At 58.1% G+C, this 54800-nt stretch carries 64 protein-coding genes and 1 tRNA gene (1 of these 65 running past the window's edge); 34 read left to right on the forward strand and 31 right to left on the reverse strand.

Going from position 1 to position 54800, the window contains the following annotated elements:
* The first annotated feature begins 342 nt into the window (after positions 1-342).
* The 8 genes from CJU81_RS21360 to CJU81_RS21395 all read left to right on the forward strand — a co-directional run bounded on the left by CJU81_RS21360 (position 343) and on the right by CJU81_RS21395 (position 3656).
* Positions 343-522, forward strand: a complete 180-nt coding sequence (locus tag CJU81_RS21360) for a hypothetical protein (protein ID WP_095025797.1) — start codon at positions 343-345, stop codon at positions 520-522.
* Positions 519-1112 (forward strand): hypothetical protein, encoded by a 594-nt coding sequence (locus tag CJU81_RS21365; protein WP_095038150.1) that lies wholly within the window; start codon positions 519-521, stop codon positions 1110-1112. Before CJU81_RS21360 ends, CJU81_RS21365 begins: the two co-directional genes overlap by 4 nt.
* An 8-nt stretch (positions 1113-1120) precedes the next feature.
* Positions 1121-1405 (forward strand): phage antirepressor KilAC domain-containing protein, encoded by a 285-nt coding sequence (locus CJU81_RS21370; RefSeq protein WP_095038151.1) that lies wholly within the window; start codon positions 1121-1123, stop codon positions 1403-1405.
* A 25-nt stretch (positions 1406-1430) separates the two neighbouring features.
* Positions 1431-1571, forward strand: coding sequence for a hypothetical protein (locus CJU81_RS24115; protein ID WP_176464892.1), 141 nt, complete (start codon positions 1431-1433; stop codon positions 1569-1571).
* Entirely contained in the window at positions 1564-1890 is a 327-nt protein-coding gene (locus CJU81_RS21375) for a pyocin activator PrtN family protein (protein WP_095038152.1), read from the forward strand. The genes CJU81_RS24115 and CJU81_RS21375 overlap by 8 nt, the downstream gene beginning before the upstream one ends.
* Before the next feature lie 42 nt (positions 1891-1932).
* Positions 1933-2070 (forward strand): hypothetical protein, encoded by a 138-nt coding sequence (locus CJU81_RS24120; protein ID WP_176464893.1) that lies wholly within the window; start codon positions 1933-1935, stop codon positions 2068-2070.
* Positions 2071-2331: 261 nt separating this feature from the next.
* Positions 2332-2544 carry a hypothetical protein gene (locus CJU81_RS21390; RefSeq protein ID WP_095038154.1) on the forward strand — a complete coding sequence of 71 codons (213 nt, stop codon included), beginning with the start codon at positions 2332-2334 and terminating at the stop codon, positions 2542-2544.
* Positions 2544-3656, forward strand: a complete 1113-nt coding sequence (locus CJU81_RS21395; protein WP_095038155.1) for a phage integrase Arm DNA-binding domain-containing protein — start codon at positions 2544-2546, stop codon at positions 3654-3656. The genes CJU81_RS21390 and CJU81_RS21395 overlap by 1 nt, the downstream gene beginning before the upstream one ends.
* Positions 3657-3743: 87 nt before the next feature.
* Here the strand turns inward: CJU81_RS21395 and CJU81_RS21400 are convergent.
* From CJU81_RS21400 to thrS, 9 genes are all read right to left on the reverse strand, one after another.
* A tRNA-Pro gene (locus CJU81_RS21400) sits at positions 3744-3820 on the reverse strand.
* 79 nt (positions 3821-3899) lie between these two features.
* Positions 3900-4256, reverse strand: a complete 357-nt coding sequence (locus tag CJU81_RS21405) for a MerR family transcriptional regulator (RefSeq protein WP_016781403.1) — start codon at positions 4254-4256, stop codon at positions 3900-3902.
* The gene (gene ihfA, locus CJU81_RS21410; protein WP_002553164.1) at positions 4237-4539 is read right to left on the reverse strand and encodes an integration host factor subunit alpha; all 303 of its coding nucleotides are present in this window, start codon (positions 4537-4539) and stop codon (positions 4237-4239) included. Before ihfA ends, CJU81_RS21405 begins: the two co-directional genes overlap by 20 nt.
* A gap of 3 nt (positions 4540-4542) precedes the next feature.
* Positions 4543-6921, reverse strand: coding sequence for a phenylalanine--tRNA ligase subunit beta (gene pheT, locus CJU81_RS21415; protein ID WP_095038156.1), 2379 nt, complete (start codon positions 6919-6921; stop codon positions 4543-4545).
* A 26-nt stretch (positions 6922-6947) separates the two neighbouring features.
* Entirely contained in the window at positions 6948-7964 is a 1017-nt protein-coding gene (gene pheS / locus CJU81_RS21420) for a phenylalanine--tRNA ligase subunit alpha (RefSeq protein WP_048383162.1), read from the reverse strand.
* Positions 7965-8073: 109 nt separating this feature from the next.
* Positions 8074-8430, reverse strand: a complete 357-nt coding sequence (gene rplT, locus CJU81_RS21425) for a 50S ribosomal protein L20 (RefSeq protein ID WP_003442184.1) — start codon at positions 8428-8430, stop codon at positions 8074-8076.
* Between the two features lie 28 nt (positions 8431-8458).
* Positions 8459-8653 (reverse strand): 50S ribosomal protein L35, encoded by a 195-nt coding sequence (gene rpmI, locus CJU81_RS21430; protein WP_003442181.1) that lies wholly within the window; start codon positions 8651-8653, stop codon positions 8459-8461.
* Between the two features lie 59 nt (positions 8654-8712).
* A complete protein-coding gene (gene infC / locus CJU81_RS21435; RefSeq protein WP_169916631.1) occupies positions 8713-9264 on the reverse strand; it encodes a translation initiation factor IF-3 in 552 nt (183 codons plus the stop codon).
* Complete coding sequence (thrS, locus tag CJU81_RS21440) at positions 9264-11186, reverse strand: threonine--tRNA ligase (protein ID WP_095038157.1); 1923 nt, start codon at positions 11184-11186, stop codon at positions 9264-9266. The genes infC and thrS overlap by 1 nt, the downstream gene beginning before the upstream one ends.
* Positions 11187-11550: 364 nt before the next feature.
* On the opposite strand from thrS, the gene CJU81_RS21445 reads away from it, so the two are divergent.
* Both CJU81_RS21445 and CJU81_RS21450 read left to right on the forward strand, forming a co-directional pair.
* Positions 11551-11853, forward strand: a complete 303-nt coding sequence (locus CJU81_RS21445) for a hypothetical protein (RefSeq protein WP_095028610.1) — start codon at positions 11551-11553, stop codon at positions 11851-11853.
* A 293-nt stretch (positions 11854-12146) separates the two neighbouring features.
* Positions 12147-12359 (forward strand): cold-shock protein, encoded by a 213-nt coding sequence (locus tag CJU81_RS21450; protein ID WP_003179963.1) that lies wholly within the window; start codon positions 12147-12149, stop codon positions 12357-12359.
* Between the two features lie 70 nt (positions 12360-12429).
* Here the strand turns inward: CJU81_RS21450 and CJU81_RS21455 are convergent, their stop codons facing one another.
* The gene (locus CJU81_RS21455) at positions 12430-12738 is read right to left on the reverse strand and encodes an I78 family peptidase inhibitor (protein WP_095028611.1); all 309 of its coding nucleotides are present in this window, start codon (positions 12736-12738) and stop codon (positions 12430-12432) included.
* Positions 12739-12898: 160 nt separating this feature from the next.
* On the reverse strand, positions 12899-13204 hold the full coding sequence (locus CJU81_RS21460; protein WP_095038158.1) for a hypothetical protein: 306 nt from the start codon (positions 13202-13204) through the stop codon (positions 12899-12901).
* Positions 13205-13364: 160 nt separating this feature from the next.
* On the opposite strand from CJU81_RS21460, the gene CJU81_RS21465 reads away from it, so the two are divergent.
* The gene (locus CJU81_RS21465) at positions 13365-13565 is read left to right on the forward strand and encodes a hypothetical protein (protein ID WP_095028613.1); all 201 of its coding nucleotides are present in this window, start codon (positions 13365-13367) and stop codon (positions 13563-13565) included.
* A 17-nt stretch (positions 13566-13582) separates the two neighbouring features.
* Here CJU81_RS21465 and CJU81_RS21470 read toward each other — a convergent pair whose 3' ends face one another.
* Genes CJU81_RS21470 through CJU81_RS21500 form a run of 7 tightly spaced genes read right to left on the reverse strand, consistent with a single transcriptional unit; the run spans position 13583 to position 20542 of the window.
* On the reverse strand, positions 13583-14611 hold the full coding sequence (locus tag CJU81_RS21470; RefSeq protein ID WP_095038159.1) for a nucleoside hydrolase: 1029 nt from the start codon (positions 14609-14611) through the stop codon (positions 13583-13585).
* A 21-nt stretch (positions 14612-14632) separates the two neighbouring features.
* Positions 14633-15037 (reverse strand): D-ribose pyranase, encoded by a 405-nt coding sequence (gene rbsD, locus CJU81_RS21475; protein WP_095038160.1) that lies wholly within the window; start codon positions 15035-15037, stop codon positions 14633-14635.
* The gene (gene rbsK / locus CJU81_RS21480; RefSeq protein ID WP_095038161.1) at positions 15034-15954 is read right to left on the reverse strand and encodes a ribokinase; all 921 of its coding nucleotides are present in this window, start codon (positions 15952-15954) and stop codon (positions 15034-15036) included. The genes rbsD and rbsK overlap by 4 nt, the downstream gene beginning before the upstream one ends.
* A 10-nt stretch (positions 15955-15964) precedes the next feature.
* Positions 15965-16999 carry a LacI family DNA-binding transcriptional regulator gene (locus CJU81_RS21485; RefSeq protein WP_095038162.1) on the reverse strand — a complete coding sequence of 345 codons (1035 nt, stop codon included), beginning with the start codon at positions 16997-16999 and terminating at the stop codon, positions 15965-15967.
* A 3-nt stretch (positions 17000-17002) separates the two neighbouring features.
* Positions 17003-17980: an ABC transporter permease gene (locus CJU81_RS21490; RefSeq protein ID WP_095038163.1), complete on the reverse strand. Its 978-nt coding sequence runs from the start codon at positions 17978-17980 to the stop codon at positions 17003-17005.
* The gene (locus tag CJU81_RS21495; protein ID WP_095038164.1) at positions 17977-19533 is read right to left on the reverse strand and encodes a sugar ABC transporter ATP-binding protein; all 1557 of its coding nucleotides are present in this window, start codon (positions 19531-19533) and stop codon (positions 17977-17979) included. Before CJU81_RS21495 ends, CJU81_RS21490 begins: the two co-directional genes overlap by 4 nt.
* Positions 19534-19588: 55 nt before the next feature.
* The gene (locus CJU81_RS21500) at positions 19589-20542 is read right to left on the reverse strand and encodes a sugar ABC transporter substrate-binding protein (protein WP_095038165.1); all 954 of its coding nucleotides are present in this window, start codon (positions 20540-20542) and stop codon (positions 19589-19591) included.
* 441 nt (positions 20543-20983) lie between these two features.
* Between CJU81_RS21500 and CJU81_RS21505 the strand changes: the two genes are divergently transcribed.
* The 8 genes from CJU81_RS21505 to lpxO all read left to right on the forward strand — a co-directional run bounded on the left by CJU81_RS21505 (position 20984) and on the right by lpxO (position 28669).
* Positions 20984-22063, forward strand: coding sequence for an asparaginase (locus tag CJU81_RS21505; protein WP_095038166.1), 1080 nt, complete (start codon positions 20984-20986; stop codon positions 22061-22063).
* Positions 22064-22235: 172 nt separating this feature from the next.
* A complete protein-coding gene (locus tag CJU81_RS21510) occupies positions 22236-22487 on the forward strand; it encodes a DUF1654 domain-containing protein (protein WP_095001985.1) in 252 nt (83 codons plus the stop codon).
* Between the two features lie 4 nt (positions 22488-22491).
* On the forward strand, positions 22492-23181 hold the full coding sequence (locus tag CJU81_RS21515; RefSeq protein WP_095038167.1) for an endonuclease: 690 nt from the start codon (positions 22492-22494) through the stop codon (positions 23179-23181).
* Positions 23182-23336: 155 nt separating this feature from the next.
* Positions 23337-24050, forward strand: a complete 714-nt coding sequence (locus tag CJU81_RS21520) for a GntR family transcriptional regulator (protein WP_095038168.1) — start codon at positions 23337-23339, stop codon at positions 24048-24050.
* Entirely contained in the window at positions 24047-25051 is a 1005-nt protein-coding gene (locus CJU81_RS21525) for an ADP-ribosylglycohydrolase family protein (protein WP_095038169.1), read from the forward strand. The genes CJU81_RS21520 and CJU81_RS21525 overlap by 4 nt, the downstream gene beginning before the upstream one ends.
* Positions 25052-25149: 98 nt before the next feature.
* Positions 25150-26613 (forward strand): purine-cytosine permease family protein, encoded by a 1464-nt coding sequence (locus CJU81_RS21530; RefSeq protein WP_095038170.1) that lies wholly within the window; start codon positions 25150-25152, stop codon positions 26611-26613.
* Positions 26606-27541: a PfkB family carbohydrate kinase gene (locus CJU81_RS21535; RefSeq protein ID WP_095038171.1), complete on the forward strand. Its 936-nt coding sequence runs from the start codon at positions 26606-26608 to the stop codon at positions 27539-27541. Before CJU81_RS21530 ends, CJU81_RS21535 begins: the two co-directional genes overlap by 8 nt.
* 228 nt (positions 27542-27769) lie before the next feature.
* Positions 27770-28669, forward strand: a complete 900-nt coding sequence (gene lpxO, locus CJU81_RS21540; RefSeq protein ID WP_095038172.1) for a lipid A hydroxylase LpxO — start codon at positions 27770-27772, stop codon at positions 28667-28669.
* A gap of 90 nt (positions 28670-28759) precedes the next feature.
* Here the strand turns inward: lpxO and copD are convergent, their stop codons facing one another.
* Positions 28760-29608, reverse strand: a complete 849-nt coding sequence (gene copD / locus CJU81_RS21545; protein WP_095038195.1) for a copper homeostasis membrane protein CopD — start codon at positions 29606-29608, stop codon at positions 28760-28762.
* Between the two features lie 4 nt (positions 29609-29612).
* Positions 29613-29987: a copper homeostasis periplasmic binding protein CopC gene (copC, locus tag CJU81_RS21550; protein WP_095038173.1), complete on the reverse strand. Its 375-nt coding sequence runs from the start codon at positions 29985-29987 to the stop codon at positions 29613-29615.
* Between the two features lie 109 nt (positions 29988-30096).
* Here copC and CJU81_RS21555 point away from each other — a divergent pair, with 109 nt between their 5' ends.
* Positions 30097-30642 carry a histidine phosphatase family protein gene (locus CJU81_RS21555; RefSeq protein ID WP_095038174.1) on the forward strand — a complete coding sequence of 182 codons (546 nt, stop codon included), beginning with the start codon at positions 30097-30099 and terminating at the stop codon, positions 30640-30642.
* Position 30643: 1 nt separating this feature from the next.
* On the opposite strand, the gene bkdR is transcribed toward CJU81_RS21555, so the two are convergent.
* Complete coding sequence (gene bkdR, locus CJU81_RS21560; RefSeq protein WP_016781430.1) at positions 30644-31132, reverse strand: Bkd operon transcriptional regulator BkdR; 489 nt, start codon at positions 31130-31132, stop codon at positions 30644-30646.
* A gap of 205 nt (positions 31133-31337) precedes the next feature.
* Here bkdR and CJU81_RS21565 point away from each other — a divergent pair, with 205 nt between their 5' ends.
* From CJU81_RS21565 to CJU81_RS21595, 7 genes are all read left to right on the forward strand, one after another.
* A complete protein-coding gene (locus tag CJU81_RS21565; RefSeq protein ID WP_095038175.1) occupies positions 31338-32570 on the forward strand; it encodes a 3-methyl-2-oxobutanoate dehydrogenase (2-methylpropanoyl-transferring) subunit alpha in 1233 nt (410 codons plus the stop codon).
* Between the two features lie 4 nt (positions 32571-32574).
* Positions 32575-33630 (forward strand): alpha-ketoacid dehydrogenase subunit beta, encoded by a 1056-nt coding sequence (locus CJU81_RS21570; protein WP_095038176.1) that lies wholly within the window; start codon positions 32575-32577, stop codon positions 33628-33630.
* Positions 33631-34926, forward strand: coding sequence for a dihydrolipoamide acetyltransferase family protein (locus tag CJU81_RS21575; RefSeq protein ID WP_095038177.1), 1296 nt, complete (start codon positions 33631-33633; stop codon positions 34924-34926).
* A gap of 2 nt (positions 34927-34928) precedes the next feature.
* Positions 34929-36317, forward strand: a complete 1389-nt coding sequence (gene lpdA / locus CJU81_RS21580; RefSeq protein ID WP_095038178.1) for a dihydrolipoyl dehydrogenase — start codon at positions 34929-34931, stop codon at positions 36315-36317.
* A gap of 160 nt (positions 36318-36477) precedes the next feature.
* The gene (locus CJU81_RS21585) at positions 36478-37863 is read left to right on the forward strand and encodes a nucleobase:cation symporter-2 family protein (protein WP_095038179.1); all 1386 of its coding nucleotides are present in this window, start codon (positions 36478-36480) and stop codon (positions 37861-37863) included.
* A 142-nt stretch (positions 37864-38005) separates the two neighbouring features.
* On the forward strand, positions 38006-38254 hold the full coding sequence (locus tag CJU81_RS21590; protein ID WP_095038180.1) for a helix-turn-helix domain-containing protein: 249 nt from the start codon (positions 38006-38008) through the stop codon (positions 38252-38254).
* The gene (locus CJU81_RS21595; protein WP_095038181.1) at positions 38247-38570 is read left to right on the forward strand and encodes a DUF6388 family protein; all 324 of its coding nucleotides are present in this window, start codon (positions 38247-38249) and stop codon (positions 38568-38570) included. Before CJU81_RS21590 ends, CJU81_RS21595 begins: the two co-directional genes overlap by 8 nt.
* 156 nt (positions 38571-38726) lie before the next feature.
* Here CJU81_RS21595 and CJU81_RS21600 read toward each other — a convergent pair whose 3' ends face one another.
* The 5 genes from CJU81_RS21600 to CJU81_RS21620 are packed head-to-tail and all read right to left on the reverse strand — an operon-like array spanning position 38727 to position 43461.
* Complete coding sequence (locus tag CJU81_RS21600) at positions 38727-39326, reverse strand: ATP-binding cassette domain-containing protein (protein WP_095038182.1); 600 nt, start codon at positions 39324-39326, stop codon at positions 38727-38729.
* The gene (locus CJU81_RS21605; RefSeq protein ID WP_095038183.1) at positions 39319-40110 is read right to left on the reverse strand and encodes an ATP-binding cassette domain-containing protein; all 792 of its coding nucleotides are present in this window, start codon (positions 40108-40110) and stop codon (positions 39319-39321) included. Before CJU81_RS21605 ends, CJU81_RS21600 begins: the two co-directional genes overlap by 8 nt.
* Positions 40110-40916 (reverse strand): ABC transporter permease, encoded by an 807-nt coding sequence (locus CJU81_RS21610; protein ID WP_095038184.1) that lies wholly within the window; start codon positions 40914-40916, stop codon positions 40110-40112. The genes CJU81_RS21605 and CJU81_RS21610 overlap by 1 nt, the downstream gene beginning before the upstream one ends.
* A complete protein-coding gene (locus CJU81_RS21615; RefSeq protein WP_217902768.1) occupies positions 40913-41896 on the reverse strand; it encodes an ABC transporter permease in 984 nt (327 codons plus the stop codon). The genes CJU81_RS21610 and CJU81_RS21615 overlap by 4 nt, the downstream gene beginning before the upstream one ends.
* Complete coding sequence (locus CJU81_RS21620) at positions 41881-43461, reverse strand: ABC transporter substrate-binding protein (protein ID WP_095038185.1); 1581 nt, start codon at positions 43459-43461, stop codon at positions 41881-41883. Before CJU81_RS21620 ends, CJU81_RS21615 begins: the two co-directional genes overlap by 16 nt.
* 241 nt (positions 43462-43702) lie before the next feature.
* On the opposite strand from CJU81_RS21620, the gene CJU81_RS21625 reads away from it, so the two are divergent.
* A complete protein-coding gene (locus tag CJU81_RS21625; protein ID WP_086797777.1) occupies positions 43703-44194 on the forward strand; it encodes a hypothetical protein in 492 nt (163 codons plus the stop codon).
* 63 nt (positions 44195-44257) lie between these two features.
* Here CJU81_RS21625 and CJU81_RS21630 read toward each other — a convergent pair whose 3' ends face one another.
* Complete coding sequence (locus CJU81_RS21630; protein ID WP_095038186.1) at positions 44258-45151, reverse strand: DMT family transporter; 894 nt, start codon at positions 45149-45151, stop codon at positions 44258-44260.
* Between the two features lie 130 nt (positions 45152-45281).
* On the opposite strand from CJU81_RS21630, the gene CJU81_RS21635 reads away from it, so the two are divergent.
* Positions 45282-45719, forward strand: a complete 438-nt coding sequence (locus CJU81_RS21635) for an Lrp/AsnC family transcriptional regulator (protein WP_095028643.1) — start codon at positions 45282-45284, stop codon at positions 45717-45719.
* A gap of 11 nt (positions 45720-45730) precedes the next feature.
* Here CJU81_RS21635 and CJU81_RS21640 read toward each other — a convergent pair whose 3' ends face one another.
* Positions 45731-47062: an aminotransferase-like domain-containing protein gene (locus tag CJU81_RS21640; RefSeq protein WP_095038197.1), complete on the reverse strand. Its 1332-nt coding sequence runs from the start codon at positions 47060-47062 to the stop codon at positions 45731-45733.
* Between the two features lie 98 nt (positions 47063-47160).
* Here CJU81_RS21640 and CJU81_RS21645 point away from each other — a divergent pair, with 98 nt between their 5' ends.
* Positions 47161-48057, forward strand: a complete 897-nt coding sequence (locus CJU81_RS21645; protein ID WP_095038187.1) for a DMT family transporter — start codon at positions 47161-47163, stop codon at positions 48055-48057.
* Between the two features lie 124 nt (positions 48058-48181).
* Positions 48182-49519: an MFS transporter gene (locus CJU81_RS21650; protein WP_095038188.1), complete on the forward strand. Its 1338-nt coding sequence runs from the start codon at positions 48182-48184 to the stop codon at positions 49517-49519.
* A gap of 33 nt (positions 49520-49552) precedes the next feature.
* Here CJU81_RS21650 and CJU81_RS21655 read toward each other — a convergent pair whose 3' ends face one another.
* Both CJU81_RS21655 and CJU81_RS21660 read right to left on the reverse strand, forming a co-directional pair.
* Complete coding sequence (locus tag CJU81_RS21655; RefSeq protein ID WP_254924906.1) at positions 49553-50923, reverse strand: sensor histidine kinase; 1371 nt, start codon at positions 50921-50923, stop codon at positions 49553-49555.
* Entirely contained in the window at positions 50920-51630 is a 711-nt protein-coding gene (locus tag CJU81_RS21660; RefSeq protein ID WP_095038199.1) for a response regulator, read from the reverse strand. Before CJU81_RS21660 ends, CJU81_RS21655 begins: the two co-directional genes overlap by 4 nt.
* Positions 51631-51823: 193 nt before the next feature.
* On the opposite strand from CJU81_RS21660, the gene CJU81_RS21665 reads away from it, so the two are divergent.
* Both CJU81_RS21665 and CJU81_RS21670 read left to right on the forward strand, forming a co-directional pair.
* On the forward strand, positions 51824-52060 hold the full coding sequence (locus CJU81_RS21665; protein ID WP_254924907.1) for a hypothetical protein: 237 nt from the start codon (positions 51824-51826) through the stop codon (positions 52058-52060).
* 66 nt (positions 52061-52126) lie between these two features.
* A complete protein-coding gene (locus tag CJU81_RS21670; RefSeq protein ID WP_095038190.1) occupies positions 52127-52690 on the forward strand; it encodes a cysteine hydrolase family protein in 564 nt (187 codons plus the stop codon).
* Positions 52691-52730: 40 nt separating this feature from the next.
* Here the strand turns inward: CJU81_RS21670 and CJU81_RS21675 are convergent, their stop codons facing one another.
* Entirely contained in the window at positions 52731-53819 is a 1089-nt protein-coding gene (locus CJU81_RS21675) for a YkvI family membrane protein (protein WP_095038191.1), read from the reverse strand.
* Positions 53820-54489: 670 nt separating this feature from the next.
* Between CJU81_RS21675 and CJU81_RS21680 the strand changes: the two genes are divergently transcribed.
* Positions 54490-54800 carry the 5' portion of a cupin domain-containing protein gene (locus CJU81_RS21680; protein WP_095038192.1) on the forward strand. Its footprint extends 91 nt past the window's final position, so the window shows 311 of its 402 coding nt (coding positions 1-311); its start codon is at positions 54490-54492; its stop codon lies beyond the right edge, outside the window.

The raw sequence follows: 54800 nt of genomic DNA on the forward strand, positions 1-54800 counted from the left end.
TCGCTGGTTGCTCATGGCACCTCCTAATGGGCCTCATTTTAAGGCTTGGAGGTGTCTACGAAACTAGGGGCGATTCATCCTTCTCCTTTCTCGTAATGAGTAACTTACTCGTTTGCATTGGAAACAATCCAGAAACGAAGTCTTTCTCATAAAATTCTAAAGTCTTAGACACTTTCAATCTCTCTTTAATATATTCAAAGCGCTTAATAGCATAATTCGCAACACATAGGTATCAATAAGCCATCACCCAGCCCTCTTAATCGAAAAATGATCGCCTATTGACTAATAGCAACCACTGGTTGATATTTGTCTCACTCTCCCACCACAGAGCGAGGCAACACCATGCACACCACAGCAACCCTGCACGTCCACCCAGCGTGCGCCAGTAACCGTCGACTGATCGAGCAGCTGCAAGCCACCACCGGCTGTCTGGTCATCCTCCACAACCGCAAGCCCCGGCTGGTCCCGCACAGCAAGCACCCTGCCCCATTCGATCCGAACAACGGGGGGCATGCAGCATGAACCGGTTTGCTTTGGCTGATAAAACCCTTCGCCTGCTGGCTGCGCAGGTCAATTTGAACGGCACGTTTAACCACTCGTGCATTTTCAAAAATACCAACCTTCCGTTGATATTCGTGCTGCAGGTTGAGCGTAGCTCCACCAACACGCTTTTCACCATTGTTACCGGCGACGAGAAGCACAGCCTGACGGTGAACGACGCCGACAAAGACAAGCACCTGGTGCTCGCTGACTTTATTGAGTCCATCGCCACTGGCCGCATGGACACTGCCGAGCCGGCAACACCGCGCGTGCATGCTGAATCTGTCGACCGCGGCCAGCTACTGGATACCCATCAACAAGAACAGTTGCACCAGCTGGTACGCCAAGGCGGCTCGCTGAAGCTCGATATCGGTCTGGATGAGGCTGTCAGCCTGGCAGTGCATCGCACGCAGAGCCGCAAAGGCATCACGGCGATTCTCGTCGCCGGCGACAGTTGCCCGCGCACTCAGTGCTTTACAGCCTATGGCAACGATCAGCACAGCTTTAACCGGCTGCTGCAGTCGCTCGATCACTTGGTTGCGTCGGCCGCTCCTGCCGCGCTCGCAGCTTAGGGGGTGTTATGGAACGTACCCTCGCCAAAGCCGCCACCTGTCTGGGCACTACCCGGCCAAAGCTGATCAAGTTGATGCGTGAAAAAGGTCTGCTCAACGAGCGCAACTTGCCGGCCTTCCCCGTTCGGGACCGCGAGTATTTGCGGATAAAGGACAGCAACTGGTTCCACGCTGAACTCGGTATGCAATACAGCCAATCAACCCGGGTACGTCAGCCCGGCATCGCTTGGCTGGCCGAGCAGTTGGGCCTGGCCCTTCCAGCAATTCCGGCTGATCACCGTGACGTGGCCTAGGGAATACGCTCGGCAGATCGTGGCCATGCCGACACGCGAGGAGCGCAACGCTGCGCTCCTTGAAGTGCCGGAACATTTGCGCGAGCTGACCAAGCGCCACTGCCTGAATGCCTGGAACCACCCGGCACGTCACCCACCGAAAGCGAGTACGCCAGCCCATGAGTAATGCCAACCAAAGCCCGCTGCGGCTATTGCCTGCACCAGATGCGGCCACCGTAGAGCTGCTGTATCGCAACTTCGGTGATGTGCTGATCCCCCTCGACAAGCTGCGCGTGCAGTACTTCCGCCATCTCAACGAGCAGTCGTTTGCAGCAGAGATCATCAGCGGCCGGATTCAATTGCCCGTGACCACCCTCGACAGCAGCCGCAAGGCCCCCAAGTTCGCTCATATCCGGCACGTTGCCGCGCTGATCGATATCCGCGCGTACAAGGCTGACGAAGAGCTGGCCAGGTCACAAACCGATACCCCGAACCAAGACGATTAGCCAGGCGCTGCCACCACCAGCGCTGTACCAGGAGCACACCACATGACCCCTACCCAGATCTGTGCGCTGATCTTTTTGATATTGAACGTGGCCTTGCTGTATTGGCTCGGCTACCGCAACGGCCTGGCCGATGGCCGCAAGCATCAACCCGAACCCCGCACCCGGAGAAAAGCGGCATGACGCACTTACTGACCAACCGCTTGCCCCTGCCCGCTTTGCTCCGCAACGCCAACGGGATCGACACGCCTGTAAAAAACAGTCTCTGCTGCGCAGCAGCAGGCATTACTAAAGCTTTTTGCGCCACTGCGTGGGTGCTTATACCCCACATAAAGCTGCGCAAGGCAGCCCACCTTAGTGCCCCGCTGAACGCTAGCACTCGCCCGTCCGCGCAGCCTGTGATGGGGTATACGCACCCAGGCACCGCTATTGAAGGGGATGACCATGCGTAAAGAGCTGATCAAGATTAGCGAATACCAACGCCGCCGCTGGGGCGAAAACGGGACACCGCTCTGCTCACAAGCCATCCGTAATTACATCCGCAACGGAAAGCTGCCGGGTGAGCAGATAGGCTCGCTCTGGTATGTGGACTGGAAGGCACTGAACATAGCTGACGGCAACGATCTGGTCGCTATGGTGCTAAGAGGAGTTGCCTGATGGCTCCTCGGCCACGCAACAGTGCGAACAAGCACCTGCCGCAGAACCTGTACTTTGATCCACGGCGCTCGACCTACCGCTACCGTCGCCCCAGCGACGGTAAGTGGTTTCAATTCGGCACCGACCGGATCAGGGCCATTGATGCCGCAAAACAGCTCAACCTGGCCTTTATGCAAGGCGCCGATCTCTTCCGTTCCGTCATAGGTAATCCGTCGGGCTCCTTTGCTGGCTTTCTGGATAAATACGAAGCCGAGATATTGCCACCGCGCGAGCTGGCCAAGGGTACGCTCGGGTTGTACGCCGTTCACTTCAGACGCTTTCGAAAGTATTTCGAGGGCAAAGCCGTCGATCAAATAACCATACGCATGGTTGCCGAGTTACTGGACACACTGACCCCCAGGAGTGCCAATCAAAGCCGCGCCCTGCTGGTGGACATTTTCAATCATGCCGCGTCCAAAGGCTTATGCCCGGATAACCCGGCATCGAGCACCATCAACCGTATCGAGAAGAAGCAACGCAAACGCCATACCGTGGAAGGCCTGAAGGCGATCAGGGAGGTGGCCCCACCCTGGCTGCGCAACGCCATCGACTTGGCACTGATCACTGCTCAGCGGCGCTCAGACATTCTGGACATGCGCTTTGACGGAGTGCGTGATGGGTTTCTGTACCTGGTACAAAAGAAGACAGCCAAGGCCAGTGATACCGCGTGGATTCGTTTCAAGGTGACTGACGAACTGCAGACCGTCATAACCCGCTGCCAGGACAATATCGCGTCCCCCTTCCTGATTCATCGTAAGCCACAACGACTGCTACAGAAACAGGCCCAGACAAAAGAGCACTGGACCAAGATTGAAGAACGCTACCTGACCCAAGCCTTCAAAGATGCACGAGACCTGGCAGGCTGTTACGCAGATTGGAAAGAAGAGGAAATGCCGGGCTTTCACGAAGTGCGCGCGCTGTCGTTGCACCTGTACAAAAAAGCCGGAAAAGATGGTCAAACCATTGCAGGCCATGCCAGCGAGACCATGACCAAAAATTACCAGAAAGACCACGCCGATGTGATCTGGTCGGATGCGATTCCAGACCTGAATATCAGTGAAATCACCGGATAGTTTTGCGCGCATTTTGCGCCAGTTTTGCGCAGGCCAGAAACGAGAAAGGGGATCAAGCACCTAAGTACTTGATCCCCTTACAGAATATGGTCGGGACGGAGTGATTCGAACACTCGACCCCTAGCACCCCATGCTAGTGCGCTACCGGACTGCGCTACGCCCCGACTAGGCGTTATAACTTGCTAGAACGTCGAGAAATATACCTTAAGCTTTTGAAATACGGAAGTATTTTAAAAGCTTTGGTTACTTTTTCAGGACCTGCAAAACATCTTCAAGCTCGCTAATCGTTTGCCGAATTAACTGCTTGTACTGCGTCGTGTCATCTTTGGCTTCATCACCAGAAAGCCGCAAGCGCGCCCCGCCAATGGTGAAGCCTTGATCATAAAGCAACGCTCGAATCTGCCGGATCATCAGCACATCCTGGCGCTGATAATACCGGCGGTTTCCGCGACGTTTTACGGGGTTGAGCTGAGGAAATTCTTGTTCCCAATAGCGCAGCACATGCGGTTTTACACCACACAGCTCGCTGACTTCGCCAATGGCGAAGTAGCGTTTGCCAGGGATCGGCGGGAGCTCGTCGTTATGACTTGGTTCCAGCATAAGCCTCTACTCGGGCCTTCAACTTCTGCCCTGGACGAAAAGTGACTACACGGCGAGCCGTGATCGGGATTTCTTCTCCCGTTTTCGGATTGCGGCCAGGCCGCTGTCGCTTGTCACGCAGATCAAAGTTGCCAAAACCTGACAGTTTGACCTGCTCGTTGTCTTCAAGAGCGTGCCTGATTTCTTCAAAAAACAGCTCAACCAATTCTTTGGCTTCGCGTTTATTCAGGCCCAATTCCTCATAAAGACGTTCCGCCATCTCAGCTTTTGTCAGAGCCCCCATACGTCACTTCCTTAGCGTGGCGTTCAACCTTTGTTCGAGCGAGGTGAGGATGTTTTGCGTTGTGGCGTTCACCTCATCGTCATTAAGAGTGCGCGATGGATGCTGCCAGGTCAAGCCAACTGCAAGGCTTTTTCTATGCGGATCAATGCCTTTACCCTGGTAAACATCAAATAACCTTAGGTCCGTGAGCCATTCGCCTGCATTTTCACGAATTACATCCAGTACTGCACTGGCTGCAACGTCACGATCGGCCAACAACGCCAGGTCACGACGCACTTCAGGAAAGCGCGATAACTCGTGGAATTTAGGCATTTTGCCCAGGGCCACTTCTGCCAGAACCAGTTCAAAAACAAACACTGGGCGGTCAAGGCCAAGATTTTTTGACAGCTCAGGATGGATGGCACCAACGTAGCCCACTTCGCGACCGTCACGCTCAATTCGTGCTGTCTGCCCCGGATGCAGGGCAGGATGCTTGCCCGGCACAAAGGTGAAGGCGTCCAGTGCACCGGCAAAACCGAGCACCGCTTCTACATCAGCCTTGACGTCGAAGAAGTCGACTACATCACGACCTTGAGCCCAACCTTCAGGCAGACGGCTGCCGCAAACCACACCCGCCAGCATCGGCTCTTGCTTGAGACCTTCAAGCTGGCCGACAAAGCGCAGGCCGCTTTCAAACAGGCGAACGCGATCTTGCTGACGGTTCAGGTTGTGCTGCAATGACTTGACGAGGCCTGGCCACAACGAGGCACGCATGGCGGCCATGTCGTTTGAAATCGGGTTGGCCAGCAAAAGCGGTTCAACACCCGGGCTAAACAGTTCGAACTGTTTCGGGTCGATGAAGCTGTAGGTAATCGCTTCCTGATAACCACGAGCGACCAGCAAACGACGCAACTCCGGGAGGTCGCTACGCGCTTCAGCTTTGGCTTGTGGTGCCAGGCGAGCTTGCGGATAACGAACCGGCAGGCGGTTGTAGCCGTACAGGCGAGCCAGCTCTTCGATCAGGTCAACTTCCAGGCTGATATCGAAGCGATGGCTTGGCACTTCTACGCGCCATTGCCCTGCCCCTTCAGCGGTGATGATCAGGCCCAGGGCGCTGAGCAGACGCTCAACTTCCGCCGCATCCATTTCCATGCCGAGCATCTGGCTGATACGCGCTGCACGCAATGTGATCGGTGCAATCGACGGCAGATACTGCTCGCTGACGGTTTCAACGATCGGGCCAGCTTCGCCACCAGTGATTTCCAGCAGCAGGCCAGTGGCGCGCTCCATGGCTTCACGGGCCAGCTTCCAGTCCACGCCACGCTCGTAACGGTGCGAAGCATCGGTGTGCAGGCCGTAGGAGCGGGCCTTGCCAGCAACGGCGATTTGATCGAAGAAAGCACTTTCAAGGAACACATCACGGGTCTTGCCCGTCACACCACTGTGCTCGCCACCCATGACGCCGGCAATGGCCAAGGCACGGGTATGGTCTGCGATGACCAGCGTGTCGCTGCGCAGGGAGACTTCCTGGCCGTCGAGCAATACCAGCTTCTCGCCTTCTTCGGCCATGCGCACACGAATGCCGCCATTGATCTCGGCAAGGTCAAACGCGTGCAACGGCTGACCCAGTTCCAACATGACATAGTTGGTAATGTCTACAGCGGCATCGATGCTGCGCACGTCGGCGCGACGCAGGCGCTCAACCATCCACAGCGGGGTCGGCCGGGACAGGTCGACATTGCGGATTACCCGACCCAGATAGCGCGGGCATGCGGCAGGTGCCAGCACTTCAACCGGACGCACTTCTTCGTGTATCGCAGGCACTGGCACAACAACAGGGCGAGTCACCTGGGCGTTGTACAAAGCGCCCACTTCACGAGCCAGACCTGCCAGGGACAGGCAGTCGCCACGGTTAGGTGTGAGATCGACTTCGATGCTGGCGTCTTCAAGCCCCAGGTACACACGAATGTCTTCACCCACCGGCGCATCGGCCGGCAGCTCCATCAGACCGTCGTTGCCCTCGCCCACTTGCAGCTCTGCTTGCGAGCACAGCATGCCGTTGGACTCGACGCCACGCAGCTTGGCCTTCTTGATCTTGAAGTCGCCCGGCAGTTCAGCACCGATCATGGCAAACGGAATCTTCAGGCCCGGACGCACATTAGGTGCACCGCAAACGACCTGAAAAGTCTCGGAACCATTGCTGACCTGGCAAACGCGAAGCTTGTCGGCATCAGGGTGCTGCTCGGTGCTCAGCACCTCGCCCACCACCACACCACTGAAAACACCGGCGGCCGGCGTTACGCTGTCGACCTCAAGACCGGCCATCGACAGACGAGCAACCAGCTCGTCGCGACCTACCTGCGGGTTTACCCAACCACGCAGCCATTGTTCACTGAATTTCATCCTGCTCTCCTAAGAATTCGTTACGACTAGCGAAATTGCGCAAGGAACCGCAAGTCGTTGTCGAAGAACAGACGCAAGTCGTTCACGCCGTAACGCAGCATGGCCAGACGCTCAACGCCCATGCCGAAGGCAAAGCCCGAAAACTCTTCCGGATCGATCCCGGACATGCGCAGCACGTTCGGATGGACCATGCCGCAGCCCATGACTTCCAGCCAGCCTGTCTGCTTGCAGACACGGCAGCCTTTACCGCTGCACATCACGCATTCCATATCCACTTCAGCGGAAGGCTCGGTGAACGGGAAGTAGGATGGGCGGAAACGCACGGCCAGTTCTTTTTCGAAGAACACCCGCAGGAACTCTTCGATGGTCCCTTTCAGGTCCGCGAAGTTGATATCGCGATCGACCAGCAGGCCTTCTACCTGGTGGAACATCGGCGAATGGGTGATATCGGAGTCGCTACGATACACACGGCCCGGGCAGACAATGCGGATCGGCGGCTGCTTGGATTCCATGGTGCGGACCTGTACCGGCGAGGTATGGGTGCGCAACAACATGTTGGCATTGAAATAGAAGGTGTCATGCATCGACCGGGCCGGGTGATGGCCTGGGATGTTGAGCGCCTCGAAGTTGTGATAGTCGTCTTCGACCTCAGGGCCTTCGGCGATGCCGTAGCCAATGTGGGTAAAGAACTGTTCGATACGTTCCAGAGTCCGGGTTACCGGATGCAGACCGCCAGAGGTCTGGCCACGGCCAGGCAGGGTCACGTCAATGGACTCGGCAGACAGTTTGGCGGCTAGATCAGCCTCTTCAAACAGTGCCTTGCGCGCATTGAGAACCTCTGTGACACGTTCCTTGGCAACGTTGATCAGAGCACCCACCTGCGGACGCTCTTCTGCCGGCAGATTGCCCAGGGTCTTCATCACCTGAGTCAATTCACCCTTTTTGCCAAGGTATTGAACCCGGATTTGCTCCAGGGCATTGATATCTTCAGCGCTTTGCACAGCCTCTAGTGCTTGAGAGACCAGCGCATCCAGGTTTTCCATGTACAGACTCCAGATACAAAATAGGGGAAGAGCTTGAAGGCTCTTCCCCTATTTAAGACGTTTAGCACCTGGGCTCACACAGGCAAGCCCAGGTGAATGTCGGGGATACTTAAGCCAAGGTGGCTTTAGCTTTCTCGACAATCGCAGCAAACGCCGCTTTTTCGTTCACTGCCAGATCAGACAGAACCTTACGGTCGATCTCAATGGAAGCTTTTTTCAGGCCGGCGATGAAACGGCTGTAAGACAGACCGTTGATACGTGCACCAGCGTTGATACGAGCGATCCACAGAGCGCGGAACTGACGTTTTTTCTGACGACGGTCACGGTAGGCGTATTGGCCTGCCTTGATTACCGCTTGCTTGGCAACACGGAATACGCGTGAGCGTGCGCCGTAGTAGCCTTTAGCCAGTTTCAGAATTTTTTTGTGACGTTTACGGGCGACAACGCCACGCTTTACACGAGCCATGAGTTACTTCCTCTATTCTTGACCGAAATTAGCAAAGGCGCAGCATGCGCTTCACTTTTGCCACGTCAGACGGATGCAGCAAGCTGCTACCGCGCAATTGACGCTTACGCTTAGTCGACATTTTGGTCAGGATGTGGCTCTTGAAAGCGTGCTTGTGCTTGATGCCGTTAGCAGTTTTCAGAAACCGCTTAGCAGCACCACTCTTAGTTTTCATCTTTGGCATGTTCGGTACTCCGCATTCAGTTGATAAACATAATCAAAAGGCCTGCCGTGCCCTAGTGATTACTTCTTCTTTTTCGGGGCGATGACCATAATCAGTTGGCGTCCTTCCATCTTAGGATGCTGTTCGACGGTCCCGTATTCAGCAAGGTCAGCTTCAACCCGCTTCAACAGTTCCATACCCAGCTCCTGGTGGGCCATCTCACGGCCGCGGAATCGTAACGATACCTTGGCCCTGTCCCCATCACTCAGGAAACGTACCAGGTTGCGCAGTTTTACCTGGTAATCCCCTTCCTCCGTCCCTGGACGAAACTTGATTTCTTTAACCTGAATCTGTTTCTGGTTTTTCTTTGCAGCAGCAACCTGTTTCTTCTTTTCGAAGATAGATTTGCCGTAGTCCATCAGCTTGCAAACTGGGGGTACTGCATCAGCGGAAATTTCCACCAAATCCAGTTTGGCCTCTTCAGCTTTAAGAAGCGCGTCTTCAATTGACACAATCCCAAGCTGCTCGCCTTCAGCCCCAATTAACCGAACCTCGCGTGCAGAGATATTCTCGTTGATCGGGGCTTTCGGTGCAGCTCGTTTATCTTGTCTCATTTCACGCTTAATAATAATTACTCCGAATCATGGCGACCACGCCGGGAAACCGCTTGTGCGAGGAATTCAGCGAATTGCGCGACGGGCATCGAGCCCAGGTCAGCACCTTCACGTGTACGCACAGCGACAGTCTGCATCTCGACTTCCCGATCTCCGATAACCAAGAGATAAGGAACCTTGAGCAAAGTATGCTCGCGGATTTTAAAGCCGATCTTTTCATTTCTCAAGTCAGACTTGGCACGAAATCCGCTCTGATTGAGAGTTTTTTCAACTTCTGCAGCAAAATCTGCCTGTTTGTCAGTGATATTCATGATCACTGCCTGAGTCGGCGCTAGCCACGCAGGGAACGCACCTTCGTAATGCTCAATCAGAATTCCGATGAAGCGTTCGAACGATCCGAGGATCGCACGGTGCAGCATAACGGGTTGCTTGCGACTGTTGTCTTCAGACACATATTCTGCGCCAAGACGGATCGGCAGGTTGAAATCGAGCTGCAGGGTACCACATTGCCAGACACGACCCAGACAATCTTTCAGAGAAAATTCAATCTTGGGCCCGTAAAAGGCACCCTCGCCCGGCTGCAAATCATAAGCCAGGCCAGCGCTATCAAGGGCTGAAGCCAGTGCGCTTTCAGCGCGATCCCACAGCTCATCAGAACCAACGCGCTTTTCAGGACGCGTCGACAGCTTGAGTTCAATGTCCTTGAACCCGAAGTCTGCGTACACATCCAGCGTCAGCTTGATAAAGGCAGCAGACTCGGCCTGCATCTGCTCTTCAGTGCAGAAAATATGCGCATCGTCCTGCGTAAAGCCTCGAACACGCATGATGCCGTGCAAGGCACCCGACGGCTCATTACGATGGCAAGCGCCAAATTCTGCCAGACGCAGTGGCAGCTCACGGTAGCTTTTCAGGCCCTGATTGAACACTTGCACGTGGCAAGGGCAGTTCATCGGCTTGATCGCGTAATCGCGGCTTTCCGACTGAGTCGTAAACATGTTGTCGGCGTAGTTGGCCCAGTGCCCGGACTTTTCCCACAAGCTGCGATCTACTACCTGGGGAGTCTTGATCTCCAGATAACCGTTTTCGCGCTGCACTTTACGCATGTACTGCTCAAGCACCTGATAAAGCGTCCAGCCATTAGGGTGCCAGAACACCATGCCCGGGGCTTCTTCCTGGGTGTGAAACAGACCAAGACGTTTGCCGATTTTACGGTGATCGCGCTTTTCAGCTTCTTCAATGCGCAGGACGTATGCCGCCAGCTGCTTTTTGTCAGCCCAAGCCGTGCCGTAGATACGCTGCAGCTGCTCGTTCTTGGCATCGCCACGCCAGTAGGCGCCCGACAGCTTGGTCAGCTTGAACGACTTCAGGAAGCGCGTGTTGGGCACGTGAGGGCCACGGCACATGTCGACGTACTCTTCATGGAAGTACAAACCCATGGCCTGTTCGTTCGGCATGTCTTCGATCAAGCGCAGCTTGTAGTCTTCGCCACGGGAAGAAAACAGCTCAATGACTTCGGCACGCGGAGTCACTTTTTTGATGACGTCGTAGTCTTTTTCGATCAGCTGCTGCATGCGCTGCTCGATAGCGGCCATGTCATCCGGGGTGAACGGACGCTCATAGGCGATATCGTAGTAGAAGCCTTCATCGATAACCGGACCGATAACCATTTTGGCCGTCGGAAACAGCTGCTTCACCGCATGGCCGACCAGGTGGGCGCAAGAGTGACGAATGATCTCCAGCCCCTCTTCGTCCTTGGGCGTGATGATTTGCAGGGTGGCGTCGTTTTCAATCAGGTCACAGGCATCTACCAGCTTGCCGTTGACCTTGCCGGCCACGGTGGCTTTTGCCAGGCCCGCGCCAATTGAAGCGGCAACCTCGGCTACGGAGACTGGATGATCGAAAGAGCGTTGACTGCCGTCGGGAAGAGTAATAGTTGGCATGGCGCCTCCTCTCCTAGTGGTGACCCCTACCAAAGGTCACGTGGGTTGGGATGAGCCAGTACGCGATTCGGTGGTATGCCTGCCTCACAGTGGCAGGAGCCTTGCGGCCAACCGAAAACCGAACCAGAGTGACTGGAGTTCAAATCAAAAAGGTTAATGGCACTGCAGTGCGGATCAAGGAACACGCACATGCACAAAATAGCCAAGGGCGGCATGCTAGCACAGATGGAGGGCGCCTGTTGCCCACCCTGCCCTGCATCGGCGATAAAGCGGGGTTTTTTACAAAAGGGTGAACTTGAGCTGCACTAACCTCTCAGATACTCAGTGATACACACTCGGTCTTAATGCCTACAAGGAGCATCTTATGCGCACGATCCGCTTACTCGCCTTCGCAGCCCCACTGGCGCTGCTGCTACCCCTGAGCGCCCAGGCCGACAACTGGCCGGCCGGCGCCAAAAAAGACTACATGAAGGACTGCGTAGCGGCAGCCAGCCAAAGTGTTGACGCAAAAACTGCCCAGCAGCATTGCGCATGCGGCGCGGACAAACTGTCAGAGAAGTTTACGACAGCCGAGATCACACAGCTGATGAGCAAGACCACCCAGCCTAGTGCAGAGCTTCGTACCCGGGCTCTGGATGCAATTCAGGCCTGCCGGGCCAAAAAATAACCTCTGCGTTCAAGGTCGATTTGAGCCTTGCCGGGAGTAAAAACAGCCAAAAACGCTCTTTCGCGTAAAAAATATTGATTCTCGACTGCTTTTTTTCTAACTTCCTTTAGCCCTCAAACCCCCATAAACCGGGGGTTTCGAGCGTTTCGAAGAGCAGAAGGGCGTTAACATTGCAGCATTCTGTAGCTCAGGGGGGCTCCCAAAGCGCACATTTCGACTATGATACCTCGGTGTGCCCAGTTGGCCTGAGCAGCACAGTACTACTGAAAATATAAGTTTCTTGGAGATACACCATGTCTAATCGCCAAACCGGCACCGTAAAATGGTTCAACGATGAAAAAGGCTTCGGCTTCATCACTCCTCAAGGTGGCGGTGACGACCTGTTCGTACACTTCAAAGCTATCGAAAGCGACGGTTTCAAAAGCCTGAAAGAAGGCCAAACCGTTTCCTTCGTGGCTGAGAAAGGCCAAAAGGGTATGCAAGCTGCACAGGTTCGTCCGGAGTAAATCTCCCTCGAACAAAAAAACCCCGTCCATGTGACGGGGTTTTTTATGCCTGATGCAATATCAGGCCAGGTTAGCCGCAGTTAACCCGGGTAATGATGCCAGAGTCGTCTGCATTGAGATTGAGACGGTCAGAGCGGTACTCAAGCGTCATCACGTCATGCGGCATCAAAATACGTGCGTTCTGCGCACCAGCCTTGATACGGGCCTGCTCCAAAAGCTGCGCCGAAGCTTTTTGACCGACTGCAAATGCTGCTGATTTAGCATCGCAACGGCTATGCCCTGCGTCAGCAACAGGCTCCTTGACCGAACTTGCGGTGCTGCACCCGGACAGCGCCAAGACCGCCAACAACGAACCCAATGACACTAGCTTCCAAGACATGAAGCCTCCTTAAGATGAATAGTCTGAACCCTTGCGACAGCTTTTTCGCACATAGGTTGCATGGCGCCTGATAGCGCCCCCCTGATTGGCCAGCCCCGGCAAGTGTGCCCGAGCCGGTTTTTACCGTACGCCCACAATCATTGCCAAATATGTGTTGGCATTAGTAAACATCAATGTAATCGAACGGCGGATTGGGCCAGTTGTCCTTGAGGGCATTGAAAATCTGCATGACCCAGACCTCGTCGCTTGCTGCAACTTTTCCGACATAGCCAGAACCTGCCGCCCAAGTCTCCAGCCTGAACAGCAGACCGTCGGTATCGACGCCTCCTACAACTCCCGAAGAAATATAGGCAACACCCGTTTTGGTCACGCGCAACTGGGTATGAACATCGTCACTGGCCGAGGCCAGCAACTGACGCACAGCGCCAAGAGTAAAGCCCTCAGGGTTGCTTAGATCAATTTGCATGGCCCGCACCGCTCCTAAAAAAGTGCAAGTGTGGCACGCGGCCAGGGGGTCATGGGCATTGGGACGTGCATAAAAGCAATATTTACTTCGCTCTGTTCATAGCGAAACGGCGACTTTTTGCTAAAATCGCCTTTTCACGCCCCTTTCCCATGAGCACCCCATGACAACAGTCAGCATCGATGCAGATATCAAGGCCAAGTGGCATCAAGGACAATGCTCATACAGCCCTGGCAGCCCTGAAGAGCTGGCCATTATCGGCATCGACCTTTTGGTCAGAGAGCTGGGCACCGAAGCAGCCCGCGCGTTTGTCAGCCAGGTGTTCGAAAAGTACAAACAGACCGAACCTGCCAGGCTGACATAACGGCGCGTCGCCTCAACTCACTTCAGCCGGCCCAGACGCGCGGTGAGCAAGTCGAAAAAGCCCTGCGCGTCGCCATTTTCGACCCAAAAGGCATTTTTGGGCTGGTTCAACGTGTTGTACCAGTCCGGGATGGTCTGGCCAAAGGTCGGCCCTTCGCGAGTATCAACGACCAGGTTGACTTCGCGCCCGGAAAACAACGCCGGATTGAGTAAGTAGGCAATCACACTGGCATCGTGAACAGGGCCGCCAGGCAATCCGTAGTGCGCCATGTCGCCTTTGACATACTCATTGAGAATATCGCCCACCAGTTTCCCGGCCGTATTGCCCAGCGAAGCGATCTGCTTCAGACGCGCCTCGCTGGTGAGGATCTTGTGAGTCACATCCAGTGGCACATAGGTCAGTTTTACCCCGCTCTTCAACACCACATCCGCCGCATGCGGATCCGCATAAAGGTTGAACTCGGCGACCGGAGTGATATTGCCACCATTGAAATGGGCACCGCCCATGACCACGACTTCCTTGATCCCCTGGGTGATTTCAGGGGCCTGAATCAAGGCCAGGGCCAGGTTTGTCTGCGGGCCGAGCATGGCAATGGTCACGCTGCCAGGCTTGGCTGCACGCAAAGTATCAATCAGATAATTGACCGCATTGCCGGTTTCGAGCCCTTTGGCAGGCTCATGCACAGGCACCCCTGTGACGCCTTCCTGGCCGTGGATATTCTCGGCGTAAATCGGCGTGCGCACCAATGGCTTGGGCGCCCCGGCATACACCGGTACGTCTTCGCGCCCCGCCCACTCCCGGGCCAGCCGGGCATTGCGCGAGGTCTTGTCGAGTCGCACGTTGCCCGCCACGGTGGTAATGGCGCGCACCTGCAATTGCTCGGGTGAGGCCAGTGCCAGCAGCAGAGCGACCACATCATCGGCGCCCGGGTCCGTGTCGATGATCAAATCGATCTTGTCGGCAGCTTGAACACTCGACATGGTGATGGCGGACACGAACAAGACACTCCTGATCAATGGCTGAAAAATCCGGGTAAAACGTGGCATGACAACTCCCTGGTTTGGTATCTAAAAAGTCACGCCTGCGACCAAGGCAATGTTGCAGTACGGGCGACACTCTCCCGTACGAACAATCACTTTTGCCTGCAGGCATAGTTCCTTGAAAGCATTATGGGTGAGCAGGCTCCTGGAGCCCAACTCGCCCTTGCCCGCCTGCTCGTCAATACATGACAACGCCGGGCATGGCGCTTGTAACAACTCCGTGGCGAGCACGTGGCTTTGCACCTGCATCTCACTGAGCAAGGTGCGCAACGTGCTGGCAACATCAGGCACACCTTGTGTCAGGGCCAGATCAATCAGTTCGATGCCCTTGGGCACCGGCAAACCGGCATCGGCAATCACCACGATGTCGCCATGCCCCAGCGACGCAACCAGCCGCGACAAGGCAATATTAAGTAACGGTGTTTTTTTCATGGTGCCTTGAAACCCTCAACATCACGCAACAATGGAATAGAGGGCTGGGCCCCCGCCCGAGTGACCGACAACGCCGCGGCAACCTGCGCAAAGCGGATCGCATCGTCTTCCTCCATACCCGCCGCCAGGGCAGCAGAGAAACCGCCGACAAATGTATCGCCCGCCGCCGTGGCATCCACCGCCTCGACCTTGGGCGCGGCAAAGTGCATGACTCGGCGGGCGCTGACAAACAACGCCCCCTGCGCACCCAGGGTGACAATCACCTTGCCCGCGCCCAGCTCGATCAATCGGCGAGCAGCCCGCCCGGCCGACTCAAGGCAGTCAACTGCCACACCGCTGAGCGCCGACGCTTCGCTCTCATTCGGGATCAGATAGTCGATGGCGCCATACCAGTGCCCGGGCAGCGGGCCACTGACCGGCGCGGGGTTGAGGATCACCACCTTGCCCAGCTCACGGCCACGCACGAGCATGCAACCGACTGTTTCCATCGGCACTTCAAGCTGGCAAACGAACACATCTGCGCCTTGCAAGACGTGATCGAACGCGCGGATATCTTTCGGTTCAAGGCAGCCATTGGCCCCGGGCACAACCACAATGGTGTTCTGGCTGCGGGCATCCACCGTGATCAGTGCCACGCCGCTGGCACTGCCAGGCACGGTGCGTACCGCCTGGCAATCCACCCGGTCAGCCTGCAAGCCGTCGCGCAACTGCACGCCATAGGCGTCGTCGCCGACACAGCCGAGCATTGCCACCCGCGCACCCAGGCGCGACGCGGCCACCGCCTGGTTCGCTCCTTTGCCACCGTGCACGGTGGCAAAGGACTGGCCGAATACCGTTTCCCCCGGGCGCGGCAATCTTTCGGTACGTGTGACCAGATCCATATTCAGACTGCCTGCAACCACAACATTCGCTTGCATGTATCGACACTCATCCAGTGATTGTTTGGGGGGATTTCAACGGCACTTGCGCATACGCCCTGGTGGACTCGCGCAGCACAATGTCGGGCTTGACGATCCGCTGCTCCACCGCCCGCTCGGGTTCGGCAATACGGCGCAACAACAACTGGGCCGCCATCTCGCCCAATTGCAGAATCGACTGCCCGACGGTCGTCAGCGACGGATAGACATAACGGCTCATCTGTACGTCATCAAAGCCAATCACCGACAACTGCTGTGGCACACGGATATTGCGCTCGGCTGCCGCTCGCAATACGCCGATGCCCATCATGTCGTTGCAGGCAAAAATGGCCGAGGGCGGGTTGTGCTGCAGCAGGCTGACCGCCGCGCTGTAGCCACCGACACTGCTGAAGTCGCTTTCGACCATCCAGTGAGCGCTAGGCGTCACACCTGCCTCCTCCAGCGCGCGCCGATACCCGGCCATACGCAACTGCGCAACCCGGGTGGCGGCGGGCCCGCCAATGCAGGCAATCGCACGATGCCCCAGATCGAGCAAGTGCTGCGTGGCCAGATAAGCTCCCAGCTCGTGATCGATGCACACCAGGTCGGCCTCAACACCTTCAAGGCTGCGATCGACAATCACCATCGGCGTGCGCACCCCGACCAGGCCGCTGGCCAGCCCAAGGTCGCCCGCGGATGAAGCGACCACCAGCCCGTCCACGCGCTTTTCAAGCAGTACCCGCAGGTAATTGCGCTGCTTGACCGGGTCATCATCACAGTTGCACAGGATCACGCAGTAGTTGTTACGCTCACAGTAATCCTCGATACCGCGCGCCAGCTCGGCAAAGTACGGGTTCAGGCTATTGGCCACCAACAGGCCGATAGTCGCCGTGGTCTTGGCCTTGAGCGAACGTGCTACAGCGCTGGGTACATACTCCAGGTGCGCAATGGCTTGCTCAACCTTCAAGCGCACGGGCTCACTGACCGGGCGAGTTTTATTCAGAACATGAGAAACTGTCGTGTACGAAATGCCCGCCATTGCCGCGACATCTTTAATCGTTGCCATTGCTCAATTCCGTCGCTGTGCACGTTGACTGCGGTAAGTATCCAATACCACTGCTATCACAATGACAGCACCGGTAATAATACGCTTGGTCGGCTCCGTCGCGCCGATTTGAGCCAGCCCCGCGGCCAACACTGAAATAATCAGCACACCAAAAAACGTGCTGATAACCGAGCCGCGCCCACCCATCAAGCTGGTACCACCAATCACTACGGCGGCAATAACCTGCAGTTCAAGACCAGATCCGGCATTGGGATCTGCCGCCTCAAGGCGCGATATCTGGAACAGCGCCGCCACACCGGCTAACAAGCCCATGAGGCTAAAGACCAAAATCTTGTAGGGCTTTGGATTAATGCCAGCCAGGCGGACCGCTTCTTCGTTGGTACCAATGCCGATCAGATAACGCCCGAACACCGTGCGCGTCAGCACCGCCTGGGCGATGACAATAATCAGTAAGGCGATAATGAACGCGGGCGAAATACCGAAGGCCACCGGATTGGAAAGCCAGGCGAAGGCGTCGCCGATATAGGCCGTACGCGAGCCTGTCAGCTGGTAGGCCGCCCCCCGGGCCATTTCCAGCACCCCTAGCGAGACAATAAAAGACGGGATTTTCCAGGCCACCGTAATGGAGCCCGTAATCGTACCCGCGAGGGCTGCACAACACATGCCCAGCAGCGCGGCAGGCATCACACCCCAGCCCCAGCCCAGAATCGCAACGCTCACCGCCGACGCCGCCAGGGCCAACACCGAGCCCACCGACAGATCGATACCGCCGATGATCAACACAAAAGTCATGCCGACCGACAACACCATCAAGTCGGGGATCTGGTTGGCCAGCGTGCTGAGGGTGTCATAAGAGAAAAAATGGTCACTGATGCTGGAAAACAGGATGATCATGGCCAGCAAGGCGCCTGCCAACCCGAGGTAGGGGCCCATTGCGTAATAGTTATGTGCACTTTTTTGCGGCACGCGGGTAGCGTTCATGAGGCTTCCTTTGGCGTGGCTTCAGCGAGCAACGCATCTCGTTTTTGATAACCGGCAAAAGCCGCCGCCAGCAACTGTTCCTGGCTCCAGTTGTCACGCTCAAACGTATCGATCAGGCGGCCAGCAGACAGCACGCCGATGCGGTCACAAATCAACATAAGCTCGCGAAGGTCGCTCGATACAACCACCAGCGCCTTGCCCTTGCGTGTCAACTCGCCCAGCAACCGGTAAATATCGAACTTGGCGCCAATATCGATACCACGCGTGGGCTCATCGAACAGCAAGACCGAACAGTCGCGCTCCAACCAGCGGCCAATGACGACCTTCTGCTGGTTGCCACCGGACAGTTGCGACACCACTTGTTCCGGGCCGCTGCTGCGGATGCCCATGGCGTCTATCTGCCGCCGGGCCAGTGCGGCCTCCTGCGTAGCGTTGACCAGGCCACTGCTGGAGATGCGATCCATGTTGCCCAGACCGATGTTGACGCTGATCGACTGGGTCAGCAGCAAGCCTTCGCCCTTGCGGTCCTCGGTAATCAGCGCGATGCCCTGCCGCACGGCATCTGCAGGGGAACGAACAGTCACCACCTGCACGGGAGCGCCCACTGCAACCGTGCCGCTGTCGGCCACGTCGGCACCGTAGATCAACCGCAACAGCTCGGTGCGCCCAGCCCCGATCAGCCCGGAAATACCGAAAATTTCGCCTTTTCTGACTTTAAACGATACATCCCGCACCTTGTCCGAGCGGCTGATACCACAGACTTCAAGCGCTGTTTCACCCAAGGTTCGCACGCCCAAATCCAGTTGATCCCCCAGCTCGCGACCCACCATCAAGTTGACCAACTGTTCGCTGCTGTAATTGGCAATGGGTTCGACGCATACCAGACAACCATCGCGCAATACGGCAATCCGCTGCGCCACACGCGCCAGCTCTTCAAGTCGGTGGGAGATATACACAATGGCCACGCCACGAGCCTGCAACCGTTCGATTTGCACAAAGAGCATTTCAACTTCACGGGCGGTGAGCATGGCCGTGGGCTCATCGAGGATCAGCACATGGCAATCGCCAATCAGGTTGCGCGCAATCTCGACCATCTGCTGATGGCCAATCCCCAACTCCCCGACCAGGGTGTCAGGGTCAATCGCCTCCAGACCCACCTGGCTCATGGCCTCAATGGCCGCCTTGCGCAACTGCTTGCGGCTGATCCAGCCCATGCGCCCGGGCAACTTGTCCAGAAACAGGTTTTCCGCCACCGTCAGCGTGGGCAGCAGGTTCAGTTCCTGCATGACCATGCGCACACCCAACTGCTCGGCCTGTGCACGACTGCCCGGGGCATAGGCCTGGCCATTGAATTGCATGTGCCCCAGAGTCGGCAGCTCCAGGCCACCGATAATCTTCGACAGCGTGCTTTTACCGGCGCCGTTTTCACCGGTCAGGGCCAGCACTTCGCCGCGTTGCAGCGACAGTTCGATACCGGCCAGGACCGGCTGCTGCGTGTAGGTTTTACCAATCCCGCTGACCGTGAGGACCACGCTGGCATCAGGAGCAGACATGAGAGTTCTCCGGGCACCTGCCCGACCGGGCAAGTGCCTGTGACAGCGAGTGGGATTACTTGTTGATGACCAGCTCGACAGGGGTGTCGATGACACCGTCCTTGAGGTTTTCAACCGGCTCTTTTCTGACCAGTTTGAGCGCCGTTTCGATGCCATAAACCGCCTGCTTGGCGGCAGCCTGATCGGCGGTCGCCAGCACGCGGCCATCCTTGAGCATGGGCTTTATCGCATCGATGTTGTCATAGCCGACCACTTGCACCTTGCCGACCTTGCCTGCGGCACGAATAGCCGAGACTGCGCCCAGTGCCATGCTGTCATTGCCCGCCAGGATGGCCTTCAGGTTCGGATACTCGCTGAGCATGCCTGCCGCGACTTTGTTGCCACCGTCGATTTCCCAGTTGCCCGACTGCACCGGCACAATTTTCATCCCGGCGGCGCTCATCGCATCCTTGAAACCAGCCGTGCGCATTTGCGCATTGGTGGTGGTCGATACGCCCTCGATGATCCCGACCTCATCGCCGGCCTGCAGCCTGGTGGCCAGATACTCGCCAACCTCACGCGCACCCTGCCTGTTGTTAGGCCCTACAAACGGCACGTCGAGCCCTTTGCCTTTCAGCACCTGGGGGTCGAGCTGGTTGTCGATATTGACCACCACAATACCGCGATCACTGGCCTTTTTGATCGCTGACACCAGCGCCTTGGAGTCCGCAGGTGCAATCAGCAGCGCATCGACCTTGGCAATGATCATCTGATTGATAATGTCGATCTGACCTGCCGTATCAGTTTCATTTTTGATCCCGTTGGAAATCAGGTCGAAACTGGCCGAATTGGCCTTTTGATAGTCTTCGCCACCCTTTTGCATGGTGACAAAGAACTCGTTTGCCAACGATTTCATCACCAGCCCGACTTTGGGTTTTTGTGCCGTATCGGCATGCGCGACAGGGAGGGTAAGGGATGCCGCAGCCAGCATGGCGACAGCAAGGAGGCGTCCAGCAAATGGCAGCTTCATGGGGGTAACTCCGATCTTATGATTATTGTGAGTAACGTCCAGCTCGCACACGCTTGAACACCAAAAGCTGTATGACTGGCATCAAACTATGTGTGAGTGCCTGGAAATACACCCTCAAAAAAGCGGCGCAAACGTTTGCTAGGCCCTAACTATGGAAAGCCATCCGTTATTTGTCAACGTGAAAAAAGACCCGCAGGAAAACAGTCTGGCATTCGACTCTCCGAACAAAAAAACCACTTTCGTTCGGAAAACCGTCCGACGTGTTTTCCAGAGCGCCAGTCACTGAAATAAATGCTAATAAATCAATACGTTATGTATGCCTCTTGGCTCTTCTCTTACTGGCACAAATAGTGCTTTTCTATCTCGACGCATGACCAATAAATGGCACATGCCGTGCAGAGTGTGCATCCATCGGCACACTCACTAATAAGAGAAAAAACAATGAAAAGTGCTGTATTGAAAAGCTTTGTTCCGGGTGCACTGGCCCTTCTGCTGGCACTGCCAGCAGCTCATGCGCAAGAGGCTGTCAGCAAGCCCAACGTGATCATTCTGGCCACTGGCGGGACTATCGCCGGTGCAGGCGCCAGCGCTGCCAACAGCGCCACTTACACTGCCGCCAAAGTCGGTATCGACAAACTGATCGCCGGCGTCCCCGAGTTGAGCCAACTGGCCAACGTGCGCGGCGAGCAAGTGATGCAAATCGCATCCGAGAGCATCACCAACGAAAACCTGCTGCAGCTGGGCCGCCGGGTAGCCGAGCTGGCTGACAGCAAGGATGTCGACGGTATTGTAATCACCCACGGCACCGACACCCTGGAAGAAACCGCCTACTTCCTGAATCTGGTCGAAAAAACCGACAAGCCCATTGTGGTAGTCGGCTCCATGCGCCCGGGCACCGCCATGTCGGCTGATGGCATGCTGAACCTGTACAACGCCGTTGCCGTTGCCGGCAGCAAAGAGGCACGCGGCAAAGGCGTGCTGGTCACCATGAACGACGAAATCCAGTCCGGCCGTGATGTCAGCAAAATGATCAACATCAAGACCGAAGCCTTCAAAAGCCCATGGGGCCCGCTGGGCATGGTCGTTGAAGGCAAGTCCTACTGGTTCCGCTTGCCAGCCAAGCGCCACACCATGGATTCCGAGTTCGACATCAAGAACATCAAAAGCCTGCCAAACGTAGGCATCGCCTACTCCTACGGCAATGTGGACGACACCGCCTACAAGGCACTGGCACAGTCCGGCGCCAAAGCCATCATCCACGCAGGCACCGGCAACGGTTCAGTGTCCTCCAGCGTAGTGCCTACCCTGCAGGCACTGCGTAAGGATGGCGTACAAATCATTCGTTCTTCCCACGTAAATAGCGGCGGCTTCGTACTGCGTAACGCAGAACAGCCTGACGACAAAAACGACTGGGTTGTTGCCCATGACCTGAACCCGCAAAAAGCACGCATCCTGGCAATGGTCGCTCTGACCAAGACCCAGGACAGCAAAGAACTGCAACGCATCTTCTGGGAATACTGAGTGCTTGCTTGACGCCTTGATGCGCTGAACAAGCAAGGCCGCCTCCCCTGTGGGAGGCGGCCTTTTTATTGGCTGGACAAAAGCTGAGGCACAACCGCAGTTGCACCAAACAGTTGCCAAATGTGGCGCAGTTAAATACTGTATGCGCATACAGCACACCAAGGATCGCATCATGGCTAAAAAAGCGGCGAAAGAGCCGACCCCACCGAGCCCCTACGAAATTTTCGGCACGCGTATACAAAAAATCATCAGTTCGCCCAAAGCGCAAAAAGACAAAATGGCAGTACTTGAGCGACTCGAAGGCGATAACCCGGAGTTCTGGGAACGCCTGCTCGAAGAAATCTCCGAAAACGATAACGTTACCGTCGCCCATCGTGATGATGGCGGCGTAAATGTTTTCTGGACCGTGCTTGAGGAAGACTGAGTCAATGAGGGTTTGTTTACTGCTACTGCTCGGTCTTTTCACCGTTTCAAGTGCACAGGCCGCGGCCCCTGAAACCTTCAGCGAAGCCAAGAAGGTTGCCTGGAAGCTCTACGCGCCGCAGTCCACCGAGTTCTACTGCGGTTGCAAATACACTGGCAACCGTGTCGACCTGAAAGCCTGCGGTTACATCCCGCGTAAAAATGCCAACCGTGCCGCGCGTATCGAGTGGGAGCATATCGTTCCCGCCTGGCAGATCGGTCACCAGCGCCAATGCTGGCAAAGTGGCGGGCGAAAGAACTGCACACGTAACGACCCGGTGTACATGGTCGCGGAAGCCGACCTGCACAACCTGGTGCCCAGCATCGGTGAAGTCAATGGAGACCGCAGCAACTTCAGTTTCGGCTGGTTGCCCGAGCAAAAGGGCCAATATGGCTCGTGCCTGACACAGGTCGATTTCAAGTCCAAAAAGGTCATGCCCCGCCCCTCCATTCGCGGGATGATCGCGCGCACCTACTTTTACATGAGCAAGCAATACAACTTGCGCCTGTCAAAACAGGATCGCCAACTTTACGAAGCCTGGAATAAAACCTACCCGGCACAAGCCTGGGAACGTCAGCGCAACCAGGCGGTTGCCTGCGTGATGGGCCGTGGCAACGAGTTCGTTGGCCCGGTCAACCTCAAAGCCTGCGGTTGACAACTACCCTGCCTGCGCCTGCCTTGAGCCCTGCACACAGTGGCGGCTCAAGGTGTTTCCCGATCCTGTCCGGGGATACCTTCAGTCCATCATCAAGGGCTTGTTTCGAAGGGTAAATATTGCCGAACCGACAATGCTGAGCTATTACTTTTGGCATGATCAAACAGGTTCGATTCAATAAAAAACAACGGGTGGTCGACGAACTCGTCCACCGCATCGAAAGCGGACTTCTGGCAGATGGCCACCTACTGCCGGGAGAAGACCAATTAGCCCAGGAACTGCGTGTCAGCCAAAGCACGTTGCGTGCAGCCCTGGCCGAACTGGAAAGGCGAAAATATATTGCCAAGCGCAGTGAGGGTGGCGCCATCGTTACTTATGACGGTATTACCCTTGACCAGAAAAACGGCTGGACACAGGCCCTGGCCAGCACCGGTGCGCGTATTCACACTGAACTGCTGAGACTGCAGTGCATAGAACGCCCGGACTTGCTCCATCAGTTCGGCTTGAGCCAGTTCGTAATTCTGGAGCGTCGCCGTCGCCGCGATGATGGCACTGCGATTTCCCTGGAGCGCTCACTCATGCCCGCAACAGGTGGCCTCGAAGGTCTGCCCCGTGTCGGACTGATTGACGACTCACTCACCATCACGCTGGCGGCCTACGGCTTTGTCGGCGATCGCGGCGACCAGTGGATTGGCGCCGAGCCACTCAACGAACAAGACGCACTGTTGCTCGGCCGCCCTGCCGGGACAGTTTTTCTCAAGGCGCTACGCACCACCTATGACCGCCACGGACGCTTTATGGAAATGGTTGAAAGCTGGCTGGACCCTGTGCACTTTCGTATGTACCACGCGTTTGGCACACCGACATGACGCCGACTGATCACGCCCTTGGCGCACTGTACGGCCTTGCCCTGGGTGACGCCCTGGGCATGCCCACCCAGGCGTTCAGTCGCGGGCAGATTCAGGCCCGGTTTGGCCACATCACCACCCTTGAGAACGCTGCGGCCGATCAGCCCATTGCGCCAAACATGCCCGCGGGCTCAATCACCGACGACACCGAGCAGGCGATTCTGGTCGGGCAATTGCTGGTGGCGGGCAACGGCCATATTGACCCTGACCAGCTTGCCCGACGCCTGATCAGTTGGGAATCGGGCATGCAGGCCAAGGGCTCGCAAGATTTGCTCGGGCCTTCGACCAAACGCGCTATCGAGATGATCCTCGCTGGCCACAGCCCCGCCGAGTCAGGCCGCTATGGCACCACCAACGGCGCCGCCATGCGTATTGCCCCGGTGGGCATCGCCAGCGATATCAATCAACCGGAACGCTTCGTCCATGCTGTAGTGCAAGCCTGCCAGGTCACGCACAACACCAGCCTGGGGATTGCCAGTGCAGCCGCAGTGGCCGCGGTGGTCTCCAGTGGCATCAACGGTAAAAAGCTTGAGCAAGCCCTCAATACTGGCACCGAAATGGCTTTTATCGCCGAGCACCACGGCCACTGGGTTGCCGGGGGCCGCATGGGGCCGCGCATCCGCTGGGCCAGACAGGCAAGCAGCGCGTGCAACCCCGATAATATTGGCGACCTGCTCTATGACGTGATTGGCACTTCGGTCGCCTCCCAGGAATCCGTGGTGGTCGCCTTTGCCCTCGCACAGCGAGTCGCGGATGGCACACTGAACAGCTTCGATGCCCTGTGCATGGCCGCCAGCATTGGCGGCGACACCGATACCATTGCCGCCATCCTCGGCGCCATGCTCGGCGCTTGCGGTGGATTGCAGCAGTGGCCAGCGACGCTGATCGCACAGGTGGTGCAGGTCAACGATCTGCACCTGGAGCCGCTGGTACACGACCTGCTAGCCCTGCGCCTTGCGTAACCCCCGCGCAATAAACTGCAACGTGCCTGGCCTTGCAAGGGGCCAGCGCCAAACACATGCTGCGACAACGATAACAACAGCATCAGGAGCCAAATGCCATGACTTCCACTGACGCCGGGCACAGTGCCGGGCAACTGGAAACACGCGGCATCGAGCCCGTTCCCGAACAGGAGTGCAACGGCAACCCCTTGCAACTGTTCTGGGTCTGGTTTGCCGCCAACATCAGCATTCTCGGCTTGCCACTGGGCGCCACGCTGGTGGCCTTCCATCAACTGGCCATTTGGCAGGTTGTTATCGTCGCCTTGATCGGAGCGGGCGGTTCGTTTGCCGTGGTCGGCGTGATATCCATCGCCGGTCGACGGGGCCGAGCGCCTAGCCTGACGCTGTCGCGCGCAATCTTCGGCGTACGCGGCAATATAGGTCCCACACTGGTTTCACTGATTTCGCGGGTCGGTTGGGAAACCGTCAACACCACCACCGCGGCATTTGTGCTGCTGGCCTTGTCTTCAATCCTGTTCAATACCCCTGCCGAAGCCAAAAGCACACCGCTACTGACCCTAGTGTCCATCGCCATTTTCACCCTGCTGACCCTTGCGGTGTCCGGCCTGGGCCACGCAACGCTGTTGCTGATCCAGAAGTGGGCCACTTACGTGTTTGGCGCGCTCAACCTGCTGGTCGGAGGCTTTCTGTGCGCCACCATCAACTGGCAAGGCGTCTTCAATGCCAGCCCGGCGCCGGTCAGCGCCGTGATTATCGGGATCGGCATCATGGCCGCGGGCACCGGCATCGGTTGGGCCAACGCCGGGGCTGATATGTCGCGTTACCAAAAATCCAGCGTCAGTGCCGCCCAACTGGTGGCCAGTGCTGCCTGGGGCGCGGGAATTCCGCTGGTCCTGCTGATCACTCTGGGGGGGTTGCTGACGGTCGGCAACCACGAACTGGCATCCGCCACCGACCCCATTGCAGCAATACGTAACATGCTGCCCTCCTGGATGGCGGTTCCCTACCTGCTCAGCGCCTTTGGCGGCCTGTTGCTGTCCAATCATCTGTCCGTCTATTCGGCCGGCCTTACCACCCTGACCCTGGGCGTGAAAATCAAACGGGTGCAGGCCGTCGTCGTGGATATCGTGGCTATTTTCTGTGGTTCGATTTACTTCATGCTGTTTGCCGACAGCTTTTACGGCCCTTTCATCACGTTTATCTCACTTACAGCCATCCCGATTACTGCCTGGGTAGCGATCTTTATCGTCGACCTGCTGCACCGCCACTGCTACAGCGCGAACGATTTGCTCGACGTCAGCGCCAGCAGCGCCTACTGGTACAACGGCGGTATCGAATGGCGGGCCTTGGGTGCCTGGGCCGTGGCCCTGGTGCTGGGGTTGTGCTTTACCCGTGTGGGCAGCAACGATGCCGACTGGTTTGTCGGCCCGCTTGCCGATTCCTGGCTGGGCCACAACGGCCTGGGCTGGGTCGTCACATTCATCGTGGCTGGCGGCCTGTATGCGCTGCTGGGCGGCGCCAGAGACCGTCGCCAGCCTGCACCGGACAGCGCCCATGCCTAGACTGCTGCACAGCGGCCAGGTGATCGTCGACCTGGCCATGAGCCTGGACACCCTGCCCGCCTCAGGCGGCGATGCGCTGGCCCACAGCGCCAGCTTTCACGCCGGTGGCGGTTTCAACGTGATGGCCGCCGCCCAGCGCAACGGGTTACAGAGTGTTTACCTGGGCCGTCATGGCCAGGGGCAGTTCGGTGATCTGGCGCGCCAGGCGATGCACGCTGAAGGCATCCAGATGACCTTGCCCATCGACCCGGGCAAAGACACAGGGCTGTGCGTCGCACTCACCGAAGCCAGCGCCGAGCGCACCTTTATTTCCTGTATTGGCGCAGAAGGCGGGTTGTCAGCCCATGACCTCGCTCACGTCAGCGTACAACCTGACGACCGGGTATATGTCAGCGGTTACAGCCTGTTGCATGCGGACAAGGCGCAGCCGCTTTTGCAATGGATAAGGGGCCTGCCACATAGCATTCAAGTAACCTTCGACCCTGGCCCGCTAATAGCCGATATCGACCCGCAACTGCTCGATGCCCTGCTCCCGCGCCTGTATCTGTGGACCAGCAACCGGCGTGAGGCGCAGAGCTTTACCCACACCACTACGCTGGCTGACGCCCTGCGTGCGCTGACGGCCCGCCTGCCTGCACACTGCCTCACGGTTGTGCGCGATGGTGCGCAAGGCTGCTGGCTCAGTGATGGTCACGGCCAGCAACACATTCCAGGGTTCAAGGTGCAGGCGCTCGACAGCAACGGTGCCGGCGACGCACATACCGGTGTATTGATTGCCGCACTGGCGGCCGGGCATGACGCCGTTCAAGCCGCGACAAGAGCCAACGCCGCAGCGGCACTGGCTGTCACCCGCCGGGGCCCGGCGACCGCCGCAAACAGTAAAGAGGTGGATGCTTTAGTGGGTAAAACAGGCCGCGGGAAGCGCTGAAAAAGCACGCTGCGCAGGTAAAAACGACTTGAACTGCGGCTGCAACCCGACCAAAGACTGTAAGCGAATATGTATAAAAACATCATGAAAGCTGGAAAATGCGCAAAGTGCTGTTTTAACCTTACGCATTGGCTCCCATTAAGCGACACACGCGCCCGATATTTCCTAAAGGATGTCGGGCCACTTGCGTGTGCAGGGCTGCGTTTATCCTGACTTGTGACGATACTTTTGAAACTCATCATTATTGCTGTTTACGTTTTGTCCATCGCCTATGTCCACCTGAGGGGCAAGGTTCGCCATAAACTCGGGCGTCAACTGAGCGATCACTCTACCTTCATGGCGCCGATCAACTGCTTCCTCTACCTGTTTTCCAAAGTCCCCAGCCAGCCCTACCTCAAACCTGCCGACTTCCCCGAGCTGCAGCCCTTGCAGGACCACTGGCAGGAAATCCGCGAAGAAGCCCGCAACCTTATGCAGGCCGGTCAGATCAAGCGTTCCGAGCAGCCCAACGATGTCGGCTTCAACTCATTCTTCAAAAGTGGCTGGAAGCGCTTTTACCTGAAGTGGTATGGCGACAACCACCCTTCGGCGGTCGAGTTATGCCCGCGCACCATTGAACTGCTCAACAGCATCGGTACGGTCAAGGCCGCCATGTTTGCCGAATTGCCGCCTGGCTCAAAACTGGTGCGTCACCGCGACCCCTATGCTGGCTCGCTGCGTTTTCACCTGGGCCTGGACACCCCGAATGACCCCGGCTGCTACATCAACGTTGATGGCCAGAACTATGCATGGCGTGACGGCGAAGCGGTGATGTTTGACGAAACCTTCATCCATTACGCCGAAAACACTACCGACAAGAACCGCATCATCCTGTTCTGCGACGTCGAGCGCCCGATGCAGTATCGCTGGGCCAGCGCTTTCAATCAGTGGTTCAGCCGCACGGTGATGGCCTCGGCCAGTTCCCCTAACGGAGCCACCGACAAGACCGGCGCGCTGAACCGCGCATTTACCCGGTTGTACAAGATCCGCCTGCGCGGCAAGGAGCTGAAAAAGCGCAACCGCACCCGTTATTACCTGGAGAAGTGGCTGGTTTTCGGTGGCTTGCTGGGCGTGTTTTTACTGATCTAGGCATGTAGTCGCTGACGAGGCACAAGGCTGGGACAGGGCCATGTGCGGGGCCGCTACGCAGCCCATCGCAGCCTCGTGCCTCGTCAGCGACTACACCACCAGCGGCGCCAAAGTGCCGAGCAATGACACGGCAGCAACTGCCGCCAGGCCAAACAGCCATTCACAGGCAACGCTGGTGCGCAATATGGCCAAGTGACCCGAGCGGCTCATCAGCAGATTAAACAGCGCCAGCAGCAACATCACCCCCACCAGCGTCACTTTGACCAACAAAATTAGGGCGAACCCCTCAAACAAGGGGGTAGGCCAAAGAGCGCCGGTCAGCACCCGAGTGTTGATCAGCCCGGTCACAATGATTCCGGCTACCAGCACAAAGCCGAGATTGCTGAAACGCTGCAAAATGGCTGTGACTGCGTGCCCGTCAGGGCGCACAAGGACCAACAGCAGCCCCGCCAGACCACCGATCCAGGCGCTGACACACACCAGATGAACCAATTGGTTAAGCATCAGCAACTGCCCGCGCCAGCCATCCAGCATCGCGCCATGCCCGACCGGCGCCAGCGTGGCCAGCAGCAGGAAGCTCAACAACCCGATAAGGTTAAAACCACCGCGCCCCTGCAAGGCCATCAGCAGCAATACACAGAACAGCAGATGAAAGGCCCACACCTGACCGAAAAAGGTGCTACCCAACACCAGCCACAACGTTGTCGGGGCCAGGGTCTGCGGCCAGCTGCCTGCCATCGAATGGGTGGTCAACAATAACCAGGCCACGCCACTGGCTAGCCCCACCCATGCGAGGACACGACAGGCCGTGCGCAATTGGCCATCTATTACACTGCCCGGCCCTGTCCCGCGTAACAAAGGCCTGAATGCACAGGCCCCGAACATCAACAGCACCACGCTGAAATGCACAAACCGGCAAACGACCATTGCGCTGGCAATCAACTCAGTTGCTCACCGTAAAACTGTAGTCGCCTGCACTCTTGTGGGTGTCGACAGACACGGCATTCCATTTGACGTTATAGGTGCCCGCCGGCAACGGCTGCGCCGGCGTTACGATCAGGACTTTCTTGTTCGCAGGTTCGGTCTTGATGCTGCTGACGGCCACCGGCGCCTGGTCATGGCTGATCACAACCTTGGTAAACGCCTGCTCCACCCCTTCGCTGAACACCAGGCGCAGTTCATTGACGCTGTGCACCGTACTGTCGGCGGCGGGCGTCGCCTGCTCCAGATGGGCATGGGCAAACGCCGCACCGGCAGCGCTCATCAGTGACAGCAACGCAGCAGTATTGAGGACTTTTTTCAAGAAAGCGGCAGCCATTGCAAAGTACCTTGAGAGTGAATTACGCGGTCATAATACTCGCCTAAACTGATTTGAAGGGCGAGCGCAGGCAACACAATTACCGTGTCTCCCCCGCAAGGATTCCAGCATGCCCACCCGCCTCAGCTTTATTTGTCATGCCCGCACCGAAGCCCAGCGCCTGGGGCGATTTGCCCTGGATGAGCCGGCCGAACCAAAAGGCTTGCTGCTGGCAGCCGAACTAAGTGCTCGGCTGAAAAAACCGGTACGCATACTCTGCGCCCCCGAAACCCGCACCCTGCAAACCGCGCAGGCACTGGGGGGCGAAATCGAGATTGTCCCGGCGCTGGGCGACTACGATATCGGTGACTGGCAGGGTCAGCGCCTGTCAGACCTGCAACAAAGTATGCCCCTGGCGCTTGCCAACTGGATCAACAACCCCTACGCCGCGCCCCATGGTGGCGAATCGGTACAGGACCTGTGCCTGCGGGTCAGCGCCTGGCTCGACGAGTTTCGTGAAGAGGGCCACTTTGCCGTGGTCACCCACCCGTTCGTGATCCGCGCCGCCCTGTTGCATGCGCTGGCGGCGAGCACCGCCTCTTTCAACCTGATTGACGTAGAGCCGTTGTCGATCGTTGACCTGCGCTTCAACGAGCGCTGGCGGCTGCGGGTGTGAATCACTCTTCCAGCGTCAGCCCGCCGGGCGGCAGAGGCAATGCGGTTTTGTAGCGCACCTGCTTGAGGGCAAAGCTGGAGCGGATATTGGCCACGCCGGGCACCTTGGTCAAAAAGTCCATCATGAAGCGCTCCAGCGCCTGAATGCTGGGCACCAGCACACGGATCAGGTAATCCGGGTCGCCGGCCATCAAGTAGCACTCCATGACTTCATGGCGATCGGAAATCGCCGCTTCAAAATGTTGCAGGGCTTCCTCGACCTGTTTTTCCAGGCTGACATGGATAAACACGTTGACATGCAGCCCCAGCATATCGGCGTCGAGCAAGGTCACCTGCTCGCGGATCAGGCCGCGTTCTTCCATGGCCTTGACCCGGTTGAAACACGGCGTCGGCGACAGGTTTACCGAACGCGCAAGGTCCGCATTGGTGATGCGCGCATTCTGCTGAAGGCTGTTGAGAATCCCGATATCCGTTCGATCTAGCTTGCGCATGAGACAAAAGCACCTGTTTTTTATGTTTATGCAGAATTCTTATCCTTAAATGCTGCAAAGCACAATGAACTACAGAGAAATATTCTTCCGCGTCAGGAATATGATTGTTGTAGGACAAGATCCGGGCTTCCATCAGACAGGTCTTCGACAGTATCACCTAGCTCCCGCGCCTATAAACACGACAAGATCGAGCGTAGAGAAAGCCATGAATGAATATGCACCGCTGCGCCTGCACGTTCCCGAACCCTCCGGCCGCCCAGGCTGCAAGACCGACTTCAGTTACCTGCGCCTGACCGATGCAGGTTGGGTGCGCAAACCGCCGATCGACGTAGAGCCGGCCGACACCGCAGACCTGGCCAAAGGCCTGATCCGTGTGCTCGATGATCAAGGCCGGGCATTGGGCCCGTGGGCCGAAGGCGTATCGAGCGAGGTGCTGCGCGAAGGCATGCGCGCCATGCTCAAGACGCGTATTTTTGACACCCGCATGGTGGTCGCCCAGCGTCAGAAAAAAATGTCGTTCTATATGCAAAGCCTTGGCGAAGAAGCCATCGGCAGCGCTCAGGCCCTGGCCTTGAACATCGACGACATGTGCTTCCCCACCTACCGCCAGCAAAGCATTCTGATGGCCCGCGACGTGCCACTGGTGGACCTGATCTGCCAATTGCTCTCCAACGAACGCGACCCGCTCAAGGGTCGGCAATTGCCGATCATGTATTCGGTGCGCGACTACGGCTTTTTCAGTATTTCCGGCAACCTCGCCACCCAATTCGTACAGGCGGTTGGCTGGGGCATGGCGTCGGCCATCAAGGGCGACACCAAAATCGCCTCGGCCTGGATTGGCGACGGCGCCACCGCCGAATCTGACTTCCACACCGCCCTCACCTTTGCCCACGTTTACCGCGCCCCGGTCATCCTCAACGTGGTCAATAACCAATGGGCCATTTCGACCTTCCAGGCCATTGCCGGTGGCGAGTCCACCACCTTCGCCGGGCGTGGCGTGGGCTGCGGCATTGCTTCGCTGCGGGTTGACGGCAACGACTTCATCGCCGTGTACGCCGCCTCGGCCTGGGCCGCAGAGCGCGCACGCCGCAACCTGGGCCCGACGCTGATCGAGTGGGTCACTTATCGCGCAGGCCCGCATTCCACCTCCGACGATCCGTCCAAGTATCGCCCTGCCGATGACTGGAGCCACTTCCCGCTGGGCGATCCGATTATTCGCCTCAAGCAGCACCTGATTGCCACCGGCAACTGGTCGGAAGAAGAGCACGCCGCGGTCAGCGCCGAACTGGAAGCAGAAATCATCGGCGCGCAAAAGGAAGCCGAGCGCTTTGGCACCCTGGCCGGTGGGCAAATCCCGAGTGCCGCGAGCATGTTTGAAGACGTGTACAAGGAAATGCCCGAGCATTTGCGCCGGCAACGCCAGGAATTGGGGTTATAACCAGATGAACGACAACAATAAAATTCAGATGGAGAACGCCGTGAGTACCAGCACCATGACGATGATCCAGGCCCTGCGCTCGGCCATGGATGTGATGCTTGAGCGCGACGATAACGTGGTGGTGTTTGGCCAGGACGTGGGCTACTTCGGCGGCGTGTTTCGATGCACCGAAGGTCTGCAGGCCAAGTACGGCAGCTCGCGGGTGTTCGACGCGCCGATCTCGGAAAGCGGCATCGTCGGCACCGCCGTGGGCATGGGCGCCTATGGCTTGCGCCCGGTAGCCGAAATCCAGTTTGCCGACTACTTCTACCCGGCGTCCGACCAAATTGTTTCTGAAGCGGCGCGCCTGCGTTACCGCTCTGCCGGCGAGTTTATCGCGCCAATGACCATCCGCATGCCCTGCGGCGGCGGGATTTACGGTGGCCAGACCCACAGCCAGAGCCCCGAGGCCATGTTTACCCAGGTCTGCGGCCTGCGTACCGTGATGCCGTCCAACCCCTACGACGCCAAGGGCCTGCTGATTGCCGCCATCGAAAACGATGACCCGGTGATCTTCCTTGAGCCAAAACGCCTGTACAACGGCCCGTTCGACGGCCACCACGACCGCCCGGTTACGCCCTGGATGAAGCATCCGGCCAGCGCCGTGCCCGACGGTTACTACACCGTCCCGCTGGACTGCGCCGCCATCGTGCGACCCGGCACTGAAGTCACCATCCTGACCTACGGCACCACCGTTTATGTGGCCCAGGTGGCCGCCGAAGAAACCGGCATCGACGCTGAAGTCATCGACCTGCGCAGCCTCTGGCCGCTGGATCTGGACGCCATTGTCACCTCTGTAAAAAAGACCCGCCGTTGCGTTGTCGTGCACGAGGCCACCCGCACCTGCGGGTTTGGCGCCGAGCTGATCACACTGGTTCAAGAGCACTGCTTCCACTACCTGGAAGCACCAATCGAGCGCGTAACCGGCTGGGATACCCCCTATCCCCATGCCCAGGAGTGGGCCTATTTCCCCGGCCCGGCGCGAGTGGGTGCTGCACTACAACGGGTTATGGAGGTCTGAATGGGTACGCACGTTATCAAGATGCCGGACATTGGCGAAGGCATTGCGCAAGTTGAACTGGTGGAATGGTTTGTCAAAGTCGGTGACATGGTCAGCGAAGACCAGGTGGTCGCCGATGTGATGACCGACAAGGCCACGGTAGACATCCCCTCCCCCGTGGCCGGCAGGGTCCTGGCCCTCGGTGGCCAGCCTGGCGAAGTAATGGCCGTGGGCAGCGAGCTGATCCGCATCGAAGTCGAAGGCGCCGGCAACCTGCGTGAAAGTGCGCAAGCTGGCCCTGCAGCGCAACCTGCTGCAGCCGAACCTGCAGTCGCCGCAGTAAAAGCCGCCCCCCAGGCCCGCGTCGAAGTGGCCGTGGTGGCCGCTCCGCCAATCAAGGCGGCACCGGCACACCGATCTGCGCCTGTGGCCCGCGAAGCCAACGAGCGCCCGCTGGCCTCCCCGGCCGTGCGCAAGCGCGCCTGGGACAGCGGCATCGAATTGCGTTTTGTGATCGGGAGCGGCCCGGCCGGTCGTGTACTGCATGACGACCTGGATGCATACCTGGCCCGCGACACCGAAACCAGCGTCGCACCGGCCAGCGGTTACGCCAAACGTAACGACGAGCAAAAGATCCCGGTGATCGGCCTGCGCCGCAAGATCGCCCAACGCATGCAGGACGCCAAGCGCCGCGCCGCACACTTCAGTTACGTCGAGGAAGTGGACGTCACCGCCCTCGAAGAACTGCGCACCCAGCTCAATCAAAAATGGGGCGACAGCCGTGGCAAGCTGACCCTGCTGCCGTTTCTGCTGCGGGCCATGGTGGTGGCCTTGCGCGACTTCCCGCAGATCAACGTGCGTTATGACGACGAAGCGCAAGTCATCACCCGCTTCGGTGCCGCCCATATCGGCGTTGCGGCGCAAAGCGAAGGGGGCTTGATGGTGCCTGTGGTGCGCCATGCCGAGACCCTCAACCTGTGGGGCGCGGCCAATGAAATCGCGCGCCTGGCCAACGCCGTGCGCACCGGCAAGGCCACCCGTGAAGAACTCACCGGCTCAACCATCACCCTGACCAGCCTGGGAGCATTGGGCGGCATAGTCAGCACGCCGGTGGTCAACCTGCCCGAAGTGGCGATCATCGGCGTCAACCGCATCGTCGAGCGCCCGGTGGTGGTCAAGGGCCAGATCGTCATCCGTAAAATGATGAACCTCTCCAGCTCCTTCGACCATCGCGTGGTCGACGGCATGGACGCGGCGCAATTTATCCAGGCCATGCGTGGCTTGCTCGAACAACCTGCCACCCTGTTTGTGGAGTGAACATGCAGCCAACCCAACACACCACGCTGCTGATTATCGGTGGCGGCCCTGGCGGTTATGTCGCGGCCATCCGCGCCGGCCAGCTGGGCATCCCCACGGTACTGATCGAAGGCCAGTCGCTGGGCGGTACCTGCCTGAACGTCGGCTGCATTCCGTCGAAGGCCCTGATCCATGTAGCCGAGCAGTTTCATGCCACCCGGCGCTACAGCAATAACGGCTCACCGCTGGGGATCAAGACCCAGGCACCGACCCTGGATATCGGCCAGAGCGTGCAATGGAAAAACGGCATCGTTGATCGCCTGACCACCGGCGTAGGCGCCTTGCTGAAAAAAAATGGCGTCAAGGTCATTCATGGCTGGGCCAACATCCTGGATGGCAAGGCTGTTGAAGTCGGCGGTCAACGCATCGAATGCGAGCACCTGCTGCTGGCCACCGGCTCGCACACTGTGGACCTGCCGATCCTGCCCATCGGCGGCGCGATCATTTCTTCCACCGAGGCCCTGCAACCCACGGCCATCCCCAAGCGCCTGACCGTGGTTGGCGCAGGCTACATCGGCCTGGAGCTGGGTATCGCCTACCGCAAGCTCGGCGCCGAAGTCACGGTTGTCGAAGCCCGCGACCGGATCCTGCCGACTTACGACAAGGACCTGACACTACCGGTAGCCGAATCCCTCAAGGCGCTGGGAATTACCTTGTACCTGGAACACAGCGTCGAAGGTTTCCAGGCCAGCAGCAAGACCCTGTCGATGCGTGACCGCATGGGCCAGAGCCAGACCCTGGAAACCGATCAGGTACTGGTGGCTGTAGGGCGTCGCCCGCGCACCGGCGGTTTCAACCTGGAGTCTCTGGCGTTGGCGATGAACGGTGCGGCGATACGCGTCGACAGCCGTTGCCACACCAGCATGCGCAATGTGTGGGCGATTGGCGACCTGACCGGCGAGCCGATGCTGGCCCACCGGGCCATGGCCCAAGGCGAAATGGTTGCCGAGATCATTGCCGGCAAACAGCGTGAATTCAGCCCCACGGCCATTGCGGCGGTGTGCTTTACCGACCCGGAAATCGTCGTGGTGGGCAAAACCCCGGTCGAGGCGCAAGAAGCAGGACTGGACTACATCAGCGCCAGCTTCCCGTTTTCGGCCAATGGCAGGGCCATGACCCTGGAAGCCAAAACCGGCTTTGTGCGGGTGGTGGCGCGCCATGACAACCACTTGATTGTCGGTTGGCAAGCTGTGGGCGCGGGGGTTTCGGAGTTGTCGACGGCTTTTGCCCAGTCACTGGAAATGGGCGCCTGCCTGGAGGACATCGCCGGCACCATCCACGCCCACCCGACCCTGGGTGAAGCCGTGCAGGAAGCGGCGTTGCGTGCGCTGGGGCATGCATTGCATCTGTAACGCCTGAAGTGGGAGCGAGCCTGCTCGCGAAGGTCGAGCACAGACATTCGCGAGCAGGCTCGCTCCCACTGTTGTGCGTTGCGGCTTGAATAACCAACCAACACTGGGCGTAATGGCCTAACACCAGTAGAATCGCGCTCTTTTTTCCAGGGCGCTCGCCATGACCTCTCTCAAAACCCCGCTCGAAGCCGAGCCCCAAACCAGCGAGCTGGTCTTGGGTCTTGAAGACCGTCCCAAGCCGTGGATCGCCTTTCTGGCAGCGCTGCAACATCTGCTGGCCATTATCGTGCCGATCGTCACCCCCGGCCTGCTGATCTGTCAGGCACTCGGTGTCTCCAGCCGTGATACCAACCTGATTGTCTCCATGTCACTGGTCATTTCCGGCATCGCCACCTTTGTCCAGTGCAAGCGCTTCGGCCCTTTTGGTGCCGGCTTGCTGATCGTGCAAGGCACCAGCTTCAACTTTGTCGGCCCGCTGATTGCGGGCGGCGCACTGATGGTCAAGCAAGGCACGCCGGTTGAAGGCGTGATGGCTGCGATCTTTGGCGTGGTGATTGCCGGCTCGTTTGTCGAAATGGGCATCTCCCGTATCCTGCCATTTGTAAAACGCATGATTACCCCGCTGGTTACCGGCATCGTGGTGCTGATGATCGGCCTGACCCTGATCAAGGTCGGCCTGATCAGCATGGGTGGCGGTTTCACGGCGATGGGCAACGGTACGTTCGCCAACGGCGAAAACCTGATGCTGTCGGGCGTGGTGCTGGCCATTATCGTGATCCTCAACCGTATCCCGCTGGTGTGGATGCGCAGTTGCGCCATTGTTATCGCCCTGGCCGTGGGCTACGCCCTGGCCGGCTACCTGGGCCGTCTGGACTTCACCGGCATGCACCAGGCCGAACTGTTCCAGGTGCCAATGCCGCTGCATTTCGGCCTGGGGTTTTCCTGGGCGCTGTTTATTCCAATGCTGGTGATCTACCTGGTCACGTCGCTGGAAGCCATTGGTGACGTCACAGCCACCAGCAAAGTGTCGCGCCAGCCGGTCGAAGGCCCGGTGTGGATGCAACGCATCAAGGGCGGTGTGCTGGTCAACGGCGCCAACTCGTTCCTGGCGGGCATTTTCAACACTTTCCCCAGCTCGGTATTTGCCCAGAACAATGGCGTGATCCAGCTCACCGGTATCGCCAGCCGCCATATCGGCGTGTGGATTGCCGGCATGCTGATCCTGCTGGGCCTGTTCCCCAGCGTTGCCGGTGCGATTCAGGCAGTGCCTGAACCGGTACTGGGCGGTGCGGCAATGGTGATGTTCGGTGCCGTTGCGGCTTCGGGTATCAATATTCTGGCCAGCATCACTCTGGACCGCCGTGCCCTGCTGATCATTGCCGTGTCTCTGGCGCTGGGCCTGGGCGTGTCGCAAGTGCCCGAGTTCCTGGCGCATATGCCTGCGGCCCTGCGTAACGTGCTGGAGTCAGGCGTGGCTACAGGCGGTATTTGTGCACTGCTGTTGAACTGGTTCCTGCCGGAAACCGAGAAAAAACCGACGCTGTAAGCGAAGCAGCCAAGCAGGAGTGTCTTTTGCCCTCCTGCTTGAACTTACAAATAAGGGGGCACGTTTCCCGGTGCATCTTTCCCTATTTCTCCATTTGGCCTACTCTTTTTGACACCCCTCATGCCTGACATAGGCGATGTTTATGAACACATACGGTGAACGACTCAAATACGAGCGTTTACGCTTGGAACTGACACAGGCACAACTGGCAGATGCGGGTGGTGTCGGGCGCCACGCCCAAAGCTGCTATGAACGCGATATTACCCAGCCCCGTGCCGACTATCTGGCGGCCATTACTCTGCTCGGCATTGATGTGTTGTTCATCATCACAGGCAAGCGCACCCTGCATATCGGCACCCCGCCTATTTCCGAGGACATCCGTTGTGACTGAGCCAGGCCCACTGCATCAAAAAGCGCTTGATCGTTTTCTCAGTGAGCACCCTGAACTGATCGTAGAACTAGAAACATTGAATCCACTGGCCGCCCGCGCTATCGGCCAGTCGATGAAAGAATTTCGCCAGGAGCGCTTGAACGAAGCCTTTGAGGCCGAGGCAGAGCGCCTGGGGTTTTTCGCCTGGGAGCTGACGCTGCAATTGACCAGCGCCAGCCCGCAAGAGTTTGAGGCCAGGCGCCTTGAAGTGCATCGCGAAGTGGCGCAAATGGCCGCCATGGACTGGGCTGAATACTGCGAGCTGCATGGCCTGTAGCTGTAATCGCCCCCTGTAGTCGTTGACGAGCTCCGCGAGGCTACATGCGACGATGAAATCGTCGTAAACCCGATAAGCGTGATCTATCTGAAACGCCGAGCAGCATGCTTTACGACTGCTGCGCAGCCGTTCGCAGCCTTCGTTCCTCGTCAGCGACTACAAGGATGGGTCCGGGTACCAAATACTCGAACACACCTTGTGCAACAACGCCTTGTTGTGGCTGAACACTATCAGCCCCAATTCACGTCGTGTGGCCTCTTCCAGCAATACTTGCCAGACCTGTGCCTGAATATGCGCATCCAGTTGTGCCGTGACTTCGTCTGCTATCAGGTAGCGAGTACGCGGATCAAGGGCCCTGAGCAAGGCGATACGCGCCAGTTCACCGCCAGACAATTCGTCCGGGCGTCGGGCCAGCCAGTCGGGGTTGACCGCCAGACGCGCCAGCCATTCAGCATCCGGCGACCAGGCATCACGCAGGCTCTCGCCTGTGGTGCGATAGGGGTTGAAGGTTTGCTCGGGATGCTGCGGCACCAGCTGGACCGGGCAGTAGCCCTTTTGCGACAACGGTTTGCCGCCCACCATCACACGGCCCGAGGTTGATGACTGCCATTGCGCCAGCACCCGGCCCAGGGTCGTTTTGCCATAGCCGCTGGGCGCCGAGATGCCCTGGCGCTCCCCCGGCCGCACCTGGAACGACACGTTGTCCCAAAGCTGGCGGCCATCCTGAACGATGCTGAGTTGCTGGACCTCAAGCATATTCGGGCACCCGGCGGGCAAAGAATTGTTGTTCGGGCAAGGCCGCCCACAGCGACTGCAACCAGGGGCTGCCGCCGTTTTCTCGCAATTCTTCAGCACTCAGGGTTTCGTGCAGCTCGCCCTGATGCAGCACGGCGATTCTGTCGGCAAAACGCGCCGCCAGTGCCAGGTCATGGGTCACCCATAAAATCCCCCGGCCTTGCAGGCAAAAGCTCTTGAGGTGGGTCAGCAGTTGGCAGGCGTGGTCGTCATCCAGCCATGAGGTGATCTCGTCCGCGAGAATATAGCGCGCATGGGTCAAGGCCGCGCAACTGGCCAGTACGCGCTTGGCCATGCCCCCCGACAGCATGCGCGGAAATTCGTCGACCAGTTCCGGCTTGAGGTTGTAGTGCTTGAGTTGCTCGGCCACCGCGTCGAGCCCCAGCTTGACCCCGCTCAATTGTGCGGCGCGTTGCAATTGCGGCCCGACCTTGATCAAGGGGTTCAGGGCACTCACGCCCTGAGGCACATAACACACGGTCTTGCCGCGCTGGTCGACCTTGCCGGTCTCCCCCAGCACCTGACCGTCGAGCACTATTTCACCGCGACAGCGCATGTTTTCCGGGAGCAAGCCCAAAGCGCTTTGCAGCAGCAGGCTTTTGCCTTCGCCGCTGGAGCCTACCAGCGCCACCAACTCGCCAGGGTGTACTTGCAGGGAGATGTTGCTCAGCAGCGGATGCCAGGTTTTGTGGCCCAGCCAATGGTAGTGAGCAACGTCGATCGCAAACCGGTCGAATTTCAGCATCAGGTAATCCTTATCCAGAGCTGCTGCAATGCCCGCGCAAATTGGTCAAAGACCAACACCAGTGCCACCAGAATCAAACCCGGAAAAAACGCCAGCCACCAGGCGCCACTGCTCAAGTACCTTAGCGCATCGGCCAGCAACAGGCCCAGCGACGGATCATGGGGCGCCAGGCCGAAGCCCAGGAAGCTCAACGCCGCCGAATGCAGGACCGCGTGGGGAAACATCAACAAAGTGCCGACGATCCACTGCGGCATCAGCAAGGGCAGCAAGTGATGACGCCAGCGGTAGAAACTGCTGTTGCCCAGGCGATGGGAAAGCATCACAAAATCGGTCTCGCGGATGCGCAGGATCTCGCCGCGCAGGATCAGGGCCAGGCGCGGCCAGTGAGTCAGTGCCACAGCCAGGATGACGCCCTGTTTACCGCCGCCCAAAGTGAAGCAAATCAATACCAGCAGCAACAAATGCGGCAGCGCCAGCATGCTGTCGATAAGCCCGCGAATCAAGTAATCCAGGGTTTTGTTCAATGCACACAAACTGGCCGCCAGCATCGCCAGAAAACCGCTGCTGAAGGCTGCCGTCAGGCCGATTTGCAGGCTGGTGGTCATCCCCTGAAAACACCGCAACCACAAGTCACGACCCAGGCTGTCAGTGCCAAACCAGTACTCCGCAGAGGGTGGCAGGCGCCGTGCCAGCAGATCCATGGAGACATCAATATTGATGATTGAGATACCGTAGGCGATCAATCCCAGCAGTATCAACAACGAGAGGCAAAGCCTGAGCAATGCGCCATTGGGGTTGTAAGTCATGACTGGCGCGCCGCCCCGCGGTTGAGGCGCAACAACAGCGCGTTGGCAATGCTGTTGCCGGTAAATACCAGCACCGCACAAAACATCACGATCCCCATCAACAACGGAATATCGCCGCGCAACCCGGCATCAATCGTGGCCTGCCCCAGGCCTGGATAGGCGAACACTTTTTCGGCCAGCAACGAGCCGCCGATCAGCTCTCCCACCGAGGCGAATTGCAGGCACAAGGCCGGGGTGATGGCGTGGCGCAGGATATGAAAGTTGATCAGCGGCCAGCCTTTGTCGCCCTGGGCATGGGCGTAACGGATAAATTCGCTGTTCATGACCTCGGCCACCCGCGAGCGGGTATGCAGGGCAATATTGCCTACACCCAGCACGCCAAGGGCCAACATGGGCAGAATCAAGTGCCTGAGCTTGTCGCCCCAGGATGCGGTTTGGGCATTGCTGCCAGGGGTCCAGGCGCAGCAGATCGGCGCCCAGTTGAGCGTCACGGCAAACAGTGACAGCAACAGCAGGCCAATCCAGAACGTCGGCATGGACGCCAGCACATAAGACAGGGTCGAGATAAGGCGGTCGGGCCAACGGTTCAGGTACCGCCCCGCCGTCAGCCCCATGGCCAGGCCGACGATGCCGGAAAACAGCCAGGCCGAGAACAGCAGTGCAAACGAGGTGGCAAAACGCTCGCCAATCACTTGTGAGACCGGCGCGTTATAGAGCATGGAATAGCCGAAATCACCATGCAGCATTTGCCCGAACCAGCGCAAAAAACGCTCCCACAACGGCAGGTCGAGCCCCCAGCGCGCCGCAATCAACGGGTACTGCTCGGGGGGAACGTGCAGCAGATCGTTACCTATATAGGCGCGGATCGGGTCCACCGGAGAAAAACTGAGCAAGGCAAATGTGCCCGCTGCCGTGACCAGCAGCAGGCCCATCAAGCGCACCACGAAAAGCGACACGCCGCGAATCACTGGCAGGTCCACTTCCAGCCATCAACGCTGTTGAGCAGCGACCAGGAGCCGTGAATTTCCGGGGCGCCCTTGCCCAGATCGACGCACTCATCGGTAAGGTAGGTGTGCTGCACATTGAGCAACCAGGCCCAGGCCGCGTCACCTTTTACCCCGACACCGGTTTTGCCGTCCCACTCCACTTGCTGCCAGAACGGCACGGCCTGCTGCCAGGTTGGCGCATCGAGGGCTTGCTGCAGATGCTGATCGACAACCGGGTTACGGTAATAGCCGGGGTTGTAGTACTCCACGCCCGCCGCCTTGCTGCTATAGTGATGGTAAAGCTCCATCGGGTCGAGGCTGCCCCAGCCAAACAGGGTCGGGTTGGCGTGCATATTGCGCTCAACGGTTTCCCAACTGCCGGACTTCAAGTCCACGTCGATGCCCACGGGTTTGAGCATCGAGCGCACGGCCTGGGCCAGGTCACGGCGGGTGGCATCGCCACTGGCGTACCACAGGGTGATTTTGGCCGGCAGACCGTCTTTTTCACGGATGCCGTGGGCGTTTTCAATCCAGCCCGCATCTTCCAGTATCTGTCGCGCCTTGGCGATATCGCCATCCTTGAAGGCCGCCTGCGGGTTATCCCACGGCAAACCCTGCACGCCGGTATAGGCCGGGATCGCGTGGCCTTCGAGAATCTGATCGGCAAGCAGTTGGCGATTGATGGCGTAGTTGATGGCTTTGCGAATGGCGACATCGGCCGTCACATCATTGCCAATGGGGTAGCCCTGGGCATCTTTTTTACCGGATGCGATGGTTGGCATCACGATGCCACGGTTTTCCACGCTGGGCCGAACCCAAAGCTTCATGCCCGCGGCAGGCGTCACTGCCAGCGAAGGGGCAATGCGCACAATGCCCAACTGCTTGCTTTGGGCAGCGGCAAAGGCGCTGTCTTCATCCAGGAACACAAACACCAGTTTGTTGAAATCATTTTTTTGCCCCGCGTAATACGGGTTGGCCTCAACAATTAACTGCTGGCCCGGCTGGTAGCTGACCAAGCGATAAGGCCCGGCGCCAATCGGCTTTTGCGCATAGGTTTTGGCGTCGTATTTGTCTGCCGAGACGATCCCCAGCGAACCGAGCACGTTGACGAACGTGCTTTGCGGCGCCTTGAGCTCAATACGTACTGTGAGCGGATCCACCGCCTCAGCCTTGAGGAAGTTGCCCATATCGACCTTGCCGCCACTGGCCGCCGCATTGTTGTAGGTGTAAGCCACATCCTTGGCCGTCAGCGGCGAGCCGTCGGAGAACTTCAGGTCGGGCTTGAGCTTGAGGGTCCAGGTCTTGCCATCCGCGCTGGTCTGATAATCGCTGAGCAGAAAGCTGCTCCAGGACAAATCTTCGTTTTGCTTGAGCAAAGGGCTGTGCAGCAGCAAGTAGCTGCCGTGGCTCCAGCCCAGCATCGGATCGAAGCCTTCGGTCGGCTCATCGCCAATGGCCAGTTGCAGGGTGCGGTCCTGCGCTGACTGGGCAGGCGCTGCCAGCACACTCAACAAGGCAGCCGCCACCAGGGTGTTACGCATCCATGCAGGCTTTGACATCTATCCTCCTGATAAAAAATAGCCTCACCCAAACGGGCCTTGCGCAGGTTACCGCGCCCCACAGTAATAGCAGCCTGATTCTAAAAAGCCAGTTATGCATCTGATTTTTTAGGGATTTTCCAGGCTCTACGACTTACCTTGTAACAATTGCTACAGGTCAGGTTCCCAGGACATGGCTGTGCTATACCAATGGGTACGATTATTCAGTCACGCCTTACAGACTCAGCTGACAGAGGTTCGCATGTTCAAAGGATTAGCCGGTCACCTCACAGAAAAAAACCTTCACTCGATCAACACCTTGCCGTCCAACAATATCGAATTGTTCGACTGTTATGCCGGTTTGATCCTGGGCCACCTGTACCGTAACTTCCCCTTGCCCATCACCCTGACTGCCGAGCGCTTTATCGACTACAAAGGCTTGGCGGACAGCAACCGCGAGGCGCTGGAAAAAGAAGAGAACCTGTTCCTGGCCACGGTCAAATGGCTGGCCGACATCGGCTACATCCACTTCGACGGCATGTCGGGCGTCGCCTTTTTCGAAGTGGTACTGACCAACAGCGGGCTACTGATCCTGCGCGCTTACCCGGAAGGCACCGACACCGCGCCGACCCTGGGCGAAAAGCTGGCACAGTGCGTCATGAACGAGAACACCGCCGATATGAGAGCGCTGGTCACTCAAGCATTGAGCTTGGGCGTGCGCATGATCAGCCCGATGAGCCGGTCGGGGATTTAAACCAGGCCGGCAAGGCCCTTGGCCATGAATTCTCAGGGTGGCCAGGGGCTTTAAGCGCACGCGTCATCCATTCACCACCCGCCGTCCTCCAACCCGCCACCCCAGCTGAATCCCGGCTGCCGCAAGCAGAATTGCCGCAACGCCAACCCATTGCAGCGGTTGCAGGCGATGGCCGAAGGCAAACCAGTCCACGAATATCGCAGCAATGGGATAGATAAAGCTCAGTGCTCCGATCAATGCCGTGGGCAGTTTCTGGATTGCTCCGTAGAGCAGTACATACATCAAGCCGGTATGCACCACGCCAAGTGTCAGTAATGCGCCCCAGGCCTGTGTGCCCGCAGGCAGCTCGGTGAAGTTGGCCACTGGCGCCAGCAGCAGGGCTCCGGTGCTGACCTGGATCAGGGCGATCAGGTGCGGGGGGATCCCGCGCAGGCGTTTGATGATCAGGACAGCCACGGCGTACATCAAGGCCGCACTCAGCGCCAGGGCAATCCCCAGCAAGTACTCACTGCCGCTCTCCCCTTGCCCGCGATGGGCGCTAACGATTGCCAGCATGCCCACAAACGACACCGCCAGCCAGGCCAGTTTGTGCAGGGTAATTCTTTCACCAAGGAACAACGCCGCCAGACCGAGCAGGATAAACGGCTGAACGTTGTAGACCGCCGTACCAATGGCAATTGATGCCCTGGAGTAGGACGCGAACAACAATACCCAATTGGCAACGATGGCCACACCGCTCAGAACAATCAGCGCAAAGGTATGGCGGTTGAGCAAACCGCGGCGTAAAAACCCCATCCGCGCACAGATCAGCAGCAACGTCGCAGCGCCAAACACACAGCGCCAGAACACGACATCCAACACGGCTTGCCCGCTCAGCAGGACGAGCCAGCCGATGGTGCCGGAAATCAGCATGGCGGCGACCATTTCCAGCGAACCGCGTTGCAAGGTTTTGTCCATATTTGCCTCCCTCAAAGTAGGAAACAGTATGGCAATCGCGATTCGTGCCGCGCCATAATCCAGAAAAGGCAATGGGTGATTTTTGCCTTTAGTGTTAAGGCATTTTGCCAATTTGGCCTAAGGAGCACAGATGAACGACGAGATAGATCAGCTGTTGATCAGCGCACTGATGCAAGACTCACGCAGCTCGCTAAAAACACTGGCCAGCCTCAGCGGCCTGTCATCACCCAGCGTCGCCGAGCGCATTCGCAAGCTCCAGGAGCGCGAAGTTATCAAGGGCTACACCCTGGAAGTCGACCCCAAAGCCTTTGGCTACCAACTCCAGGCCATCATCCGCATTCGCCCGTTACCGGGGCAATTGCAGGAAGTGGAGCGCCAGATCCAGAACATCCCCCAATTCACCGAGTGCGACAAGGTGACGGGCGATGACTGTTTTATTGCTCGCCTGCATGTGCGATCAATCGAGCAACTGGACAGCCTGCTGGATGGCCTCAACGCCTATGCCGAAACCAATACGGCGATCATCAAGAAAAGCCCGGTCAAACGCCGGTTGCCGCCCATGGCCTGAGTGCTGGCGCCTCATGCATGGGCTTGCACCACCCATTTGACTTTCGCCAGGCCTTCACGCAATGACGCCATGTCCACCGAGCCCAGCGCCAGCCTGATCGCATGGGGCACATGCACCGAGGTTGCAAAGGGCTGGGCGGTAGACACCGATACCTGCTCACGCTCCAATGCCGCAGCCACCTGGTCCGCCCTGGCATCCTCCGACAAAGGCAACCAGACAAAGTAGGACGATGGATGGCGGATCCTGTGCAAACCCACCAACTGCTCGTCAGCTATGAGCTGCCTTGCCTGTGCGTCCTTGCGCTTTTGCGCCTCCAGGCGGGTCACAGTTCCGTCGTCGAGCCAGGCGCTGGTGATGGCGGTCATCACACCGGGAGCATTCCAGGCAGTCACGCGGATTATTCGCTCAAGAGTGCTGATCTTTTCTGCAGGCGCGACGATGAAGCCAACGCGTAAACCCGCTGCGACGCTCTTGGAAAAACCGGACACGTAAACCGTTCTTTCCGGCGCCAATTCAGCCAAAGACGTCGGTGGGTTTTCGACTAAAAAAGCGTAGGCAGCATCCTCAATAATCTGCAGATCATGCAACCTGGCGATCGTGACCAGTTGCTGGCGCTGCTCCAGACTCATCACCCAGCCCAACGGGTTGTGCAAAGTCGGCATGCAGTAGATTGCACGCACCGAGCGGGTGCGACATAGCTTGGCGAGGGCATCCAGATCCGGCCCGTGTTGTGTACTCGGGATGGGCAGGATTTCCAGGTGCAGTGCCAGCGCCAGTGCCTTGAAGCCCGGGTAGGTCAATTCGTCGACCGCGATCACGTCACCGGGCTGCAGCAGTCCCATCAGCACCACGCTCAACCCGTGTTGTGCGCCATTGACGATCAATACCTGTTCGGCGGCTACCTGCAGCCCGCTCCTGGCCAGATGCCGCGCCACTGATGCGCGCTCATGCAGGCGACCGCCGTGAGGCTGATAGCGCAACAACGATTCCAGGTCCCCGGACAACGCCAACTGCCGCAGTGCTGTACGCAGCAGTTCGGCCTGGCCTGGCAAGGAGGGATAGTTGTAGTTGAGGTCGAGCATCCCCGGGGTCACGTCGGGCTGGTCGATACCGTGCCCGGGCGGTAGCGAGGTTTCCCGGACAAAGGTGCCACGCCCGGTTTCGCCGCTGACCAGACCCATGGCCTCAAGCTCGGCATACACCCGACTGGCAGTGACCAGCGCCAGCCCTTCGCTGGCCGCGAGCTGGCGATGGGTCGGCAAACGCGTGCCCGGCGACAGACGGCCTGAGCGAATATCGGCAGCAAAGGCGTCAACCAGCGACTTATAGCGGGAACGGGGCATCGGCATTTGTATCCATGACAATTTTTTGATTGTCATCAATCATCAGCCCTAGGATGCATTGAATGCAATCCCGCGATTAGCCTTGAGCGTGAGACTCGATGGAACGTACCTCGAACCTGCAAAACCCCACCACTGAAAAAAACCTGAGCGGCTGGATAAACGGCTTTATCGGCGTGGTTATTTTCAGTGCCTCACTGCCCGCCACCAAGGTGGCGGTGCTGGAGTTCGATCCCGTGTTCCTCACCCTGGCCCGTGCCAGCATTGCCGGGGTACTGGCCCTGGCCATGCTCGGGCTGCTCAAGGCCCGGCGGCCACAGCGCAGTCAGCTGGTACCCCTGCTACTGGTTGCGACCGGGGTTGTGGTGGGTTTTCCGCTGCTGACCGCGCTGGCTTTGCAGCATGTGACATCGGCGCACACCATTGTCTTTCTCGGCCTGCTGCCGCTGTCTACCGCAGCCTTCGCCGTGGTGCGCGGGGGTGAACGGCCGCGGCCGGCGTTCTGGCTGTTCTCGATCCTGGGCAGCGCGTGCGTCGTGGCCTATGCCCTGGCGCAAGGCCTGAGCGCAGCTCCCGAGGGTGACATCCTGATGCTCCTGGCAGTACTGATCTGCGGTCTTGGCTATGCCGAAGGGGCCAAGCTGTCGCGGACGCTGGGCGGCTGGCAGGTGATTTCATGGGCGCTGGTGCTGTCCCTGCCATTGATGGCACCGCTGGCATGGCTGTGGGCTCCGGCTTCGTTCAAAGGCATTGGCGCACCCGCCTGGTTTGGGCTGGCCTACATTTCCGTGTTCAGCATGCTGATCGGCTTTGTGTTCTGGTACCGGGGGCTGGCGCAGGGCGGGATTGCCGCCGTCGGGCAATTACAATTGCTACAACCCTTTTTTGGTTTGGCACTCGCTGCCACCTTGCTGCACGAGACTGTGAGCATGGGCATGTTTGGCGTTACAGCGGCCGTGATTGTGTGCGTTGCGGGGGCCAAGAGGTTTGCCAGGTAGGCTGTACCCCCGGACTTGACCCCGTACAAGTCGGTACTGGCTATGCCGATGACACTTTGAGAGCTAATCGTTTAAAGCGCTGCCTCGATAATCATCACTTACTGATGACAGGTCGAGGTGCAGCATGACGAGCGTATCCACAGAACAGGTCAGCCCTGAAACGTTGAGAAAGGTGATTATCGCCGCCGGCATCGGTAATTTTGTCGAGTGGTTCGACTTCGCCATCTATGGCTTTCTGGCCACCACCATCGCCCAGCAGTTTTTCCCCAGTGGTGATGCCAGTGCCGCGTTGCTCAAGACCTTTGCAGTGTTCGCCGTGGCTTTCGCGTTTCGCCCCCTTGGCGGGATTTTTTTCGGCATGCTGGGGGACAGGATCGGCCGCAAGCGCACCCTTGCCATGACCATTTTGCTGATGGCCGGGGCCACCACCTTGATCGGCATATTGCCCACCTATGCCGCCATCGGGGTGATGGCGCCGATCCTGCTGACCCTGATCCGTTGCGCCCAGGGCTTTTCTGCAGGCGGTGAATACGCCGGGGCCTGCGCCTATTTGATGGAGCACGCCCCCAGCGACAAAAGAGCCTGGTACGGCAGCTTTGTGCCGGTTTCGACCTTTTCCGCTTTTGCCGCTGCGGCCGTGGTGGCCTATGCACTTGAAGCGTCGCTATCCGCGCAGAGCATGGGCAGTTGGGGCTGGCGCCTGCCGTTCCTGATTGCTGCGCCGCTGGGCCTGGTGGGCCTGTATATGCGCTGGAAGCTGGATGAAACCCCGGCATTCCAGGCGGTGAAGGAGGAACATGCGGTTGCCCACTCCCCGCTCAAGGAAACCTTGCGCAACCACGCTGCGGCCATCTGCTGCCTGGGGGCCTTTGTGTCGCTGACGGCACTGTCCTTTTACATGTTCACCACTTACTTCGCGACCTACCTGCAAGTCGCAGGTGGCCTGAGCCGGGCAACCGCTTTGCTGGTGTCGCTGATCGCCCTGCTCTTCGCCGCCGCCATCTGCCCGCTGGCCGGGCTGTATTCGGACCGGGTCGGGCGCCGGGCTACGGTGGTAACGGCTTGCACCTTGCTGATTGTCGCGGTGTATCCATCATTCCTGATGGCCAGCTCCGGCGGGTTCGCAGCGTCCATCATAGGCGTCATGCTGCTGGCCATTGGCGCAGTGCTATGTGGCGTAGTCACCGCAGCATTGCTCTCGGAGACTTTTCCTACCCGTACTCGCTATACCGCCTCAGCCATCACCTACAACATGGCTTACACACTTTTCGGCGGAACCGCACCGCTGGTGGCGACATGGCTGATCAGTTCCACCGGCAGCAATCTGTCGCCGGCGTTTTATCTGATGGCAGTTGCCCTGCTCGCCCTGGCTGGCGGCCTGGCATTACCGGAGACCTCGCGGATTTCCTTGCATGATGTAGCCACACCCGAAAAAGCCACGGCAGTAGTCGCCGCGGCCTGAGAGGCTAAAAGTGCCGGGCTTGCCCGGCACTTTCTAGAGGCAATGATCAAGCCCTGCACCCTTGAGCAATGGCAACACAACCCGTACCGCCAACCCGCCACCCGGGCGGTTGCTCAAGGTCAACGAGCCGCCGTGCTCCAGCACAATCGCTCTGGCTGCCGACAGGCCGAGGCCCACCCCGCCGGTATATTTGTTTCGCGAACCTTCCAGCCGATAAAAAGGCACAAACACCTGTTCATGGCTTTCAGCGGGAATGCCCGGGCCTCGATCGAGGACAACAACAGTGACCTGCTCATGATCCCGACTCAGCTCTACGACCGGCTCGCAGGCGTACTTGATGGCGTTGTCCAGCAGGTTGGTCAGCACCCGTTTGAGGCCTAGCGGCCGCCCCCAATACACCAGATGCGCAGGGCCGCTGAAAGCGATGTCGATGGACTGGTCGCGGTAGTCATCGATCAGGGTTTGCAACAAACCTGCCAGATCAAATTGCGTGGCCTGCTCCAGCCGCGCATCATCGCGAAAGAACTCCAGACTGGAGTTGATCATGGCCTGCATTTCGTCCACATCGCGAAACAGACGCTGCTGTTGCTCCGGGTCGTCAATAAACTCACCGCGCAGACGCATGCGCGTCAGCGGTGTGCGCAAGTCGTGGGAAATGGCCGCAAGCATCTGGGTACGGTCTTTGATGAAATGCTGCAACTGCGCCTGCATCGCGTTGAAGGCAAGAATTGCCTGACGAATCTCTTTAGGGCCGACCGGTTCAATGGGCGGCGCGCGAAAATCCACACCAAAGCGCCGGGCGCCTTCGGCAAACTGTTGCAAGGGCCTGGCCAGGTGGCGAGTGGCAATCAGTGCGACAAGCACGGTCGACAACAACACCAGCACAATCAGGATCAGGTTGCGCTGCCATTGGCCCAGCCCCCAGCTGCGCGATGCAATGCTGAACATTAGCCATGAGCCATCATCCAGCTGCACCAACAAGGCGTAATGCCCGTTGTGCTGAGGCCAGTCGTCGGGCTGATAGGCTTCCAGGCGCCGCTCTGGGCTATTGAACAGCCGCTGCGCCAGTGGCGTGGCTGTACGCTCGGCGGCTTCGGCCACCTGCGGCAGGTCCAGACCATCGCGGTTGGCATGCCAACTGATCTTGAGAGCGCTGTCAGTGGCTGCCGCAGCCAGACGTTGGCGCTGTGGCGCCGGCGTAGCCTCGATCAGTTTGGTGGTCAGGGAAATCTTTTCCAGCAGCCCGATTTCACTCAACGGCGGGTAGGCCCAAACACCTGCCAACTGAGTAAACAGCGCATTGAACGCCAGCGCGGTCAGCATGGCGACAATGGTGGTCAAGGCAATCCAGCGAGCGATGGTGTTGCGCGAGCGCAGGCGCCAGCCTGAAATCCAGCCTGTCACTGAGAGGTCACCCCGGGTGTGAACAGGTAACCGACATTGCGCACGGTGCGAATCATCTCGACCCCTTTGCTGTCGAACTCCAGCTTGCGTCGCAAACGGCTGACCTGTACGTCGATGCTGCGATCGAACGCGTCATGGCCGGCGCCACGAGCCAGATCCAGCAACAGTTCGCGAGTCAGAATGCGCTGAGGATGTTCGACAAACACCAGCAACAAATCGAACTCTCCTGCAGACAAGGGAATCATCACCTGATCCGGGGAACGCAGTTCGCGGCGGGTAAGGTCCAGTTGCCAGCCCGCAAATTTCATCAGTGGCCGCGGCACCTGCCCGGCAGAGGGCTGCCCCTGCCCGGCCCGGCGCAACACGGCACGCACTCTGGCCAACAGTTCCCGTGCATCAAAAGGCTTGCTCAGATAATCATCGGCGCCCATTTCCAGCCCTACCACGCGGTCACTCAGCTCACCCATGGCAGTCAACATGATCACGGGCGTAGGGTATTGCTGACGCAAGCGCTGGCACAGCATCAAGCCATTCTCGCCGGGCAACATCAGGTCAAGAATGATCAGGTCCGGTGGCTGCAGCGCCATCGCCGCCCACAGTGACGTGCCATCAGTGGCCACCGCCACCGAATATCCATGTTGCAGAAAAAATTTCTTCAGGAGCGCAAGGACCTCAAGGTCATCGTCCACGATCAAAAGGCTGCTCACCGGCACGTACCGCTTAAGGTCTGTAAGGCCTCATATCTAAAACTATTCAGCGCGCTGCGTCATATATTTCAACCTGGCAACAAAGTGACACCGCGGTAAAAAAGCAGACATATCCGCGCAAGACGTCAATGGGAGGATCAACCTTCTTCCCTGCCACGAATTTTTGTAACCCATGCCTTGTGAAAACCCGTCCATGATCCTGGAACAGCGGCTGGTAAAACGCGCCAACGCCGCCCTGCACTGTCGCGAAACAAGCCTGCGCCTGTCGGACGAGGGCGATGAGCTGGTACTGAGCCGTTATATCGAGCATTACAGCCAAGAAGGCGTGCAATGGGTCGAGAGCAAACATCGGGTGCGGGTCAGCGCATTGCTCAAATGGATGATCAGCCATGGCGAATCCCAAACCCTGAGCCAGGATAAAGAGTGCTAGCCAGTTGGTGAGCCCACCCCGTTGCGCTTAGCATGGTGCTCTACAGTCCAGCCCACAGGAACGGCCATGCCCCTAGTCAAAGCCAATGCGGCACTGATCATCATCGACATGCAAAAAGGAATGACCGACCCCGGGCTTGGCCGCAGAAACAACCCCCGTGCCGAGCTCAACGTTCAGCGACTGCTGGAGACATGGAGGCAATTACAACGGCCCTTGGTCCATGTCCGGCATATCTCCCGCAGCCCCGCTTCCGTGTTCTGGCCCGGCCAGCCAGGCTGCGAGTTTCAGCAGGCACTGGCCCCGTTTGAGCCAGAGCACGTGGTCGAAAAGAATGTCCCCGATGCATTTGCCAACACAGGCCTGGAACGCTGGCTGCACGCGCGTGGGATCAAGCAGTTAGTGATCGCAGGCGTGATCACCAACAACTCCGTGGAGTCCACAGTACGTTCAGCAGGTTGCTTGGGCTTTGATGTGATCGTGGCGTCGGACGCCTGCTACACGTTTGACCAGAAAGATCTGAATGGCCGCCTCTGGCCTGCCGAGGATGTGCACGCATTGTCGCTTGCCAACATGGCGATGGATTACGCCAGGGTTCGAGACGTCAATCAGATACTTGCACCACAGGACTAAGAAAGGAGGCCGCCGGATCTGTATCCGGCGGCAGTCGAGGTCAGGAAACGGCGTCCAGCGCGGCTTTTTGTGCCTTGGATACCGAACGGCTGCGCAGCCAGTTGAAGCAAATGGCGAGGATCAGCGCAAAGCCGACGTAGCCCAGCAGTGGATACACGGTGCCCACCAACTTGCTGAACCCACCCAGGCTCAAGGCCAGGCCGACACAAACGGTCACGGCACTGAACAACTTGAAACGGCCCGATTCAGGCTTGGCAAAGCGCGCACTGAAGGCAAAGAACATCCCTACCGCAGTGCTGTAGACCATGCACACCAGTGCAATCGACATCACCACCGAGAGCAGTGGCGAGATGCGTCCGGCCAGTGCCAGGGACGGCATTTCAATACCCTGCAACTGATTGATATTGGCAAACAGACCGATGTTCAACAACAGGATCAGGGCACCCAGACCAAGCCCGCCGAGCACACCACCGAGAGCAGCCGCCTTGGGTTGTTTGGTCATGCCACCGATCACTGCCAGCATCGGGAAACCTACCGCGATATTGAACGAAGCGTAGAGCAAGGCGCCGACAAACCAGTTGCCAGTGACCGTCTCGTTGTTCTCGCGGGCAACCGCGTCCAGAGTCTCGATTGGAGCGTTGTAGCTGAAGATCGAGTAGGTCGTGATGATTAGCACCATCGCCAGCAGAAAAGGCATTACCGCGCTGATCAGATCAATGATGCGCTTGACGTTCATGCACAGCGTGGCGATCACCAGCACGGTCATCAATACACCGCCAAACAAAGGGGGCAGATCGTATTGCTGGGCAAAGATCGAACCGCTACCGGCGAGCATCACCACCCCGACCCCGTACAGGAAGAACGACAGCACCACATCGACAACCCAGCCCACACGCGCACCGAACAGGGCGTAGAGGACTTCCTTGTGCGAATTGGCCTGCATCTTCGAACTCATGCGGGCGATCTGCATACCGAGGAAAGCAAACATCAAACCGCTCACCAGAGTGCCCAGGATGCCTATAAGCCCATAGCCGGTGAAAAACTGCAGCACCTCCTGCCCTGAGGCAAAGCCACCACCAATAACGACGGACATGTACGCAAGCGCAATCTGGATCGACTGTTTATTCATTACACTATTTCTCATTCTTAGACTTATTAGGTGCAGGAAACGAGAAGACGCGGACACCCCCTCATTTACGCAGGGTGGCTATCGCCAGGGCCGTTCAGTCAGGCAGCGTGATTGGCTGGACGGCACAGGTACGTAGACACCGCGGGCAGTATAGGAAGTGTTGCGCAGGTAATTTCACCATATACACAACCAAATTCAGCTAAAACGTCATGCTACGAAGGATTTCCCCTATCAATTATCCCGCGATAGGCATTTTTGACCGCAAAATCACAAGAAACATTTAGATACATACTTATTATTACAAATCAGTCACTTAGCTTATTTCCGCGGGTGCTTCTGCGCATGTTCCCCCGGGCTTCGTGTGCAAGAGCCAGAAATACCCATAAAGACCGCAAGGATGGAAGAGTCCTTGTTGGCGGGTGATCAATCTGGATATTCCTGACCAATAATACGCAATGATGGAAAGAGATAATTACGACACACATAACCCATGCCACAAGCCAAATCCTGCACAAACAAAAAAAGAAACGCACCACATAAACAACAGAAAAAAACTACATACCCTGCCAACCCCACAGACATATTGTTTTTGCAAAGTACTTAAAGCACAAACAACTAAAAACGTCTGACCCCCACAGCAACCAAACCTCATATTCCAGGAGCTTAATTGATGAAAGGCCCATTCCCAGCAATCTTTATATTGATCGCAACTCTCTGGACGGGAACTGCCATCGCAGACTTGCCAGTACTCTCGACGGCAAATAATTCTGATGTTTTACAAAGAATCGACATGCCTGATCCCCACTATCAGATGGGCTTGCAAAAAGCCGTACTCGCTCCAAACGAAGTTAAAGTTCGACATATGCATACCGGACCAGAAGTCGTTTATGTGCTTAGCGGCGAAATCATCATTACAATGGATGGGCAGCCTGAAAAGCGAATGAAGGCAGGTGAAAGTTTTAAGTTCCTGGCATACGCCCC

The sequence above is a fragment of the Pseudomonas fragi genome (assembly GCF_002269505.1).
GTDB lineage: Bacteria > Pseudomonadota > Gammaproteobacteria > Pseudomonadales > Pseudomonadaceae > Aquipseudomonas > Aquipseudomonas fragi_D.

What these genes read in the sequence shown, in the direction of transcription:
- CJU81_RS21620 (WP_095038185.1), bottom strand. Translation starts at nt 43,461, where the DNA reads ATGTCAAAGCCTGCATGGATGCGTAACACCCTGGTGGCGGCTGCCTTG.
- rbsK (WP_095038161.1), bottom strand. Translation starts at nt 15,954, where the DNA reads ATGCAAGCGAATGTTGTGGTTGCAGGCAGTCTGAATATGGATCTGGTC.
- lpdA (WP_095038178.1), top strand. Translation starts at nt 34,929, where the DNA reads ATGCAGCCAACCCAACACACCACGCTGCTGATTATCGGTGGCGGCCCT.
- CJU81_RS21675 (WP_095038191.1), bottom strand. Translation starts at nt 53,819, where the DNA reads ATGAATAAACAGTCGATCCAGATTGCGCTTGCGTACATGTCCGTCGTT.
- CJU81_RS21375 (WP_095038152.1), top strand. Translation starts at nt 1,564, where the DNA reads ATGAGTAATGCCAACCAAAGCCCGCTGCGGCTATTGCCTGCACCAGAT.
- CJU81_RS21610 (WP_095038184.1), bottom strand. Translation starts at nt 40,916, where the DNA reads ATGACTTACAACCCCAATGGCGCATTGCTCAGGCTTTGCCTCTCGTTG.
- CJU81_RS21640 (WP_095038197.1), bottom strand. Translation starts at nt 47,062, where the DNA reads ATGCCCCGTTCCCGCTATAAGTCGCTGGTTGACGCCTTTGCTGCCGAT.
- CJU81_RS21665 (WP_254924907.1), top strand. Translation starts at nt 51,824, where the DNA reads ATGATCCTGGAACAGCGGCTGGTAAAACGCGCCAACGCCGCCCTGCAC.
- CJU81_RS21515 (WP_095038167.1), top strand. Translation starts at nt 22,492, where the DNA reads ATGAGGGTTTGTTTACTGCTACTGCTCGGTCTTTTCACCGTTTCAAGT.
- copC (WP_095038173.1), bottom strand. Translation starts at nt 29,987, where the DNA reads ATGGCTGCCGCTTTCTTGAAAAAAGTCCTCAATACTGCTGCGTTGCTG.
- bkdR (WP_016781430.1), bottom strand. Translation starts at nt 31,132, where the DNA reads ATGCGCAAGCTAGATCGAACGGATATCGGGATTCTCAACAGCCTTCAG.
- ihfA (WP_002553164.1), bottom strand. Translation starts at nt 4,539, where the DNA reads ATGGGGGCTCTGACAAAAGCTGAGATGGCGGAACGTCTTTATGAGGAA.
- CJU81_RS21565 (WP_095038175.1), top strand. Translation starts at nt 31,338, where the DNA reads ATGAATGAATATGCACCGCTGCGCCTGCACGTTCCCGAACCCTCCGGC.
- CJU81_RS21460 (WP_095038158.1), bottom strand. Translation starts at nt 13,204, where the DNA reads ATGCAAATTGATCTAAGCAACCCTGAGGGCTTTACTCTTGGCGCTGTG.
- CJU81_RS21405 (WP_016781403.1), bottom strand. Translation starts at nt 4,256, where the DNA reads ATGCTGGAACCAAGTCATAACGACGAGCTCCCGCCGATCCCTGGCAAA.
- CJU81_RS21470 (WP_095038159.1), bottom strand. Translation starts at nt 14,611, where the DNA reads ATGCCACGTTTTACCCGGATTTTTCAGCCATTGATCAGGAGTGTCTTG.
- CJU81_RS21390 (WP_095038154.1), top strand. Translation starts at nt 2,332, where the DNA reads ATGCGTAAAGAGCTGATCAAGATTAGCGAATACCAACGCCGCCGCTGG.
- CJU81_RS21500 (WP_095038165.1), bottom strand. Translation starts at nt 20,542, where the DNA reads ATGAAGCTGCCATTTGCTGGACGCCTCCTTGCTGTCGCCATGCTGGCT.
- pheS (WP_048383162.1), bottom strand. Translation starts at nt 7,964, where the DNA reads ATGGAAAACCTGGATGCGCTGGTCTCTCAAGCACTAGAGGCTGTGCAA.
- CJU81_RS21520 (WP_095038168.1), top strand. Translation starts at nt 23,337, where the DNA reads ATGATCAAACAGGTTCGATTCAATAAAAAACAACGGGTGGTCGACGAA.
- CJU81_RS21530 (WP_095038170.1), top strand. Translation starts at nt 25,150, where the DNA reads ATGACTTCCACTGACGCCGGGCACAGTGCCGGGCAACTGGAAACACGC.
- CJU81_RS21555 (WP_095038174.1), top strand. Translation starts at nt 30,097, where the DNA reads ATGCCCACCCGCCTCAGCTTTATTTGTCATGCCCGCACCGAAGCCCAG.
- CJU81_RS21650 (WP_095038188.1), top strand. Translation starts at nt 48,182, where the DNA reads ATGACGAGCGTATCCACAGAACAGGTCAGCCCTGAAACGTTGAGAAAG.
- CJU81_RS21630 (WP_095038186.1), bottom strand. Translation starts at nt 45,151, where the DNA reads ATGGACAAAACCTTGCAACGCGGTTCGCTGGAAATGGTCGCCGCCATG.
- rpmI (WP_003442181.1), bottom strand. Translation starts at nt 8,653, where the DNA reads ATGCCAAAGATGAAAACTAAGAGTGGTGCTGCTAAGCGGTTTCTGAAA.
- CJU81_RS21525 (WP_095038169.1), top strand. Translation starts at nt 24,047, where the DNA reads ATGACGCCGACTGATCACGCCCTTGGCGCACTGTACGGCCTTGCCCTG.
- CJU81_RS21495 (WP_095038164.1), bottom strand. Translation starts at nt 19,533, where the DNA reads ATGTCTGCTCCTGATGCCAGCGTGGTCCTCACGGTCAGCGGGATTGGT.
- pheT (WP_095038156.1), bottom strand. Translation starts at nt 6,921, where the DNA reads ATGAAATTCAGTGAACAATGGCTGCGTGGTTGGGTAAACCCGCAGGTA.
- CJU81_RS21370 (WP_095038151.1), top strand. Translation starts at nt 1,121, where the DNA reads ATGGAACGTACCCTCGCCAAAGCCGCCACCTGTCTGGGCACTACCCGG.
- CJU81_RS21590 (WP_095038180.1), top strand. Translation starts at nt 38,006, where the DNA reads ATGAACACATACGGTGAACGACTCAAATACGAGCGTTTACGCTTGGAA.
- CJU81_RS24120 (WP_176464893.1), top strand. Translation starts at nt 1,933, where the DNA reads ATGACCCCTACCCAGATCTGTGCGCTGATCTTTTTGATATTGAACGTG.
- CJU81_RS21585 (WP_095038179.1), top strand. Translation starts at nt 36,478, where the DNA reads ATGACCTCTCTCAAAACCCCGCTCGAAGCCGAGCCCCAAACCAGCGAG.
- CJU81_RS21535 (WP_095038171.1), top strand. Translation starts at nt 26,606, where the DNA reads ATGCCTAGACTGCTGCACAGCGGCCAGGTGATCGTCGACCTGGCCATG.
- CJU81_RS21605 (WP_095038183.1), bottom strand. Translation starts at nt 40,110, where the DNA reads ATGCTGAAATTCGACCGGTTTGCGATCGACGTTGCTCACTACCATTGG.
- CJU81_RS21450 (WP_003179963.1), top strand. Translation starts at nt 12,147, where the DNA reads ATGTCTAATCGCCAAACCGGCACCGTAAAATGGTTCAACGATGAAAAA.
- CJU81_RS21625 (WP_086797777.1), top strand. Translation starts at nt 43,703, where the DNA reads ATGTTCAAAGGATTAGCCGGTCACCTCACAGAAAAAAACCTTCACTCG.
- CJU81_RS21490 (WP_095038163.1), bottom strand. Translation starts at nt 17,980, where the DNA reads ATGAACGCTACCCGCGTGCCGCAAAAAAGTGCACATAACTATTACGCA.
- CJU81_RS21485 (WP_095038162.1), bottom strand. Translation starts at nt 16,999, where the DNA reads ATGGCAACGATTAAAGATGTCGCGGCAATGGCGGGCATTTCGTACACG.
- CJU81_RS21575 (WP_095038177.1), top strand. Translation starts at nt 33,631, where the DNA reads ATGGGTACGCACGTTATCAAGATGCCGGACATTGGCGAAGGCATTGCG.
- CJU81_RS21365 (WP_095038150.1), top strand. Translation starts at nt 519, where the DNA reads ATGAACCGGTTTGCTTTGGCTGATAAAACCCTTCGCCTGCTGGCTGCG.
- CJU81_RS21445 (WP_095028610.1), top strand. Translation starts at nt 11,551, where the DNA reads ATGCGCACGATCCGCTTACTCGCCTTCGCAGCCCCACTGGCGCTGCTG.
- CJU81_RS21600 (WP_095038182.1), bottom strand. Translation starts at nt 39,326, where the DNA reads ATGCTTGAGGTCCAGCAACTCAGCATCGTTCAGGATGGCCGCCAGCTT.
- CJU81_RS21465 (WP_095028613.1), top strand. Translation starts at nt 13,365, where the DNA reads ATGACAACAGTCAGCATCGATGCAGATATCAAGGCCAAGTGGCATCAA.
- CJU81_RS21670 (WP_095038190.1), top strand. Translation starts at nt 52,127, where the DNA reads ATGCCCCTAGTCAAAGCCAATGCGGCACTGATCATCATCGACATGCAA.
- thrS (WP_095038157.1), bottom strand. Translation starts at nt 11,186, where the DNA reads ATGCCAACTATTACTCTTCCCGACGGCAGTCAACGCTCTTTCGATCAT.
- CJU81_RS21505 (WP_095038166.1), top strand. Translation starts at nt 20,984, where the DNA reads ATGAAAAGTGCTGTATTGAAAAGCTTTGTTCCGGGTGCACTGGCCCTT.
- CJU81_RS21395 (WP_095038155.1), top strand. Translation starts at nt 2,544, where the DNA reads ATGGCTCCTCGGCCACGCAACAGTGCGAACAAGCACCTGCCGCAGAAC.
- CJU81_RS21635 (WP_095028643.1), top strand. Translation starts at nt 45,282, where the DNA reads ATGAACGACGAGATAGATCAGCTGTTGATCAGCGCACTGATGCAAGAC.
- CJU81_RS21645 (WP_095038187.1), top strand. Translation starts at nt 47,161, where the DNA reads ATGGAACGTACCTCGAACCTGCAAAACCCCACCACTGAAAAAAACCTG.
- CJU81_RS21570 (WP_095038176.1), top strand. Translation starts at nt 32,575, where the DNA reads ATGAACGACAACAATAAAATTCAGATGGAGAACGCCGTGAGTACCAGC.
- rplT (WP_003442184.1), bottom strand. Translation starts at nt 8,430, where the DNA reads ATGGCTCGTGTAAAGCGTGGCGTTGTCGCCCGTAAACGTCACAAAAAA.
- CJU81_RS21360 (WP_095025797.1), top strand. Translation starts at nt 343, where the DNA reads ATGCACACCACAGCAACCCTGCACGTCCACCCAGCGTGCGCCAGTAAC.
- CJU81_RS21455 (WP_095028611.1), bottom strand. Translation starts at nt 12,738, where the DNA reads ATGTCTTGGAAGCTAGTGTCATTGGGTTCGTTGTTGGCGGTCTTGGCG.
- CJU81_RS21510 (WP_095001985.1), top strand. Translation starts at nt 22,236, where the DNA reads ATGGCTAAAAAAGCGGCGAAAGAGCCGACCCCACCGAGCCCCTACGAA.
- rbsD (WP_095038160.1), bottom strand. Translation starts at nt 15,037, where the DNA reads ATGAAAAAAACACCGTTACTTAATATTGCCTTGTCGCGGCTGGTTGCG.
- CJU81_RS24115 (WP_176464892.1), top strand. Translation starts at nt 1,431, where the DNA reads ATGCCGACACGCGAGGAGCGCAACGCTGCGCTCCTTGAAGTGCCGGAA.